Consider the following 57,671-nt stretch of genomic DNA (forward strand, 5'->3'; position numbering starts at 1 on the left):
AAGCCCATTTGCGCCGATGGTACTACATTTGTGGGAGAGTAGGTCGTTGCCTTTTTTGAATCCTCAACATGTATTTGTTGAGGATTTTTTTTTGGGTGGAAGTCAATGATTTGGTTTATATTATAAAGCGATGTCTTAATAATTAATATCTTTAATCTTCTTTAAAGAATAGGACTAGATTTATTTCAAAACATGATGTATACCATTATAGATGTAGAAACCACAGGTAATAGTAATAAGCTTACCGAGATATCTATTTTTAAACATGATGGGACTCAAATTGTAGATGAGTTTACCTCATTAATTGACCCCGAAGTACTCATTCCAGATTACATTACGGCGCTTACAGGGATTGATAACGGGATGGTTGCTAATGCACCAACGTTTTCAGACATTGCACAAAATATTTTGGCGTTTACAGAGCAGTGCATTTTTGTGGCGCATAATGTCAATTTTGATTATAATGCGATTCGAAATGAATTTAAAGCTATAGGGGTTGATTTTAATAGAAAAAAACTGTGTACCATCCGCCTAGGGCGAAAATTAATTCCTGGACATAGATCTTATAGTTTAGGAAAATTGTGTCATGCTTTGGACATTCATATTGCAGATCGACATCGGGCAAGAGGTGATGCAGCAGCCACCGTTGTTTTATTTGAACTTTTACAAGCTCAAGAACATGCAGAAACTGTGTTTCAAGATTTCTTAAGAAAATCATCTAAAGAAGCCACATTGCCTTCGCATTTACCAACTGAAGTGTTTAACAATCTACCAAATGCACCAGGCGTGTATTATTTTAAGAATAAAAAAAATAAGATTATTTATGTAGGGAAAGCTAAAGACATTAAGAAGCGGGTATTAAGTCACTTTTATAGCAAAACTAAGAAGTCTTTAACCATGTGCCGGGAGACTGCTGATATTGACTTTGCACTCTCCGGGAGCGAATTGATAGCCTTACTAATGGAAGATGCAGCCATTAAACAACATTACCCAGAATATAACCAGGTGGCTAAACGCGCGCCTAAAAGGCATGCAATTTTTAGTTATAGGGATAGAAAAGGGATTCTCCATATAGCCTATAACACACTTAAAGCCACACCAAACCCCATATTGATTTTACATTCTATAACCGATTGCCGTCAAGAAATTGAACAGTTGTGTAGTCATTTTGAACTCTGTCCAAAATATTGTCATTTACAAGAAACAACTGGTCCTTGTAATCATTTTAAAATACATTCTTGTAAAGGTGTTTGTAAAGCACAAGAGGATGTTGAAACTTATAACGAACGTGTTTTACGGGCGATTGAAAGCCTTGCAACCAATAAAAGGGATGTTGTTTTAAAACAAAAGGGAAGATACGACTACGAAGATGCCTTTATTATGATTGAAAAAGGCACCTATTTAGGTTATGGCTTTATAGATAAAACAGAACAGATTAATACCTCTGAAGATTTGGAGGTCTTTTTAATACGACAACAAGATAATATAGATATTCAAAAAATAATTAGGAAGGCGCTGGTTGATTTGTGAATATTATTTTTTTCAACGGCAAGAGGGCCAATACAAGAGGCAATATTAGTATCTTGAAATCGAAATTTTTAATTATTAAATGACTGAGAATAGGGAACTGGAATTGGCGTGGCAATTTGTGAACCATACACACCGATCGATTTTTTTGACGGGTAAAGCGGGGACCGGTAAAACAACGTTTTTGCACCGTTTGAAGATGCATAGTTTAAAACGTTTGGTTGTGGTGGCACCCACAGGTGTGGCAGCGATTAATGCAAAGGGGGTGACGATACATTCCTTTTTTCAGATGCCGTTTGGTCCTATTTTACCAGATACGGATTTGAATGCCAGCAAGGGGTTTAACCGCAAGTTTAGTAAGACAAAGATTAGTATTATTAAGAGCATGGACCTCTTGGTAATTGACGAGATTAGTATGGTTCGGGCCGATTTATTAGATGGAATTGATAGAACCTTGCGCCGTTTTAGAAACCGCAATAAAGTGTTTGGTGGAGTGCAGGTATTGATGATCGGGGATTTGCAACAATTAAGTCCGGTGATTAAAGAACAGGAGTGGGATTTGTTGAAGCACTTGTATGCCAACGGGTTCTTTTTTAGTAGTAAGGCATTTAGAGATTGTAATGCGATTACCATTGAGCTGCAGCATATTTATAGGCAGGAGAATCCGAAGTTTATTGAAATTCTCAATGAGATACGCAATAATTCTTTGAGTCAAAGGTCTGCCGATGAATTGAATAAACGATTTGTGCCCGATTTTACACCAGAGCCTGAGACTGGCTACATAAGTTTGACCACACATAATAATAAGGCCGAAGCGACCAATAAGAGTGAGCTGGCAAAATTAACAACGAAACCATTTAACTATAAGGCGGAAGTGGATGGGAAATTCCCAGAGTATGCCTACCCAAATGCTGTAGATTTGGAACTGAGAGTTGGTTCGCAGGTGATGTTTGTTAAGAATGATAGTGACCCCTCGAAACGCTATTTTAACGGTAAGATAGGGAAGGTTATTTTGTTGAGCCGAGATGAAGTTGTGGTACGCTGCCCTGAAGATGATTTTAATATTAACGTAACTCCTGAAACTTGGGAGAATATTAATTATTCGGTAGATACGGAAACCAAGGCCATTACTGAGGAAAAAATAGGCTCGTACACCCAAATACCATTGCGCTTGGCATGGAGTATTACCATACATAAAAGTCAAGGTTTAACTTTTGAAAAGGCGATTATTGATGCAGCTGGTGCTTTTGCGCACGGGCAAACTTATGTGGCTTTGAGTCGATGTAAGTCTTTAGAGGGATTGGTGTTGAAGAGCAAGATACATTCTGATCAAATTATTAGTGATAGGAATGTGACGAGTTTCAATGAAGCTGCTGAGGAGAATGCCCCTGATGAATCTGTTTTAGCAGATTCGCAGAAACAATTTCAGTTGGATTTAATTGCTGAGATTTTTGATTTTTATGGTTTTTTGTATCCGGTGAACCGGATTTTAGATGTCTATTATAAAAACAGAACGGTTATTAAAGGGCCTATTGAAACTACCTTTGTGTCTATTAAAGATTGCATTACTAACTTTTTGAAAGTGGCTAATGGGTTTAATGCTCAGTTAAAACAACTTGTTGTAGATGGTGGTTTACCTGAGAAGAGTACTTTAATACAAGAGCGTTTTAAAAAGGGGGCTGTCTATTTTAAAACGGAGACCGAAACTAAGATTCAAGCCCCTTTAAAGACCTTCGCATTTACCACAGATAACCAAGCCATTGGAGGAGAAATCACAAAACATATAGATGCTTTTGAAGATTTACTGACCGTTAAGCTGTTGTATTTTAAGGGAATGACTAGTGGTTTTGATGCGAAGCAGTTTTTAGAATTGCGGGCAAAAGCAGTTTTTTCTGGAAAGGATAAATCTAAAAAAGCGCGAAAGGCTGTTGTTGATGGTACCAGTAATGTGGAGCTGTTTGAAAAGTTACGTTTGTTGCGAAATGATATGGCGCAAGAAAGAGATTTAATTCATTATCAGATTTTTGCTCAAAAAACACTTTATGAAATGTGTGAAACATTACCAACTACGAAAAAGGAGTTGTTGGAAGTAAACGGCATGGGAAAAACACGTGTTGAGAAGTATGGTGCTGCCATTTTGAAAGTGATTGAAACGTACTGTGAAGAACATGACATAGAGACGAGTGCCGAAGTCGAAATTTTTGATGCTCCAAAAAAGCCCAAGCGCAAAAAGGGTGATACTAAAAAAGAGTCTTTAGCATTGTTTAAGTCAGGGAAATCAGTGGAGGAGATTGCAGATTTTCGTGAGTTGAATATCAATACGATTATTAGTCATTTGTCGAGTTTTATACCTACTGGAGAGGTTAACATAACGGATCTAGTTTCCGAAAAACATTATAAAGAGTTGAAGACTTTGATACCAACAAAAACATTTGAAAATTTGTCTGAATTGAAACATCAGATAGATGAAAAGTATAGTTATGGAGAGATACGATTGGTTTTGGAGGAATTGAGAGGTTAAGCTTTTTCGCCCAGGTCAAATTTTGATGGCGATGGAAGGTATTTGCTAGATCGAGTCGATTTGTTATTTGTAAGGATTTTAAAGTGGTAAGACTATATGTCAATCTATTATGAAATTCAAATTATTTAGTTAAATTAGTGTCCATGAACATCATTATTCAATCTACTCTAAAAACACTTCAAAAAACACAGGTACTATTAGATCATTTATCCAATTCTCAATTGTGTGATGCTTCGGTGTCTCCTTATTATTCAAGTATAGGTTGCCATATTAGACACATACTAGATTTTTATGATTGTATTTTTAATGTTGATCATGATGATCAGGTAGATTTAACGGCCAGAAGTAGAAATAAGGCTGTAGAATCAGACTGTAGTTATGCTCAAGATTATCTGGCTTCTATTGTTGGAAAGTTGAATGTTGTAACTTTTGATATAAATGATACTGTTTTAGTTACTGATGATTTGGGATTAGGTAAAACACAGATTCCATACACTTATGGTTCGTTGTTGGCGCAAGCAAATAGTCATACCATTCACCATTATGCCATTATCAATTATATTTTTGACAGTTTGGGCATTGTTATTAATGATAGTGAGTTCGGGTATAATCCTACTACGCCAAGGCAAGTTTCGGCCGAGTAGATTTTGGCATAAATTAGTACTCTAGCGAATATTTAGGTAATCCTTCCTTTAACTATTTCTTTTTGAACATACTACCCATGATGGTGCGTATGCCTTTAAAAAGCATAATAATAGCCATTGCGGAAATAGCACATCCCAAAATTAATAACGGGAGGTACAGTTTGTCATCTGGTTTACTAAAGGCGAAGCTTAATAATATAGGTCCCATAAACAGGCTGAGTAAAGCGAATGCCATTGTCTTTATCCCTTTAAACAATTCTTTTTTGTCTGTTTTATTGTTTTCCTCCATCAGTATAATTTTTTATGGCGTTTCTTACGCTTTTATGTGTGTTAAGTAGTTCTAAAGCGACCTCTTTAGAAACCTGTATTTCATTCATGATCATTTTGGCACCTCTGTCAACCAATTTGTTATTGCTTAGTTGCATGTCTACCATTTTATTTCCTTTAATATGTCCTAATTGAATCATAGTGGAGGTGGTAATCATGTTAAGTGTTAGCTTTTGGGCTGTACCTGCTTTCATTCTTGAGCTACCAGTAACAAATTCTGGTCCTACAACAACTTCAATAGGAAATTGCGCCGTTTGTGATAATGGGCTATTTTTATTGCACACGATGCACCCTGTAATTATGCCATTTTCATTACATTTTTCTAAGGCTGAAATAACATAGGGCGTTGTTCCTGAGGCTGCGATACCAACTACAACGTCTTTTGGACTAATTGCATAATCTAGCAAATCTTGCCAACCTTGAACTTTAGAGTCTTCAGCAAATTCAACAGCTTCTCTAATAGCAGAATCACCTCCAGCTATAATACCTACAACCAATTCATGTGAGACACCAAAAGTAGGTGGACATTCTGAGGCATCTACAATGCCTAATCTTCCACTTGTACCTGCTCCCATATAAAATAGTCGGCCGCCTATTTTTAGCTTATCTACAATTTGTTGTACCAATGCCTCTATTTGAGGTAATGCCTTTTCAACGGCATAGGGTACTGTTTTGTCTTCATTGTTTATGTTTTGAAGTAATTCTGAAATAGTCATCTTTTCAAGATGATTATAATTAGAATCTTGCTCTGTTGTTTTTATAAAACTCATGGGCTAAAAATACACAAATTTTTGGATTGCAGAAGACATACAACCCTTAGGATTTTAATGTGATTAAAGTATTTCGTGATACCATTACAATCTGTCAAAAATGGACTTTATTTGATGATAATATACCCTAGAAATTTAATAATATGTATTAAAAATAATGCAGTTAAAACCATGTTGGGTTATTCTATGATATAGGTAACTACATCTGTTTCTGTAACTCTAAAATAGCCTAAAGGAAAATTTTCAGGGTTGGTTTCATTAATACAATTACCTCTTACAGTAGTAGGTTGTGTTTGAAAAGGACCTCCTGAACCATCACCATATTGTTGTAACAATAAATTCGTGAATTCATAAGAGCGTTGACTTATTCCGGAAATGGCTATTAGAAGTTCTTCTCCAGCTTTTAAATCTTCGTCTGAATAAAACCCAAAAATCTCATTACCATCTGTAAATTCATCATCATAAACTTCAACGCTTAGCAGGTCTCTATTGATTACAAAAAACTCGAAAAGGTAGAAGTTTTTTATTCCGGCGGGATCTGTGTAAAAAACTTTTATCTCAATATCTTCACCAGAGAAACCACCGTCATTTTTCTGTTCAATTCTATTAATGGGTACTACAGACATCATGGTTTCAGTTCCCGAATAGGTCTCGTTTTCATAAACTATATTGAGCTTGTATTCGCCACCTATAACCGGTAAAAAGTTGGCGTTTTTATAAATCCCGGTATTACCAAATTCAGTGAAATTATATATGTTATTGGCAGCATCAGTTACCGTCACTTGGGCTCCAGTAGCCGGTGGTACACTAGTATCAAAATATGGGGCTGAAAGCGTTAATTTTATTTCTTGTGATTTTCCATCAGTGCCTTTAAGCCATCTTAAGGATGCGTCGATTACTAATTTTGGTTCTGCACTATCTAATTCAACATCAATAACATCTTCGCAAGACATTAGAGTCAGTAAACTAAAAAAGATTATATATTGTAAATTCTTCATACTATCAAAACTTAAAATTATAGGAAACAGAAGGAACAATTCCGAAAATGGATAATCTGGTTGCTTCATTCATGCCTGTTTCTTGGTTTTGTCCAAAAGAAATGGAAGCTGCATTTCTTCTATTGTAAACATTATAAATACCAAATACCCAATAACTTTGCCATCCGCTTCTTCTGTCGGGTTTTGGTGTGTAATTAAAGGCGATATCTAATCGGTTATATGACGGCAGTCTGTCTGCATTTCTATCACTGAAATTCGGAATGTTTAAACCGTTGTATTCATATTGTCCGTTAGGGAATGTTACCGGTTGTCCCGTTTGAAAAATAAAATTGGTGTTCAGTTTCCATTTTTCGTTTAAATCATAACTTCCAGTGAAAGAAATATCATGTGTTTTATCATAAGGTGTTCTGTACCAGTTGCCATTATTTATACCTGTTTCGGCCGGTGTTCTTCCAGGGGTCTGTTGTTCCGATTTTGAAAGCGTATAGGCAAGCCATCCTTTAAAGCGCCCTTCATTTTTTCGAATAAGAATTTCCATACCATAGGATCGGGCTCTACCATTTAATATAACTTGTTCTATGGCATTATTCGCCACTAAATCTGCCCCATCAATATAGTCTATTCTATTTTGGACTTTTTTGTAAAAGCTTTCTAATTCTAAAGAATACCGATTGTTATTTAAGTTTCTAAAATAACCAATGGCTACTTGATCTAATAACTGAGGTTTGATGTATTTACCACTGGGTGTCCATATATCCAAAGGCGTAGGGGAGTTGGTATTTGACAATAAGTGCAAATATTGACTCATTCTATTATAACTAGCTTTTACAGAGCTTTCAGAATTTAATTGGTATGATAATGCTGCACGTGGCTCTAGATTGGCAAAACTAGCAATGACATCACTCCGTTTAAATGTTTCTGTACCTATTGGATCGGCCTTTTCATAAACTTGAAAATCTTCATTAAAATTTACGGCCTGATCATTTTCGTAGATATTCAATTCATCCTGACCTAATCTATGAAAGGTGCTTAGACGTAAGCCATAAGAAAGCGCTAATTTATCAGATAAATTATGTTCAACATCTATATAAAACGCATTTTCAAAAGCGTATTTGTCGGTTAATTTAAATGGGTTTACGCCTGAAGTGGGCACGGTGGGGTTAATGTCACCTGGATTAAACTTATAATATATACTGTTTAGTCCATATTGTAATTTTATCTTTTGACTAAGGTAGTGCTTTAAGTCATATTTTAAATTGAAATTGCGAATACCAGATTTCCAATCAAATTCTACAAAATTCAATTTCAAATCATAATCATAATCGGAATAGATTAAGGATAAATTTGCAAATAATTTATCTGAAAATAAATGATTCCACCTAAAGTTTAATACAGAGTTTCCGTAGGCATTTTCAAAGCTATCTTCTATTCTAAATACATCTCTACCAAAATACCCAGATAGATAGATATTATTTCTGTCATTTAATTTATAACTCAATTTGGTGTTTAAATCATAGAAATAGGCCTTACTAGTATTGTCAAAAAGCGGTAAAAATAAATGTGCGTAACTCGATCTTCCTCCTAGAAGAAAAGATCCTTTTTCTTTTTTAATTGGCCCTTCAAGCAATAACCTGCTTGATACTAAACCAATACCACCATTCATATGAAAGCCTTTGTTATTTCCTTCTTTTTGATAAATATCGAGTACTGATGACACTCTACCGCCGTAACGGGCAGGAATACCACCTTTATATAATCTAAGGTCTTTTATGGCATCAGGATTGAATACAGAGAAGAATCCAAAAAGATGAGATGAATTATATATTGTGGCTTCGTCTAATAGAATTAAATTTTGGTCTGCAGCACCACCTCTTACATTGAACCCCGACGCACCTTCACCTGCAGTTGTAACTCCAGGCAATAAGGTTATGGCTTTAATGATGTCTGCTTCTCCAAGAACAACAGGGATTTCCTTAATGGTACTTGAACTTAATCTATTAACACTCATTTGGGGTTTCTGAATGTTTAATTTCTCAATATCGTCAGTTATAACTACCGCATCTAGACTTTCAAGGGCTTCAGTCAAACTAAAGTTTTTGGTCATATTTTCGGTTAAGGTTATGGTTTGAGAAACGCTTGTATAACCTAGGTAACTAATGACTATTTTATAAGTACCTTCTGGCAGGGTGATTGAGTAGAAGCCATATTCATTGGTTGTGGCTCCTGTTTGCAATTCCGGAATTATAATGTTCACACCAATGAGGGTTTCATTACTTTTTTCCTCTGATATTGTACCTCTTATAGTATATTTTTCTTGAGCATGTAAAGAAAATAGACTAAAACAGATCACAATTAAGGACCAGATAAAATGGTTTTTCATTTACTTGTGATATTTTTCATTTACTTAACGCAGATAGGACGTTTAAGCCAGTTCAATTTTTTTATAAAAATATAAAAAAAGCCTCCAATAAGGGAGGCTTTTTATTTATACTTGATATGTTTAATCTATGCGATTATTGTACTATCCTATGATTGAATTAAATGTTTTACTAGGACGCATCACGTTATTAATGAGTGTTTCATTAGGTTCATAATAACCACCAATATCTGTTGGGCTACCTTGAATATCATTTAATTCACTTACTATTTTCGCTTCATTATCGGCAAGTGCTTTAGCTATAGATGCAAATTCAGTTTTCAAATCTTGATCTTCATTTTGATTCGCTAACTCTTGAGCCCAATACAAGGCCAAATAAAAATGACTACCTCTATTGTCTAATTCTCCAGCTTTTCTTGATGGGCTTTTTTTGTTATCTAAAAGTTTCCCCGTCGCATTATCTAATGCATCACCTAAAATTTTAGCTTTTTCGTTATTGTTAACTATAGAAAAATGCTCTAAAGAAACGGCTAAAGCTAAAAATTCACCTAAGGAATCCCAACGTAAATGGTTTTCTTTAAGTAATTGTTGCACGTGTTTTGGTGCAGAACCTCCAGCGCCAGTTTCAAACAATCCTCCGCCGTTCATTAATGGTACAATTGATAACATTTTAGCAGACGTGCCTAATTCCAAAATTGGGAATAAATCTGTTAAATAATCGCGTAATACATTACCAGATACAGAAATAGTATCTTCGCCTTTTACAATACGTTCACAAGTAAATATAGTTGCTTCAATAGGCGATAATATCTGTAAATCTAAACCTTTAGTATCATGATCTTTTAAATATATATTTACTTTTTTAATTAGTTCAGCGTCATGAGCTCTGTTTTCATCTAACCAAAAAACTGCTGGCCAACCAGTTGCTCTAGCTCTATCAACAGCTAGTTTAACCCAGTTTTGAATTGGAGCATCTTTTGTTTGACACATTCTAAAAATGTCTCCTTCTTTTACGTCCTGAGATAAAAGTATATTACCGTTTGTATCCACAACTTCAACAGTTCCAGCTTCACTTAATTGGAAAGTTTTATCATGAGATCCATATTCCTCAGCTTTTTGAGCCATAAGTCCAACATTTGGTGTTGTTCCCATGGTTACCGGATTAAAAGCGCCATGTTGTTTACAGAAATCAATGGTTGCTTGGAATACACCTGCATAAGATCGGTCTGGAATTAAAGCTTTGGTATCTTGTTGTTGTCCTTCTGCATTCCACATTTGTCCTGAAGTACGAATCATCGCAGGCATTGATGCATCTACAATAACATCAGAAGGGACATGCAGATTTGTAATTCCTTTGTCCGAATTTACCATAGCGACAGCTGGGGCATCTTCATATACGGCGTTAATCGCAGTTTTTACTTCGTCTTCTTTAGCATGGCCTTCTATTTTAGCATAAACATCACCAATACCATTAGTAGCAGAAACACCTAATTCATCAAATAATTCAGCGTATTTTTCAAATACATCTTTGTAGAATACTTCAACAATAGCTCCAAAAATAATAGGGTCTGAAACCTTCATCATGGTAGCTTTCATATGTAATGATAATAATACTCCATTGGCTTTAGCGTCTGCAATTTCTTTTGCAGCAAATGCTTTAAGAGCACTAATACTCATAGTAGAGGCATCAATAATTTCTCCTGCTAATAAAGGAGCGTAGCCTTTTAACTCTTTACCGTTGAAGGTAATTTTAAATTCAGTAGCCTCAGCTAATGTAGTAGATTTTTCTGACCCATAAAAGTCATTAGCCTCCATAGAAGCCACATGAGTTTTGGAGTCTTTTTTCCATTCCCCCATTTTATGAGGATTCTTTTTCGCGTAATGAGAAACTGCTTTAGGCGCTCTTCGATCAGAGTTACCTTCACGTAATACAGGGTTTACAGCACTACCTTTTATTTTGTCGTAACGCGATTTAATGTCTTCTTCAGTAGCATTGGTAGCCTCATTAGGATAATCAGGAATCTTGAACCCTAACGTTTGTAATTCCTTAATAGCGCCTTTTAATTGAGGTATTGAAGCACTAATGTTAGGTAATTTTACAATATTCGCTTCCGGTTGTTTCGCTAATTCACCAAGTAAAGCCAAATCATCTGATACTTTTTGATCTTCAGTCAAAAAATCAGGAAAAACAGCTAATATTCTAGCCGCTAAAGAAATGTCTTTAGTTTCAATATTAATGCCAGACGATTTAACAAAGGCTTTAATAATAGGAAGTAAAGAACGTGTTGCTAATGCTGGAGCTTCGTCCGTTTTTGTATAAATAATTTTAGACATTCGTGTCGGGTTTTAAAGAATTATTACTGTACTAAAAATGAAATCTTAAGAAAGGCTGAAATTTTAGCGATGCGAATATACAAAATTTAGAGCGTATTTAGATTTAATCGAAAAATGAAAAGCTTTTAACAGAATAGTTTTGTAATAATGATAAAAAAGTAAAGGGTAGGTGAGAATAGTTTAAAAAAGAACTACAAAAGTTATAAAAAACAAAAGCCATATCACTGCAGAATTTAATCTCCTTTGACATGGCTTTTTTGAAATAACCTTACTCAACCCTATTGGCGTGTCCACTAATAGTATTTAAAATATTCATTTAAACAAGCGGTTTAAGCAGTGTTAATTCAATGAAACATTTTATCTGATTTTCAAAATGTATTGACCTATCATTACAATGTTTCGTGAACTGTTTTTCTTGATGCTATTAAATCCTTATTCACTTTCGTGTCCAACTATTAACAGCATTGCTTACGTTATTATATTCACTTTCGTTGCAATAACTTTTTAAGCTTTCCATTGTATCACGTGATGTCTATTTTCATATTCACACTAGATATAATGTCATGGCCTTTTCTTATACACGCATACACGTGACTTGATTTGGCCTCAAAAAACAATTTATATTAAAGAACGTTACCTTAATTAGGAATTTATATAAATTCGGTGTTGAATCGAAACCAGTTGTTAATTGTTATAATTCCTGTAGCTAATATATAACCTAAGTTTAATAAAACAAAGAATTTAACTGTATAGATATCAACCGGTTATGAACTGGGGTTATGAACATTTGTTAATAAAAAAAGCCTTGAGTTTTCTCAAGGCTTTAAAGTACTGCTGTTGCAGGTGTATGTTATTAACGTCTACGCTCAGTAATTCTGGCTTTTTTACCAGTAAGACCTCTAAAGTAGTAAATTCTAGCTCTACGTACTTTTCCACGTTTATTAACTTCAATTTTTTGTAATGCCGGTAAATTCACTGGGAAGATACGTTCAACACCAATTGAACCTGACATTTTTCTGATTGTAAAAGTTTCTGAACTTCCAGAACCTCTTCTTTGAATTACTACGCCTCTAAAAAACTGAGTACGTGTTTTGCTACCTTCTTTAATTTCGTAGAATACAGTTATTGTATCTCCAGCTGCAAATACCGGAAATTCTTTTTTTGCTACAAATTCGTCTTGTACAAATTTTACTAAAGATTCCATATCTTTAAATTTAATTTTGATTAATCCAGAACAACATTCACGATTTTCGCCAGAGGTTAATCCGAAATTGGGTGCAAAAATAGGTATTTATTAATAATCAACAAGTTTTTCTGCTTTATTTTTTTGTGCTTTTTCTAAATCAAAAGATTTGTATTCCATATTTCTATTAGAATTCATCTGTTATGCTAGCAGATGTGCTTGCTAAATGGTATTAAAGGATGGTATCTATGTATTACCTTAAGTTGGTGTTTTCGGATTAAGTTTTTATTTCAAATTAGTCATTGGTTACTTTCAAATACAATAACCTAGGCTAACTTATTCTTAATCGTTAATCTAGTTTTACACGCTCATCTCTATTCACAAGTTCCCAAGCCATATGAAAAATAAGTTGGGCACGAGTTTCTAAGAACTCATAGTTAATCTTATCTGGAGTATCCGAAGGTTTGTGATAATCAGCGTGAGAGCCATTAAAATAAAATATTACCGGAATATTATTTTTGGCAAAATTGTAATGATCTGAACGAAAATAAAATCGATTCGGGTCATCATCAGCATTATACGTATAATCAAATTCTAGATTAAAGTATTTTTTATTCACCGCTTCAGATAAGTCATGCAACTCCTGACTTAATTTGTCAGAACCAATCAAGTATAAATAATTCTTTCCACCTTCATGTTTTGGGTCCACTCGACCAATCATATCTATATTGAGATTAGTGATTGTATTTTCTAAAGGAAATATGGGATCTACATCTGTATAATAACGTGATCCATAAAGACCAATTTCTTCACCAGTAACGTGTAAAAAAAGAATGGAACGTTTTGGACCGTGGCCCGCCTTTTGAGCCGCTTTAAATGCTTCGGCTATTTCTAAAATAGCAACAGTTCCTGAACCATCATCATCCGCACCATTATTAATTTCTCCATTAGAAGCTATGCCAATATGATCTAAATGTGCAGATATAACAAGAACCTCTTCTGGTTTTTCAGATCCTTTAATATAGGCCACAACATTTTCAGATGCTTTGATGCTATTTCTAAAGTAAGATTCTGGAATCTCCTGATAGTAATCGTCTTCTGCAATAGGAGAGGCAATCTCATTAGCAACATAATGGGATTTTATGAATTCAATGGCTTTTTTTTGCCCAGGTTCACCGGTCTTTCTTCCTTCAAAATCATCAGAGGCATAGGTGTAGAGCATGTCTTTTAGCTCTGCAGCAGTTATGGTTTTTGCAAAGGTTGCTGCTTTTTCGCTTACTAATGTTTTATTTTGTGAGTTGCTACAAGAGACTAATAATAAGGTAGCACAACAGAAAGAGACAATGCTTTTCAAAGTGTTGAATTTTAATAATTGTTCGGCTATAATACAAAATATAGCGGTACAGACCAATTCTTTTCAATTTACTTTAAGAGTTCGTTGTACTTATCAACAACTAAACGATGTTCTTGATTTGCAATTTGCCAAGCCGTTGCAAAAATAAGTTGTGTTCGCTTTTCTAACATGGAGTAATTAATTTTATCTGGAGTGTCAGAAGCTTTATGATAGTCGTCATGCACCCCGCTAAAATAAAAAATCACAGGAATGTCTTTTTTTGCAAAGTTAAAATGATCAGAACGCTCGTAGAAATGGTTGCTGTCATTTTTAGCATTGTATCTGTAATCTAAATTGATATGAATGAGTTTATTGTTTACTTTTTGGGAAAGATAATGCAGCTCTTTACTTAAGCGATCAGCACCAATGATATAGATGTAATTTTCATCATTTTCATGAATGTCATCAACCCTTCCAATCATATCAATATTAAGGTCAACAAGCGTGTTTTTTAAAGGAAGGATAGGATGCTCAACATAAAACTGAGAGCCTTTTGTTCCAATCTCTTCACCAGTAAGGTGCAAAAATAGAATGCTTCGTTTTGGACCATAACCATCTTGTTTTGCTTGGTTAAAAGCCTGCGCCATTTCCATTAATGCCACCGTGCCAGATCCATCATCATCTGCACCGTTATATATCTCGCCATTATCATTTATGCCAAGATGGTCTAAATGCGATGATATTATAATGGTCTCTTCAGGTTTTTCCGAGCCTTCAATATAGGCTAGAACATTCTCAGAGTCTTTTACATCTTTTGACAAAAATTTATTAGGTATCATTTGATAGTAGTTGTCTCCACCAAAAGGCGAGGCTATCTCCTGATTTTGATAATAATTTTTTAGAAAGGCTGAAGCTAATTTTTGGCCTTTTTCACCTACTTGTCTTCCCGAATATTTGTCTGAAGCGAATTCAAATAAATGATTTTTTAATTCTTCTTTGGTTATCGTATTTGCATATTTCATAACCAAGGTGCTGTCTACTAATAGGATACTGTCCTTTAGGTTTTTTATTTTGGTATCGTATTTAGGTGTAGCACAGGTCCCTACTAAAGTTAGTAGGGCAATGGTAAAAGTTAATTTCATAAGAGATTTAATAGCATAGCGAATATACGAACATTTTAGGAAGGATTATTAATACAAATTTCAAGATCTTCTATAACTGATTTTTGTCATAGTAATTTACAGCTTATGCTAATATATTTACTAGATTATCAATCTTGACTTAGCATGAAAAATATTCTATTACCAACAGATTTTTCTAAAAATTCCTTGAATGCCATACACTTTGCCATTGATTTATTTAAGGGTGATGCTTGTAAGTTTTATTTACTGAACGTTCAAAAAGCATCCTCTTTTATTTCAGATGATATGATGGCTGTAAACTCATCAGCCACGATTTATAAAACGATTATTAATGCTGCCAAAAAATCAATTGAAAATATTATTTTAAATATTGAAACAAACTATCCCTATGAAAACTTTGAGTTTTATTCCATTGTAGATTATGATAATTTCATTGATGCTATAAATCAGATTACAATAAGTAAACAGATTGATTTGATAATAATGGGGACTAAAGGCGCCTCGGGTTTAGCTAAGACATTATTTGGTAGTAACACAGTACGGGTTATTCAACGCTGTACTGCTCCCGTATTGGTAATACCTGATAATTGCAAGCATACAGATTTAAATACCATTGCCTTTACTACAAACAATTTACCACTGTTCAATTTACAGGAATTAGAACCTTTAAAAGAATGCATGGATAAATACCATGCCAAATTAAAAATACTCCATGTTGCTGATGAACATCATCTAGCTCAAAATCAAAGTAGAAATAAAATATTTTTTGAAACTCATTTTACTGATGCAACGCATGATTTTATCGATTCTAATGCTCAGGATATTTTTTATGCCGTTCAACATTATTTAAAAAATAATGATGTCAAATTGTTAGCCATGATGAGTAAAAAACATTCTTTTATAGAGCGTTTATTTACCAGACATTTGGTAGAAACCTTTGCTTTTAAAATAGATATTCCTTTTTTAGTGATGCATAGTCAGAGCATTTAAATTTTTAGATTCTTTCCGGTTTTCAATTGTAGCCCCGTATGGATGTAGATTTTTAAAGTTAAATTTTTACGCTTAACTTTAGCATTCAACAACCAATGAAACCTTCTGATTTAAAATGAAATACATATACTGTATATTCTTTTTAACATTTACGTGCAATATCTTTTTTTGTCAAACTGCCAAATTAGATAGTTTAAAACATGCATATAACATTGCTCCTAATGATTCTTTGAAGGGGGCTGCTTTAAAAAATTTGTCATGGGAATATTTAAACAATAGATCTAACGATAGCATTGCTCAATTATATATAGATAGTTTATTTCGTTTTGCTGTTAGTAAAAATATTAAAGGGTTACAGTATACTGCAAAATACCAGTACGGCGTATTAGAACGACAGAGAGGGAATTATGATGAAGCACTGGGGTACTTTGAAGCCTATATCACGCATGCAAGCAATAGAAATGATAAAAAGGAAATGGCCAACGGATTATACCAAAAGGCTGTTATTCTAGATGATATTGGACGATTAGATCAGAGCCTTGAAATATACTATGACATTGTGAAGATTTATGAGGATGTGGGTGATGTTTTTGGTGAAGCTACTACACTAAATGCCTTAGGCGAAACCTTAAAAAAAACGGGTAGAATAGAGGAGGCATTGCCATATTATAATCGAGCAATAGATATTTTTGAGCTATTAGGAGACAAAACGGAATTAGGAAATTGTAATTATAATATAGGTGATACCTATTTGCGCCTTAAGGATTATGAGAAAGCTTTAATTTTTTTTAATAAAGCATTGGCTTTTGATACCGCCTTAGATAGTAAATGGGGAATGGCTTATGACTATGAATCTCTTGGTAAGGTGTGCAGTTATAAACAGAATTATAACAAAGCACTGGACTATCACTACAAGGCACTCAAAATAAGAGAGGGACTCAATCAAAAGAATGAATTAGCCATGAGTTATTTTGAGCTTGGTAAAAATCATTTAAAACTTGATGAGTTTAGACAAGCTGAAGAATTTTTAATGAAATCTCTAAAGATTTCAGAGCAAATGGGTAATAAAGAAATAATGAAGGATAATTACAATTTGCTTTCTCAAATGTATGCCAATAAAGAGGATTACGCCCGTGCCTTAGCGTTTAGTAAAAAATTAATTACTGTTAAGGATAGTCTTTATGATAAAACCAAGTCTAAACAAATTCAAGAATTACAGGAAAGGTTTAATTCCGAAAAAAGGGAAAATGAGATTGTTGCACTTGAGAACGAAGCACAAATTAAAGAGCTAAAAATCAAGGAGGAAACCACTTTTAGAAATATAATGTTGGCCATTGCTATTGCTACTATATTAGTTTCTTTTTTAGTATTTCACAGGTATAAAACCATTCAGAAAATTAAGGTAGCAGATAAGGAGAAAAGTTTACAAATAAGGGAAGAGCAAAGAAAAACAGAACTTGAAAAACAACGTGTCATTGAACTCGAGAAAATTGATAAACTTAAAGATGAGTTTTTAGCTAATACATCCCACGAATTGCGGACTCCATTAAATGGAATTATCGGCCTTTCAGAATCTATTAAGGATGGTTCAGCAGGCAAATTATCTAAACAAGCCTTGGAAAATTTGGACATGATTGTGAGCAGTGGAAAAAGACTCACTACTTTAGTTAATGATTTGTTAGATTTTTCCAAATTGAAGCATAAGGATTTAACCCTCTCAAGGAGCCCCATAGATATCTATGTCCTAACTAATTTGGTTTTAAAAGTGTCAAGTACTTTGGCAAAGGGAAAAAAACTCAACTTATTAAATAGTATTCCAAAAGATGTGGTACTGGTGGATGCTGATGAGAATAGACTGCAGCAAATATTATATAATCTCATTGGTAATGCTATTAAATTCACGGAGGAAGGCACCGTAGAATTGCATAGTAAACAAATAGGATCAATGTTGCAAGTTTCTATAACTGATACCGGTATTGGTATTCCTGGGGATGAATTTGGTACTATTTTTAATGCTTTCGAGCAGTTAGATGGCGGTACAGATAGAGCGTATGGAGGCACAGGTTTGGGCTTATCTGTAACCAAGCAACTTGTCGAACTTCACGGGGGAACAATTACTGTAGATTCAGAAATTGAAAAGGGATCAACGTTTAGCTTCACCTTGCCTATTAGCCATAAAAAGCGTGGTTTTGATATGTTAGAGCCAGTTAATGAAACAATACAAAGTGTTCATAGAACTGATGATGATAGTATTGAACATGACCATATTATAGGCTCTAATGGTGGTCGTCAAAAAAGGATTCTTATAGTAGATGATGAGCCTGTTAATAGGCGTGTTTTAGAGAATCATTTAACCTATGCCGGTTACACCGTTATGGCGGTAAGTAATGGAAAGCAAGCTTTACAGTGTATTGAACAGGGCAATTTTGAGTTGGTGTTGTTGGATATAATGATGCCTCAGCTTTCTGGATATGCGGTTTGTGAGACGTTAAGAAAAACGTATACAGCTAGTGAATTGCCTGTGGTTTTATTAACAGCAAAAAACAGAGTGAGCGATTTGGTAGCAGGATTTAATGTGGGCGCCAATGATTATTTAATAAAACCATTCTCAAAAAATGAACTCTTAAGTAGGATAAAAACGCATTTAAATCTTCATGGTATTCATCAGGCTACAAGTAGATTTGTCCCATCTGAATTTTTAAAGTCTGTTGGCCGAGAAACAGTAACGGAAGCACTTTTAGGTGATCATATGGCAAAGGAAGTTACTGTGGTCTTTACAGATATTAGAGATTATACCTCACTAGCGGAGTCCATGACTCCCGAACAAAATTTTAAATTTGTTAATGCGTATGTTGGAAGGGTAGGACCGTTAATTAAAAAACATTTAGGGTTCGTGAATCAATATATGGGAGATGGTATAATGGCGCTATTTCCTGAGCAGGCTGGATTAGCACTTCAAGCTTGTATTGATATGCAAAAGGTTATTGCAGATTATAATATAAAACGTAAGCAAGAGGGGTATAATCCAATTTCTGTAGGTATGGGTATTCATACTGGGGATTTAGTGATGGGAATCATTGGTGATACCTATAGAAATGATACAGCTATAATTGCTGATACTGTTAACACAGCCTCTAGAATGGAAGGTATTACCAAGTATTATGGGGCAAATATTATGCTTAGTGGAAATAGCATGGATACAATTTCGAATAAAGCGGATTATAATTTTAGGTTTTTAGGAAAGGTCATGGCAAAAGGAAAGCACCATGCGGTGGCTATTTATGAGTGTTTTGATGGCGACGCAGATGATGTGATTTTATTAAAAACAAAAACCTTAAAAACATTTGAAAAAGGATTAAAACATTTCTTTAATAAAGAATTCCCAAAAGCATCTGCTATATTTGATCAAGTCGTTCTAGGAAACCCACATGATGACGTAGCTAAATATTTTATCAAGAAAGCTGCAGAATACACAATATCTGGGGTGCCTGATGATTGGAATAAAGTTGTTAATATGAGCGAGAAATAATAAGCAGATAATAAAAAGAATTCTATTATCTGATTACTAGTTTGGTCTTATGGTGTTTCTTTAATGTACCCCCAGCCTTCATTTTGTTTTGAAACAATTTCTAGAATACCATCAGGTACACTTTTTACACCTTCAATAAGGTTTGATGCTGTAACCTTATGGCGTTTCATGGTCCCTTCACAAATGACAAAGGTTACATTGTCCTTTTTTACAAGGGCTTCTATTTCTTTCGCCACAACTGATTTGTCTTTTAGAACCATTTCCATAGCGCCACTGTACATGACCACTTCAAACTCAGAATTGGGATAAGCATTAGACATGGCTTTGACATGTCTAACAGCAGTTTTGTGAAGTGCATTATCACTGCTTGTTACATCAAATACAATTTTAACGGGATGTTCTTGGGCATAACTTGATGCTACCATCAGAAATGCTAAAAGGAAATATATACGTGTTTTCATAACTTTTTATTTAAATTATTCGCCGGCATAAATATATCCACAGCCATGCTCTTGAGCGCGACCCAAGGCCCAAACACCTGAAGGAACAACTTGAATGCCCGGAAGTACAGCTGCTACCCATTCTTTATAAACTTCTTTTGGATCTAGTTTCATTTTTTCAGCAACAGCATTGCTGTATACCTTTGTTGCTAAATCGCAAACACAAAACATAGCCCCTCGGCCCATCATTTCCTTGATACCTTGAATAGGAGGTAGCGGAAAATCACCAGGTTGAGGTTCGTAATAAGGGTTTCGTAATGACGCTTTTCCTGTAGAATTATCATTGATTTCAAAGACTTCCCCAATAGGATACTTTTCCCATAAGCTTGTTGCAAATGATAAAGGAATGGCCTTATGGCGTAATACGGTCATGGCCGTCATGTCTTCATCTGGAGTCCCGGTGCTATTATTACTTAAATAAAATGCCCAGTTCCATGTTACAGGAAAACCAGCATGTGGTGTAGAACCGTCATAAACTATACGATGTTTTCCCTTAATTTTGTCAAACCAATCTTCTGCTGCGCTCATTTTATGAGTGTCTAGTGTTGGAACATCTGCATAAATAGGATTAGTAAGTACAGAAAGTGTACTGGCAGTAGCCCCCATGGCTAAAGCTCCTAAAAATTGTCGTCTCGAATTGCTGCTGTTTGTTTTCATAATTACTTTGTTTTGTTGATGTTAAATTTTGATTTGTAATACGCTATTATGGGTTGGAAAGGGCCTTTTTTATGTTGTTCAATAGAAAAACTGTCGGCATATGGGGGGTATGGTGTTGATACCGGTTTTTTCTTTATGTCTGGAAAATCGTTTTCCGTGTTTGGTTTAATTGGTCTGTTTTGCATATTTATATATCCTGCAACATCATAGGCTTCTTCATCCGTGAGTACCGGCGCGTCATAGGTTGTGCCAAAAGGCATATTACCTTTTATAAATTGAGCGGCAGTGATAACTCGTGTCATGCCTGCGCCATTGTTGTATGAATCATCTCCCCAAAGTGGTGGGTAATCATAGGTAAATCCGTTAGCAGGTTTAGAACCTTGTCCATCGGTGTTATGACATAAAACACAATGTTTTTTAAAAACTTGTTTCCCATTGGCAAGATTAATAGGTCGGTTTGGAATTTTAATTTTAAGGAAACCAGTACCTTTTAATTTACCATCCGCAGGCGCAAACCTACTAATCCATTGTAAATAAGCTACAATGGCTTGCATTTCTTTTCCTGAAACTGGTAGTACTTTACCATTCATGCTGCGTTCCATACAGCCATTAATACGTTCTTGAATGGTTCCTATTTTGTTTTCCCTACCACGAAATTGTGGGAATCTTTGAATAATGCCAATTAACGGCGCAGAATAGGGCTTTGTGCCATAATTGAGATGGCAATTTTTACAGGCTAATCTATTGCCTTGGAATGCCATATCTGGATTTCCATTATCAGGACCAATATATTTTGGGGTTTCTTTAAATAACTCAAATCCGTAGATAAGCAAATCATTTTCTTCTGAAGGACTTAGTTGGGCGATATCATAATCCATATCATATAAAGGGGAGGGGGATTTTTTTGAATTCAGGAAATCAAGGGGGATGACATCAAAACAACAGAGTAAAGCCAAGAAACCTAAAAGTAGAATGGAACCAAAGTATATCAATACAAGTTTTAATATCTTTTTCAAATAATTTGGTTCTTTAGAACTCATCGTATTATATTATTAAGGCATAACACTATAATGATGAGTAGGCCTTCAATACTGATAATTCACAGAGATTTTGGGATAAACGTCAGGCAATCTATATGTAATATAGAGTCGACCTTGCTATTTTTAGGAAGAATTACTTTTTTGACCACATAAGATACAAAAAATAAATCAACTATTTTTTTCAGTAGGCGAGATGAATTAGAGATTTTGGTTTAATTACTTCACACTAGGCAATGGCTTCTTTATTGTGGACCTTTAGTATGAGGAAAATGGCTTCAAATGAAGATATAAATTCATCTAAAAGTAAAAAGTTATTGTTTAGTCCAGAAGCTATAGCACATTGTATTGTTGAGCATTCCTCTTATAAAAAATCATGTATGTATTAGAAACTATCGGTATCAACAGCATTTATAAAATCTATTAGTCCTTTAAAAAACACTTTTTGATCATCATACTGAGCTAGGTGACTCCCATTAGGGCATAATAAAAATTGTCCGTTTTTCACTTCTTCGGACATCCATTTCATATGCTCAGGGTCCATAGTATCGTGCGTAGCGCCTATGACTAAAGTAGGCACTTCTATTGTTTTAAGAACAGAGGTTACATCCCAATTTTTTAAGGTTGCATTTTTTGTTATCCCAAATTCACTATAACCTTGCATATAAATATAAATGTTGGGATTCATATGATTGAATAATCTATGGATTGCTTCGGGCCATTGATCAAGTGGCATTCTAAGAATGTGCTCGGTATAATAATGGTTCATTAGTAACTCACTATAACGTGGATTATCAAAATCTTCCTTAGCTTCCAAATGCATTATTTCTTTAAATATCGCAGGATCCATTTTAGGTCCTAATACTTCATTGGCATACTTGCCGTACGCCGGAGCGCTCGCCATCATGTTTGAAATGATTAGGCCTTTTAGGTTGTCTTGATATTTGAAGGCATATTCCATTGCTAAAATGCCTCCCCAAGATTGGCCGTATAAGTAAAAGTTTTCCTTATTTAATCCTAAAGCCACACGGACCTGTTCAACTTCCTCTACAAAATGTTCAGTGGTCCATAAGGAGGAATCGTTTGGTTTGTCGCTGTAATATGAGTCCAATTGGTCGTAGTAGATGTATTCTATATGTTCGTTTGGCAAGTAACCATCAAAACAGAGAAATTCTTCATGAGTACCTCCTGGGCCACCGTGTAAGAGTAATACCCGTTTGGTTGGATTATTGCCCATACGCTTGGTCCACACTTTAAATGTTCCTTTTGATGTTTTTATGGGAATCATTTTAATACCGCCAGTAAACTGGTCATCTTTATTAGAATAATCTAAATATGATGTTGAGTCATTATTTTCAACAGTTTTTTGCGCAATGTCCTTTTTACAGGCTAACAGGAGTATTAAACAAAAGAAAGAAATTAAAGTTTTCATGGTTTGTAATTTTTTAATTCATGGTATTTACTTCTCAGCAATTCATCAAATTTTTGTTGGTGATTTTTTACATGTTGTCTCGGATACAGTATTCATAAATTAATAGAATTTATGGTGCCTATGAAGCGGATGCTTGAAAAGCAGTGCATTTAAAGATAATTAATTTTTTTAGAGGATTAATCAGTATGCTATAATATGTCTCTCAAGCTAAGCGCGATTCTCTTGTTTTGAATAAAGGTATAATCCAATACATTTAAAGGTTTATGGCTGTTTATGACGTTTAAAGCTGTTTTTAGAAAAAGCTGGTCTCATGATGTAACATTTTTGGTTTAAATGCGTCATATTTATGTACATCAATCAATAACAATCACCATTATAGCGTACTTTAAACTCAATATGCGCCTTGCATTTAAAAATTTTAAAGTTTGGGTTATGATGGATTAAAAAAATTAGAACCAATGAAAGAAGATAACCAATTATTAGTCATTACGCATTTAAGTCAATTAATAACCTTAGTTATAGGGTTTGGAAGTTTAATAGTGCCTTTAATATTGTGGCTTACACAAAAGGATAAAGTGTATCAAATGGATGCACACGGAAAAAATATAGTTAATTTTCAACTGAGTCTTATTGTATACTGTATTATTTGCGTACCCTTAATTTTATTTTTCGGTTTAGGCCTGTTAGGATTTGCCGTATTAGGGATTGTTGGCGTTATTTTTCCTATTGTCAATGCAATAAAAGCAAGCAGAGGTGAGGCACCCTCATACCCATTATCTTTTAATTTTATTAGTTAAAATGTGAAATACAAAAAGGTAAGCAAAAACACCCACTTTTTAATGGGTGTTTTTTTAGGCCTAGTTCTAAAAGCTGTTTTAGGTTAAACAGATACAGATTATGCCTAAATTGGTTTTCTTGAATTGATTTACTATCGAAATAGGTAAATTTTAATTATTTCTGATTCCAAAACTATAATTAGAAGCAAAAAAAGCAACCTCTTAAGGTTGCTTTTTTTATATCTTTAAATTCTTATTTTTAAGAAATGTCTTAGTTGTTTAACATCACTGGCATTACAAGCATAGTCACTTGTTCACCTTCATTAAGGCCATCTACTGGTGTTAAAATACCTGCTCTATTGGGCATGCTCATTTCTAATTGAACATCATCAGAACTTAAGTTGGTTAACATCTCAGTTAAAAAACGAGAGTTAAACCCAATTTGCATGTCATCGCCTTGATAGTCACAGGTTAAACGTTCTTCAGCTTTGTTGCTGTAATCAATATCTTCAGCAGAAATATTAAGTTCAGCACCTGCAATTTTTAATCGTATTTGGTGCGTAGTCTTGTTAGAGAAAATACTAACACGACGCACAGAGTTTAAAAACTGATTTCTATTAATGGCCAGTTTGTTAGGATTTTCTTTTGGAATAACCGCTTCATAATTAGGGTATTTTCCATCGATTAAACGGCAAATTAATTCTGAATTTTCAAAGGTGAACTTGGCATTACTATCATTGTATTCTATCGTGACATCTTCCTCACTACCACCTAGAATACCTTTTAATAGATTTAAAGGTTTTTTAGGCATAATAAATTCAGCCACCTGACTCGCTTTAACATCTTCACGTGTATATTTCACTAATTTGTGTGCATCGGTAGCTACAAAAGTTAAACCTTCGGTAGAAAATTGAAAAAACACACCACTCATTACAGGTCGTAAATCATCATTACCTGCGGCAAAAATAGTTTTACTAATGGCTGTGGCTAATATGTCTCCTGTAATTACTGTTTTACTTGGATCTTCCAGAGCTACGGCCTTTGGAAATTCATTACCATCAGCATAGGCCAAGGCATATTTACCATGATTAGAACTAATTTCTACCGTATTGTTTTCTTCAACAACAAAGGTTAAAGGTTGCTCAGGAAAGGTCTTTAAGGTATCTAATAACAAGCGCGCAGGAATGGCAACACTGCCTTCACTTTCACTTTCTACATCTAGGGTAGAAGCCATTGTAGTTTCTAAATCACTGGCAGAAATAATAAGCTTATCATGGTCTAATTCAAATAAGAAATTATCTAAAATAGGTAGGGTGTTTGAATTGTTAATAACACCACCTAAAACCTGTAATTGTTTAAGTAAATACGTACTTGATACTATAAATTTCATGTGTTGGAATATGTTTTTTTAGAAGTCACATGCTACATTTAGATAATATTCTAAATACATCATGTTATTTAGTTCTAAATGTTTCATCTAATGCGCTGAGTTAAAAATGTCTTTCTACGTCTTACAAATATATTCCAAACAGTCTATATTTGGAAACAAACTTATTAACATTTAGGAGGTGTATTTTTTCTTTCTAATGTAGTTGAAGCCAAATCCAAAAACAGCCAATAATACCAGTGGTAATAGGATGTTTATAAGCTGCCATTTTGTTTTTTGAGCAGTTATTTTTTGCTGATCTAAGAATGCAACAGCTATTTCCTTTGATCGAATGTTTATAAGTCCATTGTCATCCAATAAATAATTCACGGCATTGAGCAAAAATTCTTTGTTTCCATAGGTTTGACCAGTCCATCTATCAAAGCCCAATTCTTGAGGCGCATTTCTAATCAGGTCGTTTTTTATCACATCGCCATCGGCAATAATAATCATTTTTGTAGAAGCGCTTTGGTCCTTCACATTAGCGACTTCAAAAGGTTTAATTCGATTGCTATATGCGGAGCTAAATTCACCTTCCAATAAGACGGCTAAGGTTTGATTGCCCTGATTAAATAGTTTTGGATCTTGCTCTTTAGTCACAACATCTAGGCTTACTTCACGTGGCGTACCTTCTAATTTTGTTAATGGCGCAGATTCTAGTAAGATGGTCTTTTTAATACCGTTTTTAAGCGTATCTATTTGATTTGCAAAATCAAACTTAACCAAATTGATATTATTCACAATGGGATGGTTGCTACTCGAACCCGCTAGTGGTGAATACGTCCACTTTAGATGTTGGAATTGAGACTGACTGCCTTCACCCATGGCCAATGTTATAGGTGCAGAAAATAAGGTGCTCACCATAACAGGATTAATACGCACGCCATATTTAAAAAAGAAATCTGTAAGGTTTAAATCTCTAGGTATACCTACATTGGAGCCTCTATCATTGTATAAACTATCTTTTTCCATTGCTATGGCATCAACAAGCCATAGACTTTTACCGCCATTCATGGTGTATTGGTCCAATACCAATTTCTCTTCCTCTGTGAAGGCTTCGGTGGGTTTAGCTGAAATAATTAAATCAAAAGCATTGATGCCTTCTAGTGTTTTTTGAGGACTTTGACTTACGCTATCTAACGTAAAGGGGGCTATATAATAATATTCGCCAAGTTTTTTTACAAAGTCAGCAATGTATTTGTCTTCTAATTGTTTATTGCCTTTTAAAATAGCAATCTTACGGCGTTTGGGCTTTGTTAATTTACTAAATCCATCAGCAAAAGCATATTCTAAATGTTGTACCGAATTGCTGACTAATTCTTGTTGTGTGGCGCCAATTTTATTTTTTACTAAAGGGATAATTACCGTTTGCTCATTGTAACTGGCCAGCGCCCAAGGGAAAATAACAGCTTTAGATGATTTTCCGCTTTCGGTCACACTCAATTGCATAGGTGTTAATCCGCGCTGGGTGAGTTGTTGAATCACTTGATCGCGGTTCGCATCATTAGCAAGAGGGTTAATAAAGTTGAAGAATATGTTTTGATTCTTGGCTGCAAACTCTTCGAGGAGCTGTCTGGTTTCGTTTTGTAGCCTTCTAAATTCTGAAGGAAAATCTTCGCCCTCTAAAAAGACATCAATCACAATTGGCGAATCTACATCTTCAATAAGCGCTATGGCAGATTGACTTAAGGTGTAGCGAGAATCGGCCGTTAAATCAAAGCGTTTATACACTTTGCTGCTCATAAAATTTATGGCTATTACAGCAAGAATAAGTAGTACTATGTTTTTTATAATATTATTCAAAAGTCTTTTCTAATTGATAGGTTCTTAAAGATACTACGGTATTATTTTGAAATTCTAGTTCAATGCATTCTTGAAAGGTATTTAAAGCCCCTGGTTTATAACCCAAGTTATAGTTCCATTTATCTTTTGAATTTTCCTTGATATTATCATCCCAACCATACCATTCCGCTTGTCCTAATAGCGATTCCACGTCGTTTTTTTGTTTTCCAATAAATGTACTATCGTTTACTATATTGTTTAACATTTCAAAGCGCAGTTCCGGGGTTTCTTTCCAAGCTTCTGCGTTGAAATATTTTTCATGATGGTAGCTACTAAAGATATTAATCATGGGATATAAAACATAAAAGTAGGCAATGGGCGTTAATGCTAAACTTACAAGTAGGGTTAGCCATTTGCGATTGTCAATGGTTTTTACAAACCGCCATACCAGCACAAATACGACACTAATTAAAATAATAAACGTGGGGGTTAATATCATTTTTTAGCGGGATTCAAATTTAATTTGGTTAGCATTAAAAAGAATACGGTCAGACTCAAAAAATAGATGATATCACGAGTATCAAGAACACCTCGGCTCATGCTTTTAAAATGCGTACTCATACCCAATTGGTCTATCAAACTACTAGCCATAAAATCTGCTATGCCTTCAAAACCAATATAAAAAATAAAACAAATAAATACAGCGCTTATAAATGCGACAATTTGATTATCAGATAGCGTGGAGGCAAATACGCCGATGGCCGTATATGCCGCAACCAAAAATAAAAGCCCAAAATAGGAGCCTAAAGTGCTAGCCATATCTAAATTGCCAACAGGGCTACCCAATTGATAAACCGTATAGACATAAAGTAAGGTTGGCACTAATGCGATTAATATGAGCACAAAAGCACCAAAATATTTGCCTAAAACTATATTGAAATGTGATACAGGTTTGGTTAATAATAACTCTAGGGTACCTTGTTTCTTTTCATCTGAAAAACTGCGCATAGTCACCGCCGGAATCAGGAAAATTAGTATCCAAGGTGCTAGCAAAAAGAAGGATGATAAATCGGCAAAGCCATAATTCATGATATTAAACTCACCTTTAAAGAGCCAAAGAAACAGCCCATTCAAAACTAAAAAAATGGCAATGACTAAATAACCTATGGGTGATGCAAAAAACGTACTTATTTCTTTTCTTAAAATGGCAAGCATTAACTTGTTTTTTTGATTTGGGCTAAAGGTAAAATTTTTATCATTAATATTTTTATAAAGATTGCATGATGCCCTTAAAATCTTTCACAGTGACCTGTCCCTTTGTGGGAATCATATTTTTCCAGACCCAATTATAATGATCAATGACCTGCTTGGCATTTAAATTAGGGCGTTCTCCAGTAGTATGACCATCCGCTACAATCGTAAGGTTATAATCTTTAGTGATAGCCGATTGGATGGTTGCGGCCACACAAAAGTCGGTTGCGCAGCCCGTAATATAAAGAGTATCTAGCCCTAATGTGTCTAATATTGGTTTGAGATTAGAATTGTAAAACACGTCATTGGCATACTTGTTAATACACAAATCACTAGCGTAAGTCTCTAGACTATCAAGTAAGGCCCAAGTTTTAGTACCAGGGATAAATTCATCAGTTCCAGAACCATCATGTTGAATAAAAATCACGGGGTCTTGTAAATGTCTAAATCGTCTAGCTAGCGCATTGATTCGGCTTACAACGCCTTCGGTATCATAACGAGGTGTTTTAGCTGTAAAAGAGCCATTCTGCATGTCTATGATAAGCAAGGCTTTTTTATTCATAAACGGCTATTCTAATGATTCTAATTTGTCTACACTCCAAGCTTCGGCTGGTCTGTTAAAAAGGGGTTTGGTATCGGCCCAAACATTTTTAAACAAATTTGACTTTCTATAGGTCTCCAAGTCTTGTTCTGTTTTCCAGTAGCTATAAGTGAAAAATATGGAAGGATCGGTTTTGTCACGGTAGAGTTCTAGAAATTGACACCCTTCAAAGGCTCTAATGGATGTTTTTACAGCATCAAAATTGCTTAAGAACCGGTTTATATGTTCTTCATGAAACCCCATTTTTACAATTCTAACAAACATATGGGGACCCAAAAGCTTATTCAAAATCAGATATTTTATGCACGTTAGCCGGTATATCTATACTTTTAGGGACAACCGGATTAGGAATAAACTTAATGCTTACGGCATCCATAATCCCAAGACCTAAAAGGGTAGAAGCACTGCCTACTGTATTGCTATTGCTTTTATATACCGCTATTTCTAGAAAGTTTCCGGAGTTAAAGACTACCAGTTTGCGGCCTTCATCATGCCTTTTATGTTCGGGGATATCAAAATTTACAATATCACTGTATTTTTCACGTATGCGCTTGAACGTATAATTTCGTGCTGATATTTCAAAAGCGCGTCCTTTTTGAATGGTTTCAAAAAAGCTACGCTTAATATTCGTAACCACATTGCCATAATTGTCAATATAAATTACGTTACCAATAATCTGGGTTTTATCTTCATTGACAAAAGGCACCATATTCTTGATGGGTTTAATCTCAGTAATATTTTTACCAATCACATCCAGGGTACCACCACGAGCAATATGACAAGCTACTTTTACAAAGACATCCAATACCGGAAAACTGGTTTGTATCTTTTCATGAATATTAATTTCAACAATTTTTTCTGGCGCAATTTCAGAACAAATCATACTCATAATACCATTATTGGCACAAATAAAATAATGATCATCAAGTTTAAGCGCAATATGCTTATTCTCAGCATGTATTTCTGCATCAATTCCAATAATATGAATCGTACCCTTTGGGAAACTGCTGTATCCATTTTGAATGATATATGCAGCCTCTGGAATGTTAAATGGCGATACAGAATGTGAGATATCAACAATTTTCACATCAGGTAGTTCACTATAAATGGCGCCTTTAGTAGCACCAGCAAAGTGGTCTTTTTCCCCAAAATCAGTTGTTAATGTTATGATTGCCATAGGCAAAATTGTTGATATGTTTTTAAGGTTACATCACTCAAATTTATGTATTTTTGAGTTTAAGAACAATAAGCTACAAACCTACATAATTTTTGTTTTCGTTTTGGAAATTTGAATGAAAAATATGGTTTAGTTTCGCTTATTTTTAAAAATACAAAATACGGAATAGAACAAAAATACTATTTGATCTGATGTGCTATTAATTTTAGAAATCAGATACAAGCTATTAATCTAAATTTACGCCTTTGAACGAAATTATTTTAGAACTTGAAGAGATCTCTCCAAAAGAATTTTTTGGCCCCCAAAACGTCAACATAGAACTTCTTAAAAAGTACTTTCCTAAATTAAAAATTGTAGCACGTGGTAATAAAATTAAAGCATTTGGCGATGAAGAGTTGCTGGATGAGTTTGATAGACGCATTACTATGCTGCTAAAGCATTTTGGTAAGTATAATAAACTAGATGAAAATGTTATAGAACGTGTGTTAACTAGTCAAAGTAGTGATGATTACACAACTTCAAAATCTAGCGGTGAAGTTATAGTTCACGGTGTAGGCGGGAAGCTTATCAAAGCACAGACCGCCAACCAACGAAAAATGGTTGAGCTCATGCGTAAAAATGATATGGTTTTTGCTATTGGACCTGCAGGGACCGGTAAAACCTATACAGGGGTGGCTCTTGCCGTACAAGCACTGAAAAACAAAGAGGTTAAACGTATTATATTAACGCGTCCAGCGGTGGAGGCAGGAGAGAACCTTGGATTTTTACCAGGTGATTTAAAAGAAAAATTAGATCCGTATATGCAGCCTCTTTATGATGCGTTACGTGATATGATAGCACCAGAAAAACTAGCCAGTTTTATCGAAAAAGGCACCATCCAAATAGCGCCTCTGGCGTTTATGCGTGGCCGAACACTCGATAACGCTTTTGTTATTCTTGATGAAGGTCAAAACACCACACACGCACAGATGAAAATGTTTTTAACGCGTATGGGTAAAAATGCAAAATTTCTCTTAACAGGAGATCCTGGGCAAATTGATTTACCGCGACGCACCATTTCTGGCTTAAAGGAGGCCTTACTTATTTTAAAGAATGTGGACGGTGTAGGCATGATATTTCTAGATGATAAGGATGTGATACGTCACAAATTGGTTAAAAAAGTGATTGCAGCTTATAAGAGTATCGAAAATACAGATTAAGGTTTGCTAGGTTATTAATACAACGTCAGCGTCCTATAAATGGATACCCTGCTATGTGGAGATTAAGCTATAAAATTTTTATGCCAGATGCTAAGAATGGTGAAAAAGGATTAATTTTGCCAAGCCTTTACTGGGCAAAACCTAGATAAGAAGCGTCTTAGGCGTTTTAAGTCGCCATGAAATGATCTAACAACAAGTAAAACCTAGCAACTCATAAAAAGAATCAAACCATGAGTAATACAATAACAGATACCAATTTTAAATTCCCAGGTCAAAAAAGCTTATACAAGGGTAAAGTTAGAGCTGTTTATAATATCAATGATGAAGAACTGGTCATGGTAGCCACCGATAGGCTTTCAGCATTTGATGTTGTCATGCCCAAAGGCATCCCATACAAGGGGCAAATATTAAATCAGATTGCCACTAAAATGATGGCAGCTACTGAAGATTTAGTACCCAATTGGTTAACCGCAACTCCAGACCCTAATGTGGCTGTAGGGCATTTATGTGAACCTTTTAAGGTAGAAATGGTGATTCGTGGCTATATGTCTGGTCATGCGGCTCGGGAGTACAAGGCAGGTAAGCGTATGCTTTGCGGTGTGCCAATGCCAGAGGGTATGAAGGAGAATGATGCTTTTCCAGAGCCTATAATTACACCAGCCACAAAGGCCGAAATGGGTGACCATGACGAGGATATTTCACGTGAGGACATTTTAGCAAAAGGTATTGTTAGTGAAGCTGATTATATAGTTTTAGAAGATTATACCCGTAAATTATTCCAGCGTGGTACTGAAATAGCAGCATCAAGAGGTCTTATTTTAGTCGATACAAAATATGAATTTGGAAAAACTAAAGACGGTCAAATTGTTCTAATTGATGAAATTCATACCCCTGATTCTTCACGTTATTTTTATGCTGATGGCTACCAAGAACGCCAAGACAAAGGAGAAACGCAAAAACAACTTAGTAAGGAGTTTGTGCGCCAGTGGTTAATAGCCAATAACTTTCAAGGTTTAGAAGGGCAAACTGTACCCGTTATGAGTGATGAATACATTGAAAGTGTTAGCGCACGCTATATTGAACTTTATGAAAACATTACAGGAGAAACCTTTGTTAAGGCAGATGTGAGTAATATTCAAGAACGTATTGAAACTAATGTTTTAGCTTATTTGAAGTAGGTGAATATCAAACTTTAATAAATACCTTAAAGGAATTGGTGTTTTATAAATAATAATATTAAGATAATAATGTCTAAAAAGGTTTTTGTTTCAGGTTGTTTTGATATGTTACATAGTGGGCATATTGCATTTTTTAAAGAAGCTGCGACGTTTGGAGAATTGTATGTCGGGATTGGGTCTGATGCTACTGTTGCAGAATTAAAGGGCAGACAAACTATAAATTCTGAGCAAGAGCGTATTTATATGATTAATGCCATTAGATACGTAAACGAGGCCTTTGTAAATTCCGGTTCAGGTATTTTAGATTTTAAAGAGGATCTTGTTAAGTTAAAACCCGACTATTTTATTGTTAATGAAGATGGTTTTACTCCTGAAAAACGAGAGCTCTGTGACAGTTTGGGTATTGAATTAAAACTATTGGAAAGGATACCGGAAAAAGGGTTACCAGAACGTTCAACAACGGCTATTCGGTCGGCAGGAAATTGCGCATTACCTTATAGAATTGATTTAGCCGGGACATGGATAGATCAACCATATGTATCAAAATATGGCACAGGTTGGGCCATCACCTTATCTTTAGAGCCTATTATTGAGTATAATGAAAGATGTGGTATGTCTACATCTACTCGAAATGCGGCAAAAAAAATATGGCCATATTATTTACCATTGGACAAGCCTAAAAAGTTGGCAGAAATCTTGTTTAAGTATGAAAACGATCCGGGATCAACCATGATTTCTGGCGCGCAAGATGCTATTGGCATTTGTATGCCAGGTTTGGTGCGGCATAAATATGATAACGCCTATTGGCCAATTGATTTTGAATCCATCCATAATGAATCAGTGCTTTCATGGTTAGAAGATCATATTTATATGCGCTTGTTATGGCCAAGAGAACCAGGTTTGCATCTTTTGAAAGAGACCCATATCAATGAAAATAATGTAAAGGCACTTGCCCATGCTGCTGATGAGGTCTGGGAAGCCATTAAAAATAAGGACCTACAAAAATTTGCTGAGAGTTTTTTGAAATCGTTTCATGCGCAAACCAAGATGTTTCCAGCCATGGTTAATGATAGGATTCATAATGAAATTGCTAAATATAAAGACGACGTCTTAGCATGGAAATTAGCAGGTGCAGGCGGAGGAGGTTACTTAATTTTGGTGTCCGATAAACCTGTAGAAGGCGCCATGCGTATTAAAATTAGAAGAAAGGAAACGTTTTAAGTACCATACGGCTCGAATGACAAAATAGTATAAAAGACCTTGCTTTGCAGCAAGGTCTTTTTTGTTTTTTATATAAGTTTTGTTGGCATTAAAAGAATTAACATGGTCATGTGTTTTATCTGAATAGGTTCTGGGGATTAGATTTTTTAATAGTTTAGACTGAGAATTACTTAGATATTTGAATGCGATTTATTTATCTTGTTAATTGTTAAGTCATAAGGCTACCCACGGTCAGCGCCTATTGCCACGACCTTTTTGTTTAGATTTTTTTATAACGGGCAGAACGACACTAAAAGTGCTTGTAATATAAAAAGTAAGCTAAAGGGGAGTACTAAATAGCCCATAATGTCACGGGCTTGTATTTTTATACCAGCCGCCATGACGGGTAAGACTAGTAATAAATAGAACGGTTGTAATAAGTTACTTAAACTTTCACCATAGGCTACAGACATTGAGGCTCTAGAAATCATGGCGGTAACAGTTTCATTGGGTAAACCATTCCCTATTTCTTTAACCGCGTTAATAATACTCGGCCCAACCACAGCAAATTCACCACCAGCAGAAGGTATGGCAAAATTGACAAATGCTCCAGTGATATAAGCAAAAAACGGATAGGTATTTACACTAGCTTGGGCGGCTAATATTTGTCCTAGTTTTTCACCCAGTCCCGTATATATCATTATGCCCATAATACCTTCGTAGAACGGGTACTGAAATAAAATACCTGATATATTGCTGCTTGCCTTTTTCATTGATATCACATAGCGCATCGGGGTTCTATGCAGTAAGACCCCTGCAATTATGAATATGAAAATCATGATATTGAAATTCAAATCAAAGCCTTTTGTTTTAAAATGATAAAAGATATACGTCAAGCCCATTATGACAAGAATTAAAGGCAGTACATGACTGTTGTTTATAATGTCAGAATAGGATTTAAAAGGTAATTTTAAACTTAAAGCCTCTTCTTTTATGGTTGGGGTTTTTGCGGCTTGTTTAGCAATCATTAAATCTGTTATTTCTTTATTTTGGGCATGCTTTGGTCGCAGAAGCACTAATAGCAGTGGTGTGGCAATGAGTAGGGTTATAATCATTGTAATATTTAGGGTGGACCCCAAGGTATATGCCGTTGGAATAACATGTGTGAGTACCCCTGATTGAATCAAAAAATTACCTTCCGTGTTGAGGAGCAAGGGAATTGAACTTGAAAATCCAGCCACCCAAATACCACAAGATATGTAAACACAGCCAATTAAATAGGGATAGTTTATCCCCTTGACACGTAAAGCTAAAGCTCTTGCTAGTACGCAGGTAATAACCACCCATCCAAAACTTACAAGGGTCAATAATGAGCCTATAATAATCACGAAGATGTTGACCTGTTTTGGCGTATGTATATACTTGGTAAACGCATCTATACCTTTTTTTATAATAGGGGATAGGGCAATGCTAAATCCTGTAATAATGATAAGCACAACTTGCATAGCAAATGCTAATAAATCAAAAAAACCATCATACCATGCCGTTATTATTTTTAAAGGGGTAGCGCCAATCCAAAGGAAAGCAGTAAGGGCAGTTATCAACGTTAAGAGCATTGCAAATACAAATGCGTTGGGCATATATTTTAAAAACAGATGCGTGAGTTTTTCTCCTAGTTTATCAATCATAATTTACGTTTAAATCCCCATTATATTTCGCAAATGTATTTATACGCTTGCGCCATCAATTTCCCTTTAGGTAAATGGTTTAAGTAGATAAGCTAAGTTATAATTTAAAAATGACACCAAAAGGTGCCTATTTTTTATAGAATTTCCAGGAGCTTTCAAAATTTTTATCCAATGGTATGTCCATAAGTAAAGCCCTAACCATTTCCACGGGCATATTATTTTCATGTAAGATGGTATCATGAAATGTTTTGTAGGTCATTTTACCACTATCTACCAATTCTGTTTTTAGCTTATAAAATTGCAGAGCACCTATCATATAAGCTATTTGGTATAATGGGCCGTAATTACCGGTAAAAGAACGTCTTACTTCGCCTTCAGCGGTGGCGCGTTCATGACCAACCTTGTCCACTAAATAGTCAATACATTGCTGTGGGGTCCAAGCTCCTAAATGGTAGTTAAGCGAAAAGATAATGCGTGCGCAACGGTGCATTCTCCAAAATAACATACCTATACGGTCTTCAGGTGACTGCGCGAAGCCTTCATCCCATAGAATCATTTCCCAATATAAAGCCCATCCTTCACCCCAAAAAGGCGTGTTATAAAATCGATACGCCTTGTATCTTTTGTTCATAAATTGCTGTAAATGATGACCAGCTATGAGTTCATGGTGCAATACTGCCCTTGCAAAATGTGGGTTATTACCTCTCAAACTCATTAATTTGTCTTCATGGCTCATACTATTTGTTGGATAGGCAATTTGAAGTTCTTCACCGCCTAAGAAAAATGGTGCAATTAATTGACGTTTGGGTGAAAGCATAGTCATCCGCCAAGTTTCCTCAGCAATAGTTGGTATTGTAAGGAGATCCTTTGATTTTAGAAAGGTTACAGATTCATTGTAAAGCTTGTACATGGCTGCGGGTTGCTGACCTACTGGCACATAGGATTGTTTTATTTTTTCCTGAGCATCTTTCCAGTGGTCGCCAAAGCCCATATCATTAGAGGCTTTTAATAGTTCTGTTTCACACCAAGCAAACTCTTTCATGGCTATTTCAACCAGTTCTTCAGGCGTATAGGGAATCATTTCATTTTTAAGACGCCTGAGAATTTCTGTCTTTCCTATTGGATTTCCTCGTATGCCGCTGCCATCATCTTTTGGCATTGTACTATAGTCAACCTTAGATTTTATGAGCTCTGCATAATCTTCCAAGGCATTGTTCAAGGTTTTATAGGGCGTTTCAACCCACCATGTGAATTGAGGATCATAATTATTATAAAACTCATAGACCCTTTTTAATGCCATTTTTTGTCCTGAAATAATGCCTACGGCTCTTTTTGTCAAAGCTTTTGAAAACGTAATATTACCGGCTTTTAGGGTTTCTGAATGCCTGTGTAAAGTATCTGTTATGCTATTTAGTTGACCAGCAACTTTTACCCAATCCATTTGTTTTCCTCGTCTTCTTTGCTTTTCAAGCTCATAGAGTGGTTCCCCAAAACCTATCCATTTATAGAGTAAATCGTATTCTTTTTGTTCCGTACTGAGCTCAAATAATTTAATTACAAGGTGTTGCTTAATTAATATATAATCCACTTTGCCATCTCTCGATAATTGATCAAATTGAAGCGCATCAAGTTTTGAAATATAGTCTTTGGAGAGTGTTTCAAATCGCTTTCTTTTTTCAGGAGAATTTTGAATAACATAAAACCGAGATAAACTATTATAATCTTGTTGATATGTATTTGCTAATTGAAACAGCTCACTAATAGGTTTTTGATTATTTGAGGGTTTCTGTGCATTGGATTTTTCAGCACTAATTACAAGGAAGCAAATCGTAATTATGAAGTGTAATACTGTTTTCATCTTTATCATTTTTAATTATGAGCTGATTATTTTAATATAACATAGGACCGCTAAACCCAATACAAGTAATGCCAACGACATTTTGCGCTTATAAGCATACTGGGTCAATACACTTGTTAATAGACCCATTATCAAAGTGATAAGCAGTGTAGATGACAGGATTAAACGCGGACCAATAGCAAGCGGCAAGAATTTTATCATGGGGGCTAAAATAACAAGCATTGGTACAGCCAATACGGTTGTACTAAGTAGTGTTGGTTTATTTGTTTTGATCATGAGTAACAAACTAATTAAAGCACAGAAAACAGGTATGATAAAATAAGCGGCGCCTTTTAAATATAGGGCAATAGGGATGTTTAATAAAATCCAAAACAGTAAAGGAGCAACAAGGTAACTAGTTTGCTTTGCTTCAAACCGACAACCGAAGGCTAGAAGTTGCATGTATATGGCCATGCAGATAAGAACAAAAGCCAATGTATACAGGTGTCCATAAAGCGGAAACCGGGAGGCATTTAAATCAGGAAAGAGTTTTACACCTAGGTATCCAATACCACCCGAGAGTAATAGCCCCAATAAAAATACCAGAAATCCTATGCCAATGGCTTTCCAAGACAATTTATTTAAATGAAACCCGTAAAAAAGAAGTCCTATGAAAACAATTATGGATAGAAACAATGCCGGTAAAATTAAACCGTAGGAATATTTAAGCATGCCTATTACGGGAATGTTAAAAAATACAACATCATTCTTAGTTTTAATTTGGGCGAGATCGGTATTAGCACAGACTTCTATTAAAGGAAGCAAATAAAAGCCCTGATGTTGTACAGATTTCAAACTTGTATGCTCATAATTATCACTAGGGCGATGGTAGTTATGATGCTCGTCTATAAAAGCAAAAAGAAAGCCATCAATATCTAGCTTTTCTCTTAAAACACTTGAATCACCATCATTAGGCATCCGTTTATAAATACTGTAGAACAGGGAGGTCCCTAACGGGTATTTTAAGCCTGCTTTAGTATATAGTGCCATCATGTTGGCATTTCCGTTATTTGTTTCAACCAAGGTAAAACTCGGTCCTGCTGTACCCCGGGCTTCTAAATTAATGGCAAATCCTACTTCTTTTGCCCATGGATGTTTATTTGCAAAAAGTTTGGCACCTAGTAGGCCTTGTTCTTCGCCATCAGTGAAAAGGATAATAATATCATTTAAGGCCTTTTTTCCAGTTGATAAATGCGCCCGAATAGCCTCTAAAACAGAGGCAACGCCACTAGCATCATCAGCAGCACCGTAGGAGTATTGGGCACTATCATAATGTGATAAAACTAATAATGCTTTGCCTTTTTTAGTACCTTTAATTCTAGCAATTATATTGTTTAGTTCAATGTTTTTATTGGCTTCATAACGTGATTTTGCCGAATCTGTTTGAATTTGAAATTCCAGTCCTAATGCGGTTAATTGCGACGTGACATAGTTTTTAACTAATTTTATTTCTGGACTTCCCGAGGGGTGAATGGTTTTACTCATGGCCTTGATATGGCGGGCAGCTCTTTCAGCCGAAAACGCAGTCTCAGGTGCATTGCTCGGTACAATACTTCGCGGCATTAATGTATAATAGCTTAGTAATACCGATAGAATCAGTATGACCAGGGAAATTCCAGTATTACGGTTTTTTATATGCATGGTTTAACTTCTAGATCTAACTAGTGAATGGCATTAAAGTGATGTTTTAAATTAGCGCAAGCCGAGGCCCTAAGACTATGGTTTGTTATCTATATTTTTAGAATTACGCATAGTCCATATGGTCCTAAATGGTATTACTCCCTTTTTCTCTTCTTTAAATATACACAGTTTACTTCTCTAATTAGTCATCGATATAAGGACCATGAGAAGCGTTCAATACATCTTCTAAGCTATCTAAAGATTTTTGAATACCACTTAATTCATCTTCTGCCTTTGATATCATTTGGTCTATAATTTGAATTTGCTTTTTATTCGTTTCTGTTGGTCCATAGGTAGAACGACCCAAACTCAGATAAATAGTGAAAATCTTTTCCATTACAGTGGGTGGGTTTTTTTCTCCTATTTCTAGTTTTGCCTGGTTACCATAGAACGCCGTTTTTAACGTATTGTATTGATTTTTTACGGCTTCCAATTTAACCAGACCTTGCTCAGGATGTACTGTACTTTGCATTAAGGCTTTAGACATAGCTTTTATTTTTTGCTCGGTTTTGGTTAGGGCTTTATCTATGGCACTAGCTCTTTTGGCGGTAGCTTCATAAGTACGCCAAAAATCGGAAGCTTCTTCTGGTGACGCCCCTTCAAGAGATCCTTTATAAAGAGGTTTGACATTAAATTCTACAGGTTGGTCGAGCTGTTTTACCGAGCCATTATGTGCCAAATACATGGATGTAGTATAGACCCCGGGCGCAGCTAATAATCCTTTATTTTGATCTGAAATGTTCTTCGGTTTTCCTTCTTTTAGTGCTATGGGATTATGATTAGGATATCTTAAATCCCAGGCGGTTCTATTCACCCCAGATTTTGCATCTTTATAAATGGTTCTTACTACCTCGCCAGATTTGTTTTTTACTACAAAAATAAGCTGAGGTTTTTGTTCAAGTTTTTCCGCTTCTAGGGCTTCCCATCCTGAAAAAGGAATGTTGTCGTTTTTAAGACTTTCTTCCTTGGTTTGGCGCTCCTTTTTTTTCATTATGGGCGCCTCTTTTAGGTAATAGGTAAAGATAGCCCCAAACTCAGGGTTAGCTGCTACAAAGTGCGAGTCACCTTGACTTCCTTTGTCTTTTTCAAAACTTAGGTGCGACTGCTCAATGTACCACCAGGCATCTCGTATAGGAAATAATTTCGCTTCAGAATTTAAATCAGATTCTGTTACCTGTCTTAAAGCCGAAAAATCATCAAGAATATAAAAACCACGACCAAAAGATGCTGCTACCAAATCATTTTCCCTTTTTTGTATGGCCAAATCTCTAAAAGAAATTGTGGGCACATTACCTTTTAAAGCCGTCCATGTTACACCATGATTCACTGAAAAGAATAAGCCAAATTCAGTACCTATAAATAATAGGTTAGGAGCCATGTGATCTTGAACCAAGCGCCAAACTAAATGATTGTCTGGAATATTATCTGATAACGATTTCCATGATTTTCCTTTATTAGTACTTTTGAATAAATAAGGTTTGAAGTCCCCATACTTATGATTGTCCAAAGCCACATATACAACATTCGCATCATGTAGGTCGGCTTTAATATCATTTACAAAGGCAGTACTTGGTACATTTGGTAATTGACTTACCTTGATTTGTCGCCAATTATCGCCGTCATTTTCGGTAATGTTAATATAGCCATCATCAGTTCCTGCATAAATCAGACCTTTTTGCTGAGGTGATTCTGAAAGCGATGTAATGGTATTATAGTTAGACATGGCATAAACATCCCAAGCATTGTCCCAAGATTGTTGTTTGCCCATTATGGGTAATGTAAGTCGCTCTTCGTTTTTAGTTAAGTCTCCAGATATGGCGGTCCAAGAATCACCGCGGTTTTCCGATTTCCAAACGCGTTGGGAAGCAAAATAAATAGTTGAAGGTTTATGAGGACTTACCAAAATTGGTGCATCCCAATTAAAACGCTCAATAGCGTCCCCTGGTTCAGGTTGAGGTTGAATGTCTACAGCTTCTCCCGTTTTCATATCTAAACGCGACAGTGTGCCTTCTTGACGCTCAGCATATACAATATTAAGATTTCCGGGTTCGGTAGCCGGTTGGTGACCATCCCAATTTAAAACTACACGCCAATCACTATTCTGAATGCCATGAAGGTTGTTTGTGCGCGACGGACCTCTTTCGGTACTGTTATCTTGTGTTCCCCCGTAAATATTATAAAAGGGCTTTGCATCATCAACGGCGAGTTTATAGAATTGCGTCACGGGTAAGTTTTCAATATATTTCCATGATTTGGTTAAATCAAAGGATTCGTATAAGCCCCCATCGGTTCCTACTAAAAGGTAATTAGGATCATTTTTTCTAAAAGCGATGGCGTGATTATCCCCATGCTTATTTTTGTTATTCATTCTGTAAAAGGTTTTTCCGCCATCCTCAGAAATTTGCATGGTATTATCCATAAGATACAATCGATCTTTTTGATGTGGTGAAGCAAATAATTCTTGATAGTAATGCGGTCCTGTACCCCCCGTTATTGTATTAGATTGTTTTGTCCAAGAACTTCCGCCATCATTAGAGCGGTATAAACCACCTTTTTTGCGGTCTAATTCAAGAGCAGCATATAGCACGTCTGGATTTTGCGGCGAAATAGTTAAGCCTGTTTTTCCAAAACCAGTTTTAGGTAAACCATTGGTTAATTTCTCCCAGGAATCACCGCCATCATCACTGCGATATAATGCAGATCCTGGGCCATTACCCATGTAAGCGGCTACCGTTCTATGACGTTGCCAGGTAGCGGCATACATTCTATCTGGGTTTCTGGGGTCATAAACTAATTCGGTAACACCAGTCCATGCATCATCCCCAAGTGTTTTTGTCCAAGTTTTACCGGCATCGATACTCTTATACAAGCCGCGTTCATCCCCTTTGTTCCAAAGTGGGCCTTGCGCGGTTACCCAAATGACATTACTGTTTTCAGGGTGCACAATCACCCGTGAAATGTGTTGTGTTTTTTTAAGACCCATATTGGTCCATGTTTTACCGCCGTTGGTACTTCTATAAACCCCATCACCAAAACCAACATGGCGTCCGCCAACATCTTCACCAGTGCCTACCCATATAGTTTCTGGTCTATTAGGATCTATGCTAACGCATCCAATGGAGTAGGAGGTTTCATTCTCAAAAATAGGTTTCCAAGTGGTTCCTGAGTTTTCTGTTTTCCATACCCCACCTGAACCAACCGCCACATACCATATGTTTTCATTTTTTGGATGAATAGCAATATCTGATATACGACCACTCATAAATGCCGGTCCAATACTTCTTAAAGCTAAGCCTTTAAAAACTGCGTTTTCTGAGTCCTCTTGCTTTGCATCTTGAGCATAACTTGTGAAGGGATTTAGACCAATAAGGAAAATTAAACAAAGAATAGTTCTAATTTTTGTCATGATTTTGAATGATTTTTTGTGGGTTAAAGATTGCGTAGGTCCCGTGCGTTTTATGTATAGCATATGCGTAATTGGGAAGTAAAATGGATTATTCAACTAATTTAACAAATACAATCCAAACTAAAAACTAGATAGAATGATATTAAAAAGTACTTGTAGAAGCATCTCTTTTTATCCTCTGGGCAAATACCTAGTACATGCGGTATACCTGGGAAATCACCGTGTACCCCTATTTAGAGGTGATTAACTAAGGCTATCAATGGTCGTAGAGCTTGTAAGAGCAGTGTAATTCTAAGTCAATGAAGCTTAAGTATTCTAATACATGCAGGGGGCTATGGTAATGGATTTGCAGCAATATGTTTTCAGTTAAGTTGCTCAATAACTTTGATAAGCTTTGCTTGAACTTCAGCAGCTAGGCCGCCTAAATCTTTATTTTCAACTGAACTCATGGAAGCCATTGGATCTACAGCAGAGACTTCAATCTCACCATTGTCATGTTCTTCCACAACGACATTACAAGGCAATAAAACCCCAATTTTATCCTCGCTTTGTAATGCTTTGTGTGCAAAATGGGGATTACAGGCCCCTAAGATTTTGTACTTTTTGAAGTCGACATCAATTTTCTTTTTTAAGGTGTCTTGTACATCAATTTCAGTTAATACACCAAACCCCTCTGTTTTTAATGCTTCAGTCACCTGTTCAATAGCTTCATCGAAACGTCTACCTTTTAAGACGGTATTAAAATAATAGCTCATAAATATCTTTTTACAATGGATTGGTTTAAATATAATAAAAAGTGAGCAGTATCGGGCTGGAATAATGGGGTGAGATTGGTATCATAGTTTAAAAGAAATTAGGTCATATAAAAACCGCTCGGCCTTTTGAGATGACGGAGCGGTTTTATAAACTAACCAAACTAACCATATGAAAACTTTACTATTATGAGCCATTTTATTGAGTTAGGCTTCTCTTTTAATTGTGCTTTTGTTTTTATTTCTATTCAAATATACATCAAGCATGCAAGTTGTTTTGATAGAAACCAGGTGAAACGACCAATAAACTATTTGAAATGACCTAAAGGGTTGGTGTAATGTTTGGAGGTACTAGTGAGATAGGTAGCTGTGGTTTTAAAGAAATATAAGTCCTATTACGCCTATCGGTTAGTGTATGAAGCGTGGCCTGCCGATAGGCGGGGCAATTATTTCATATACATTGTTGGCATTAGTTTATTCTATGTTTTCATATTCTAAGACATTGATAAACTTCTGAATCAGGTGAAAATTTTCATGTTCGTTAAAAATATCAATATCAAAATGCTCCTTTCGTATAGTTTCATTCGCTATTCTCATTTTTTTGAGCATAGGAATAATACTCTTTAGGTATCTATTGTAATAACCAATTAAATCATTTTTCTTGTTTGGTATTTTGTATCCGTATTTTCCTTCAATACTAACTATTATTATTCCCTTATACCTAAGAGATGAGATTATTTCTCTTACATATTCTACTGTGGCTTTAGGATGTACTCTTCTTATTATATCGACTAAATCATGAGTTTCTGCAAGCCTATACGGGTCTGTCTTAAACACCAATAATAGGTGTTTCAGAAGTTCTGATTCCTCAATAGATGTTTCATTTTGGCTTAGTTTTTTTTGTACTATATCAATACATAACTTTGCTACTTTTTTATCTGAAATATCGAGTTCCTTGTTGTATTTCCCCAAATATTGAGAAGTGGAGTTTGGGAAAAAATCGACAAAAAGGCAGTCATTAATAGCATCAAAAATTTTATCAGCATTTTTATCCTTGTGGCTAGTGCAATAAATTTTACCAACCGAACCAGAGAATAAGTCAGCAAGTTGAATTAATGGTTCTTCGAATTTGTCATCAGCAATTACATACTTTCTGTCAGGATTAAAAAGGGTAGGTGAAAAAACTCTATTTGAAATATAATTTCTAAGACTATTTTGAAATTCTTGACCACCAAGTTTATCAAAATATATTTCAAAGCTTTCGTATTTCTCAACGAATTGAGTTAAAAACAGTCGCTGAAAAAATTTATAAAAAACAGTTTTATCCTCAAGATTCTTGTTGTCAATTTTTCGTTTGTCAATTACGAGACTAAATATTGCAAAAGGAACTTCTTTTATTTTTGATATAATAGCCAGACGGTTATCTATATTTAGTTTGCTGGATTTTAGTGGAGAACCTTCTCTGTACTTTTTAGATAGTTCTTCTCTAATGTCTTTTGCTTTTTCTAAATCATTACCGTCAATTACAAAAGCAGTATATATAAAATGGGAAAAAGTTCCTTTTTTCGATTCTGTGTCGAGGTGGGAGTTTCCAAACTCATCAAAATATATAAATGCTTTTGTATTCATTTTTTAATTAATGCTAACTTTAAATGATATACGTCCGTTTTAATGGCTTATATCAGGCGATATGCGAAGTTATGTTTTTAAGCACAGAAAGTCATTATTTACCACATTATATGAAAGAAAAGTTGTCAACTATTAAAAGTTGAAAACCTTTTTCTAATACAAGTTTCAGGTAAATAAGTCATAGGTTGTACAAGAAGAAAAGCGAACAAAAAAAACCGCACAGCCTTTAAGAAGACTGCGCGGTTTTAGATGTATTAAATAGACTTATGCCAAAAGGCTAAATTACTTTGGTTTCTAAAAGTTCTGTGAGGACGTCTTTAAAAACAGGTACAGGTTGAGCCCCGGTGACCGCGCTTTTATTGTTAAACACGATGGTTGGGACAGAATTGACCCCTAAATTTCGCCAATAGTCCTGTTTGCTTCTTACGGCGAGACGAGCTTCATCATTATCTAATTGTGATAAGGCTTCTTCAGCATTTAGCCCAACATCTAGCAAGGCTTGCCTTAAAATAGCTTTTTGAGAAACATCTTTTCTTTCGCTAAAAAAGGCTTTTGTTAATTGCATTTTTAGAGCCGTTTGTTTGCCAAATTTTTGGGCATACTCCAATAATACATGCGCTTCAAAGGTATTGACCATGCGCATGTCATCATAATAATCAAATGTAAAACCAAGTTCAGCACCAGCTTCTGCCATTTGCTGCTGTGAGGCTTTTTGCTGTTCTAAAGTAGCGCCATACTTTTCGGCAATATGCTCTTGTACATTTTGACCTTCAGGCGGCATAGCAGGGTTTAACTCAAAAGGTTGCCATGTGATCTCTATCTGGTCCTGAATACCGAGTTCTGTAATCGCTTTTTCCAAACGTTTATAGCCAATGGTACACCATGGGCAAACCACATCAGAAACAATATCTATTTTTAATTTATCAGTCATAATTATTCTTTTATTTCAATTTAAAATCGTCTGAATACACTCAGTGCTATTTCTTTTTTGTTATAGTTCTTATAGTAAGAACTTCTAATCATAAGTCGTAAAAAGTAATGGTACCCAACGTTTGTGTCTCAATACTTCCTGTTATAACCAAAACCGCTCAGCCTTTGAGAAAACTGAGCGGTTTTAAACTAACCAAACTAACCATATGAAAACTTATCTATTCTTAATTTAATGAGTTAAAATGCTCTTTAAACTAATGATATCTTACTTTTTATTTCTATTCAAATATACGTATGGTAAGTTTTTTATTTTATCTAAAATATAGCGAAACGTCTCAATGCGCAGTTAAAATGACCAGAATTGCACCTGAGTTATTGTACCCTATATATTTCTAATCTTTTATCGAAGTAAAGTCTATTCTAAACCCAAACTCTTGATATACGCCTTATTATCTGATGGTCTTCCTAAAAACTCTTCAACAGCTTTTACAATATCTCTTTGACTGCCGTTTCCTAAAATTAGTTTACGGTATTTAATGCCTGTTTCAGTATCTCTGAGTCCGTTTTTTTCAAATACAGTAAACATATCTTGAGCGTATACTCTAGACCAGAGGTAACCATACATGTAAACAGGATGGGTGTTGATATGAATCCAGTTGGCTTGGGGGTGTGTGCCCTCAATATAATTAGACATTAGGCCCATTTGGGTATCAATATCTTTCCATAATTTATCAGTGTCAATTGGATTCTCTGGATTATACTTATCATATAAATTCATATCATAAATACAAAGTCTTAGAGAGCGTTGCGCGCCCATTCCCGAATTCACATTTTTTGCTTTTTCCTTACTATCAAATAATGCTTTTGGAAATACCTCACCAGTTTCGTAATGTTTAGCAAATGAACTTAAAATGGAATAATCATCGATCCAGTTTTCAAAAATTTGAGACATAGCTTCAGAAAAATCGCTTTTCGGCCTTGATAAAATAGAATAATCTCCTTCGTATGACATGTAATTTACAATATGACCAAATTCATGAAATAAGGTGCTAAGTTCTCGGAAACTGAGTAGTGATGGTAATTTGTCTGTAGGTTTAGTGAAATTGCCTAGTAACATGGCCGAAGGAAGTTCATAACCATTTTTTGTTTTACTGCCGTAAGTCAAGCCTACACCATAAAACCAGGATTCTTTATTTGGTCGTGGATACAAATCTAAATAAAAACGACCTCTTAATTTATTGTTTTCATAAACTTCATACAGCTCGACACTTTCATCCCAAACTGAAGGATTTTGAATTTTTTTAAATTCTAATCCTAAAAGTTCTTGGTACATGTCAAACATACCTTCCAAACAAGCATCCATTGGTAAGTAATCACGCATTTTCTCATAATCTACTTGATATTCAGTTTTTAACAGTTGATTAGAGTAGTAACTAATATCCCATGGATTTAAAGGACTATCGTCACCAGGAGTATTTTGATTTTTATTCCTAAAGGCTTTTAACTCTTCAATATCCTTCAATGCTTTGGCTTTAGATTCTGCTACTAATCCATTTATGAAATTCCATACATTTTCTGGTGTTTTTGCCATTTTTGGTTTTAGGTTATAGCCTGCGTAAGACTGGTAACCCATTAAAGTTCCTAATTGATAGCGTTTACTAATCAAGGAATCTAAAATGACTAGATTTTTGTCAGCACCAATATTGGCTTTTTTTACAGCAAAATCTTTTCGGACCTTTTCGTTTTTAGCATTGCTCATAACAGGTCCGGCGGTGGCGTTTATTACAGGGATCTCATAATTACCACTTTCCAATCGGTATTTGTCTTTAAAGTTTTCAGGTAAACCGTCAGTTTCTTGTTCATTTAAAACTAAAGTCTCATTAGCTGAATTCATATTTATTGAATACTGAGAAGTTAGGGTGTTTATTTCTTTTGAAAGGCTTTTATAGGTTTCTAAATCTTCGGGGTTAAGATTAACACCAGATTGCTTAAATCCTTCAATCAATTCTGATACTAGGCTTTTTTTAACACCTTCAAGAGCTTTTCCTTCATCTGAGTTTGCGAAGGTTTGTAGTTTTTCAAATAAAGCTTTATCCGAACGATAATCAGTAAATAAAGAGTTGATTTTTTGAGAGCCTTCCAAGCCTTTTGCTCTTGTTAACGAATCATTTGAAACCCAATAGAGCATAAAAGCATTGCTATAGGCTTTTCTTAATGCGTTATTAATATGATCATAATCTTCAAAGGTGTTCTCAAAGTTCAATTGGTCTAGAGTCTTTATTATTTTAATACCTTCATTTGCATTTTCAATAGATACATTTACGTATTCTTCAACATGATTGGCTGTTACGTTTGCATAAGCAATGAGTTGATTTAGTGATACTTTAAAAGGGTTGTCCACAGACATCTCTAATAACTTTGTTTTGGTTTCAGTAGCACAGCCTATACAAAGTGCTGTTAGAAAAAGTAGAATCAGTTTAGTTCTCATAATTACAAATTTGATGCGTATTTAAGTTTTAGGGAGATTACACTATTGTATGTATTTGTTAGTTTAAACTTGCTAAATTATATGTAAAAGCGAATTTATAGTTTTTAAATTAAAGTAAAAGAATGTAAAACATTTTTTTTAATAAGTTCGTTTTAAATAGAATATTGTGACTCTTAACAAAAAAACCGCTCAGCCTTTGAGAAAACTGAGCGGTTTTAAACTAACCAAACTAACCATATGAAAACTTTACTATGTGCTTATGTTTTTACGAGTTAAGCCTCTCGAAATTATATTCTTAAACTAATGCTTTATGTTCTAATTTCTATTCAAATATACTTGCCATTGCCCTTTTAGTTTTGATAAAAAAAGGTGAAGCGTCTTTTTTACCAAGTGAAAGCATCTAAAGTCCTGTTGAGGCAAAGAGAGTAATATACATTGGCTTACTAAGGCGTCAATCAAGAGTTTTAATGCGCCCTGCGTATTGTTTCAAATAGTATAAATGAGCTGGTATTGAGGGCAAAAAATGCAAGGGGAAACCATAAAAGGGTGGAATTCAATTATATTTGTTATTATTATCAATCTAATAAACAGCAATACCTCATCCTATTGAAGACGAACAAGCTAAGATATAGCCTTTATTTATTATTAGTAATGTTTGTTTATGTTGCCAAAGCACAACCTGAATTACCTCTAAAAAATCAAGTGTTTAGCCCGTTGAATACGCATAAAAGTACTGCCTTACAACAGCATTTGCAGGAGGAATTATTTGCCAACCCGAAATGGAAAAAATTGCTTGACACCAAGAAGATGACCATTGCCGTTGTTGATCTCAAAGATTCAAGTCATGTAAAATATGCAGGCATTAACGATGATTACATGATGTATTCGGCAAGTCTTCCTAAAATAGCCATTCTCTTTGCTGTAATGCACGCCATTGAAAACAATGAAGTTGCGGATACAGAACGCTTGAAAGCCGATTTAAGACTCATGATTAGTAAGTCTAGCAATTCAGCGGCAACTAAGATGATAGACCTCGTTGGTTATGAAAAAATTGATGATGTTTTACAGCGTTCAGAAATACCATTATATAATAAAGATACAGGTGGCGGACTTTGGGTAGGGAAGCGGTATGCTTCAAGCGGAAGACGTTACCCAGACCCTTTAAAAGGCTTAAGTCATGCAGCTACAGCTTATCAAGCCGCTAATTTTTATTATCTTATAGTTTATGGTGAATTGATTAACTATGCCCGGTCTAAAGAAATGCTTGATATATTGAAAGATCCAAAGCTTAATCATAAGCTTGTAAACACCATTAGTTCCATTGCTCCTAATGCAACACTATACCGTAAATCGGGTACTTGGAAAAATTATCACGCCGATTCAATTTTGGTTTGGGGCCCGGATAGAAGGTATATTCTTGTGGTATTGATAGAAGATGCCCAGGGGGAGCAAATTATTAGAAATGTGGTTAAGCCTGTTGAACTAGCCATAGAAAGGTCTAAATCCGTAAATAGCGAATGATAGCTTAGACCATGGTAGATCTGCTAAAAAAAACCTTTCATATACGGGATGGAGAGCTTAAAATAGCCCTTTACATGCAGTTATATATATTTATAATTATAACTGTATTACTTTTAGTAAAACCTACAATTAATGCTTTATTCTTATCTCATCTGGGTTCTGAGGAACTGCCAACAGCCTATTTGCTTGTTGCGGTACTCGCCATTTTAACATCTTATTTTTACAACAGGTTATTGCGGTTTGTAAGCATAAAAGTTATAACCGTTATTTCGCTTGTGTTTTTTAGTGGTATCTTCTTTTTATTAGGCTACCTCTTATACGCACATATAACACATGACTATATTTTATACGCCTATTATTTAAGTATCTCTCTTTTTGGGGTGCTGGTCACTTCTCAATTTTGGATCATTGCGAATATGGTTTATAATGTGCGTGAAGCAAAGCGTTTGTTTGGCTTTATTGGTTCGGGAGCTATTGCAGGCGGTATTTTTGGAGGGTATATTACATCTATTTTAGCCGAAAGCTTTGGGTCTTATTATGTGATTCTATTGGCATCACTGCTCATTTTATTTTGTATTCCTATTCTCCTATGGGTTTGGAACCATAGACCGCATAACATGGTTAAACCGCCAAAGGATGCTCATAGTAATACTATGCAACAGGAGAAGTCTGTACTTAAGGTAATTTTCAAATCAAAACACCTCACGTATTTGGCTTTAACTGTTGGTGTATCTGTTATTATGGCTAAATTGGTAGATTATCAGTTTAGTGATTTCGCACATATAAAAATTACGGATTCCCATGAATTAGCGGCCTTTTTTGGTTTTTGGTTTTCTACCTTTAATGTTATCTCCCTTATTATTCAGTTGTTTTTGACAAACAGATTATTAGCATGGTTTGGTGTTACTAGCAACCTGTTAATACTGCCTTTAGGGATTGCTTTTGGCTGCTTGTTATTTTTAGTATTTCCAGAATTATGGGTTTTAGTGTTATTAAAAGGACAAGACTCAAGTTTTAAACAGTCTATTAATAAGGCCGCCATAGAGCTCGCCATTATGCCAGTGCCTTATGAAGATAAGAAGATCGCTAAGTCGTTTATAGATGTGGTTGTAGATAGTATTGCAACGGGTATCGCAGGGTTTTTACTCATTTTTGTGGTTAAGGAACTCGACCTGCATTCGCGTTATATTACGGTGATTATTCTTTTCTTTTTATTTGTTTGGATTGTACTCATTTATCAATTAAGGGGCGCCTATTTTGATTCCTTTAAAAAGAATATACTGAAAGGCATTAGTCGTTTTGATAAAGAGCATCCGGAAGAAGATACTAAGCCATTAAAGTTTTCTATTATAGAAGTACTTACCAAAGGATCTGAAAAAGAAATACTTGAGTTGCTTGAAAATTTGGGAGATTCCATATCAAAAAAACATGAGCCTTATATCATAAAGCTCTTAGATCATCCATCTAATTTGGTGAAAGCTGCAGCTATAAAAGAAATTTACTTCTTTAAGCATGATGCCGCTTTAAGTAAAATAAAAGACCTTGTTGAAACTAATGATGACCCGGAGGTGATATACGAAGCTATGGAGTATCTCCTTTTGCATACGAGCCTAGACGATAAAACCCTTTTTGAAGACTATCTAGACCATAGCAAACCATATATTGCTGATGCCGCTTTATTGTGTTTGGCAGAACTTGCATTAGATAACAAATACCTTGTTAAACGATTCAACTTACATCAACGTATTAAGCAAAAATTAGATCAAATTAATGATTCACAATTGGAACTACCACAGGAAGAAATTGCCGAATTATTAGTGACTATTGGCTATGCAAGAAATTCGGAATTCTTTTATTTTATAAATGATTATTTGCTCAGCAAAAATATTTATGTAAAAGAACACGCTATAAAGGCAGCTGGTCTATCACAACATATCGGTTTTATCAAACCGGTTTTACTAGCTTTAAATATTGACGCAATCAGAGATACTACCATCCAAGCTTTACAGCGTTTTGGAAAGAAAATCCCAAGTTATATTTTGAAGCTCGATGAAAAGGAGCGTCTTGATAATGATATTAGAAAACATTTTCCAAAAGTTATAGCATCCATACGGTCAAAAGCCTCCTTAAAAACACTTCTGAAATTACTGCGTTCTAACGACGCATTTATCAGATTTGAAGGCGCTAGAACTTTAACCCATTTACATTTTAAAGGCCATGGGATAAAATTTAAAAAGGCTACCATTTTAAAAGCGGTGCAATTTGAGTGTGACTTTTATAGAGAACGTTTAGGTATGATTTGCATCTTATCTGAAACCATGGATAACTCTGAAGCAGGTAACATAGAACTACAAATTAAGAAAGAGCAACTGGTTTCAATGTTAAACCATGAATTAGAATTTAGTATGAAGGCTATTTTTGAGGAACTCACTTTAGTATTAAATAAGGACGATATGGAAATTGCCTATTATGGCTTAAAAGACCAGTCAGAAAGTGTGAAAATTAATGCCATAGAATTCTTAGATAGTTTTTTACATAAAGGTTTAAAAACGGACTTAATGCCGTTACTGGAATATCATTTTATTCAGGAAAACGAGCCAGTTGACTTAAGCGGTTTGCAACAAACTATAAACTCAGAGGAAACCTGTTTAAACTTTTTACTCAAAGGAGGTGCCCATAATACGAAAACTGCTGCACTAAATCTTATAATGCTTATCAAGGACAAAAGGCCTTATATGGATGCTCTTAATAGATTAACCACTAATAATAACGACACCATTTCAAAATTGGCCATCAAGGTATTACAAGCTAAGGCTTAATATTAATAATGTCATCTATTTTATTAGCCAGATCTAAATGTGCCCATGCAGAGTTATGATTTAATACGTTGGTCATTAAACATACCATATATTTAGTCCCATTGGGGTGTTCAACAATGATTACGGAATTCATATAATTAAACACATTGCCTTCATAATCAGAACAGTCTGGGTTTTTTTCGCGATCACATTTATAGTAACTTCCCGATTTAAAATAGACCGCTGCATCATTTAATTTGGGTGACTGTGCATAACGAATACGTCGATCTGTTAGGTATATTAATCGCTTCATTTCTAGACTGGTGTCCGCATCAACGATTTTACCTTGTTCTAGTAAAACTAGAAATTTCATTAATCCTTTAGGCGTGGCTTGGCTACCTCCTTTTCTTCCAACATACTTGCTAGATGCATGGGTAAACATGCCTCCTAAACGCCATTCGTCACTGCTAATGCCTAAATCTCTTAACGGGAGATTTACGACATCATGAGCAAGATTCGTTAATGAGTCCCTCGCCGTTGTTTTAAAAAATTCTAAGCCCTCATCGTCTGTTAAGTTGGGATAGTCTTTGCCAAAAGCATTCATAAGCATGGCCTCTCTAAATACCACCGTTGCGGCACCATTATTACTAACAGAAACCATATGATCTAACCATTCATATAACGAGAAAACATCACTGGAGACGACTTTACGTTTTACAAGCTTTTCTGTTTCTATGTTATAAACTGGAATTGTGTGATGATCTCCAGTTCCAAAAATTCCAGATGCGACACGTTTTTCGCGCAGGAGGTTTGTGCGTTTATCCCAGGAATTGGGGTAAATCTTTTTTAATTCCGTAAAAAAGGCATTAAGAACAACAAGCTTGCCTACGCTTCCTGGTTGATACCCTTTATTTTCGTTGTACGCTGCGTACTTCAAATTGTTAGGATCAGTCATGTCTAACGCCGTAAGTGAATAATTCCCGCTAGGAATAACATGGCGAATGGCCTTTGTAAAAGCTTCGTCTTTCTGCAGCAGTCCTTCTAAAGATTCATTGTTTTCATCTGTTAAATTTAGTTTGATATCCGCAAGTTTTAAACGTGCGCCTTCAGGAATTCTAGTATATGGTTTATCGCTATTAACCGCTTTTTGAACATAAACTAAACGTGCTATTTTTGTTGTTAAATAGCCATCTATGGGGTATAAACCAAGAGTGCTTATTAGAATCCCTAGAGTATAAAAGTATGTTTTAAGCATAGGTCTTATAGTTTTAAGTTTAAATTAATTTTTTGATTCGTGTTTGTTTTTGGAGTTATGGCGTTTAAATACTCGGAACTTTTAGCCTTTTTATTCTCTACGAAAGGTCGAATTTGAAATAACCATAGTTTGTTGTCCTTAAAGCCCATTTCCATATCATAAGGCCCTCTATAATCTGAACCTGTTTGTTCAGGCATTTTCTTTCTAACTTGTTTCACCATATCTCTTATGGTTTGAATGTTTTTTGGAGATAAGATGGGTTTTTCGAAAGTGGTGTATTTTTTTTCAACACCTCCAGATTGGGGCAAACTTACATAAGCGGGTTCTCTAGAAGGAGACAATAATTGATCATTATCTTTGGCGACATTTCTTGTTTCAGCTATTTGCCCATCAACGGCACCACCTGCACCTTTGCTAAACGCAATGGTAAGATCGTCCTTTTTTCCAGCGTTTATTCCTGTGGTCACTACAACTCCTGAATAATCTACATTAACGCCCGGAATAACTAAAATTGAAGGGAATACATACTCGGGATTTAGCAGATACTTTTGGCGCCATTTTAAACTGCGTTCTGTATAAGGAGACGCCCAAACTTCTTTAATACCATTGATGATATGATTTTCAGTTTTCACATTAAACAGCGTTAAATTTAGACCAGCTCCAGTGAATTCTTTGAGGTCTTCCATATTGGTGTCGCTTCGTAAGAAAACGGGCGTTTCTCCAATAGGTGTGTTAAAGGCCTTTTGAAAATGAGATCTTAACTGGGCAATAAAGTCGGCATTTAATTCCATAGCCTCTATGGCCGTTCTTAACTTACTTAAACGTGAAAATTGATATTGATCAATTTCACTAGCACTTTTACTTTCTTTTTTCATAACCTCACACTGTTTATAGGTGTTGGTTAGAAACTCCCAATAGGAGCTATTTTCTCCCTTCATTGGGTTGTCCAGGTGCTTTCGGAAAATTCCAAATGGTATAATAAAGCCATTAACAACATGCTCTGGGAAAATAGATTTTAATTGCGCAAGATTAGCGGCTTTAGGACCACATAATTTACCGGAATCTGATGCTCCAACGTCTTGCATATTTAAAATATCTGTTTGGTCGAGTTGAATTCTATCTACGGGTACAGTGATTTTATTGCTACTTCTTTCAACCTTACTAAATAATTTTTTTTCTTCTGAAGTCATTTTATCTTCAGTTTTAAGGATCACATTACCTTTTGGAGATACCGCGTAAAACATATTCTTGCCGTTATACTTTACCAAATCATCAAGATTATCTTGCGATAATGCCGCATTGGGAACGCCTAAATTTCTAGCCAATAATTGCACATGAGAGACTAAGTTGCCCTCAGAAACGGTCATGATTCCCGCTACAGGTTTTAAACCTGAAGGCGGCCTGTCAAACACATAAATATTGTCTTTTTTAAAATCAATATTATCAATGGATCCCTGTACTACTAACAGTTCACCATAAGCGTATCCAGGATTTAATCCTCTAATGGTTGCTTGTTTTTTTACATCGGCAACATCATTATTAATTGCAGATTTTTTTGAAATGAAATTACCTAATTGGGAGACACTATTACCTAGATCTAAAGCAATGGAAGAACGAATTCTATCATCGATAAATCCATAGGCTAAAGGTTCAAACGTCATGTATGTTTCTACAATTTCAGAATAGTTGGCTTTTACCATTAATGAACTCCATTCTACGACACCTCTGGAATTGGTAAGTACCTCATTAAGGTTTGTAATGGTTAGTTGATTGGCTTTTTGATACTGACGTAACGTAGGTGCTATTCTTTCATATTCCCATAGTTCTATAAGTCCTGTTGAAGCGGCAATATTAGCGAGCGTATCTATTTTTTCAAGCAATTCTTTTAAACTTGTAGGGACCCATTCTTGAGCGTTTTGGAAAACTGTGTTCTCAAGTTTATTAGAGATATCTAATGCTGAGAGTTTTGCTTTTGCCGAATTAAACGCATCGAAATTGGATCTTATATAAAACATGACAGGAGCAAGTATCTGTACTTTTTCCTTTGGACTTAAACCATTGTTATATTTGGAGAGTAGTTTACTAATTGCAGACTGCTGGTCACTTGAAAAATTATTGAGTTTATCTTGTATGGTTGACAAATCTATTGGCTTATAATAGTCCGTCATTGTAGAAATAAGCGTTTCAAAATCTTGCTTTTGGCTCGTACTTAACTTTGAACTGTTTGCGGCAACAAAATCTTTTACCGTTTGAATATCTTTTATTTCCGGATTGCCATGAATTTTAATTCTAATTTTCATAAAAGAAGCAACCTCTTCAGCCAAAACTTTTGATTCGCTTCTCATTTTTTGTGCTAAATTGGAATCACCTGAATGCGGTATATCTTTTAAGGATTGTTTAAGTAAAAAGAAGTTGCCAGATATATTGTTTTGATCCAATACCCATTGATAAAAATTTATACCCCATTCTTGCTCATCTTCAGATTGCATGGCACCACGATAGTACTGTCCACGTCTGTATATCCAACCATCATCGACACTTTGTAAATATTTAACTATTTGATATTGTTTAATTCTGCTGTGATTATGATTTGAATCCCAAAATGTTTCATGCTCGTTATAGGCTAAAATATTCCCAAAGTAAAGCTCGTGATTATCTTCAAGTTCTTCAATCTCTGGTTTATATGTGGCATGTTGAATACCACCAACATCATCTGGACAATAATCTTTGGGTGCGCGAATAGAGCCATCATTGCAAAACCATTGTATTCTATAGTATGGACCTCTACTGTCTTTTTTGAAACCTTCAATCTGTTTTTTTATTTTTTCTGGAGAATGATTTTGAGAAAAACTTAATTGAAAGCCAAAAAAGATACTGAATGTTAGGATAGCAAGATTCTTTAATTTTGGTAATAATAAAAGCATAGAAAACGTTTTTTTAATGTAGACCATAGTATTTTACAGTTTCATAGATCAAGATAGCTATAAATTCGGTTATGTAATATAAGCATTATACCTAAACTAAAACTTGTCTTTTGAAGGCCTATTTATAAGGTAAGTGTATTTTTTTTCAAATTTCAATAACGTTTTGAGTAATAATTGGAAATGATACACGTGTATTAGCGTTATCAGGTTTTATGTTGGACTAAATGTATTATACAAAGCATGTATAGTTTTAAAAATATAAAAACCGCTCGGTCTTTTGAGATGACGGAGCGGTTTTATAAACTAACCAAACTAACCATATGAAAACTTACTCTATATGCCTCATATTATAGAGCGAGGCATCTCTTTTAAAGTTATGTACCTTAGTACGCTTTGCTTTTTCTTTCTATTCAAAGATACTATGCCTTAGTCTACTAGTTTTAGTAAACTACAGTGAAGCCACCTTTTTGCTAGGTGAAGCGTCTTAAAGTCTATGTGATATGCTTGGCCTAGTTTGGAATGTTTAAATTAAGTCCCACACTAAAGAATAGGGGTATGGTACTTACATGATTTACATAGGCAATGTCAAAATTAACCGGCCCTAAAATGGAATGGTATGAAAAGGTAGAACCTGCCGAAAACAAGAAGCTCGTATCTACAGTGTCTATCCATTTTGAATCAGTATTACCCATGCCATTGAAAAATGAATCTATTTTGTCAAACCCCACAGAAGCCAGACTTGTGTAGGGGGTGATATAAATATTTCGAGCAGCATTAATCTGCAAGCCCAAATGTGTTTTTATAAATTGAGT

The 57,671-nt window shown here is 35.1% G+C and carries 41 protein-coding genes (1 of these 41 running past the window's edge); 11 read left to right on the top strand and 30 right to left on the bottom strand.

Features of this window, described 5'->3' with window-relative positions:
* The first annotated feature begins 192 nt into the window (after nucleotides 1-192).
* The 3 genes from IE051_RS15400 (at nucleotide 193) to IE051_RS15410 (ending at nucleotide 4,692) form a co-directional block, all read left to right on the top strand.
* Entirely contained in the window at nucleotides 193-1,530 is a 1,338-nt protein-coding gene (locus tag IE051_RS15400) for an exonuclease domain-containing protein (RefSeq protein WP_189362282.1), read from the top strand.
* 79 nt (nucleotides 1,531-1,609) lie between these two features.
* Entirely contained in the window at nucleotides 1,610-4,048 is a 2,439-nt protein-coding gene (locus IE051_RS15405) for a helix-turn-helix domain-containing protein (protein WP_189362284.1), read from the top strand.
* Between the two features lie 143 nt (nucleotides 4,049-4,191).
* Entirely contained in the window at nucleotides 4,192-4,692 is a 501-nt protein-coding gene (locus IE051_RS15410) for a hypothetical protein (protein WP_189362286.1), read from the top strand.
* A 52-nt stretch (nucleotides 4,693-4,744) separates the two neighbouring features.
* Here IE051_RS15410 and IE051_RS15415 read toward each other — a convergent pair whose 3' ends face one another.
* From IE051_RS15415 to IE051_RS15450, 8 genes are all read right to left on the bottom strand, one after another.
* Nucleotides 4,745-4,981 (bottom strand): DUF6095 family protein, encoded by a 237-nt coding sequence (locus IE051_RS15415; RefSeq protein ID WP_189362288.1) that lies wholly within the window; start codon nucleotides 4,979-4,981, stop codon nucleotides 4,745-4,747.
* Complete coding sequence (gene murQ, locus IE051_RS15420; RefSeq protein WP_189362290.1) at nucleotides 4,965-5,789, bottom strand: N-acetylmuramic acid 6-phosphate etherase; 825 nt, start codon at nucleotides 5,787-5,789, stop codon at nucleotides 4,965-4,967. Before murQ ends, IE051_RS15415 begins: the two co-directional genes overlap by 17 nt.
* A 179-nt stretch (nucleotides 5,790-5,968) precedes the next feature.
* Nucleotides 5,969-6,787: a DUF4249 domain-containing protein gene (locus IE051_RS15425; protein WP_189362292.1), complete on the bottom strand. Its 819-nt coding sequence runs from the start codon at nucleotides 6,785-6,787 to the stop codon at nucleotides 5,969-5,971.
* Between the two features lie 4 nt (nucleotides 6,788-6,791).
* Nucleotides 6,792-9,167: a TonB-dependent receptor gene (locus IE051_RS15430; protein WP_189362294.1), complete on the bottom strand. Its 2,376-nt coding sequence runs from the start codon at nucleotides 9,165-9,167 to the stop codon at nucleotides 6,792-6,794.
* A 141-nt stretch (nucleotides 9,168-9,308) separates the two neighbouring features.
* Nucleotides 9,309-11,498, bottom strand: a complete 2,190-nt coding sequence (locus IE051_RS15435; protein WP_189362297.1) for an NADP-dependent isocitrate dehydrogenase — start codon at nucleotides 11,496-11,498, stop codon at nucleotides 9,309-9,311.
* 853 nt (nucleotides 11,499-12,351) lie between these two features.
* Nucleotides 12,352-12,702: a 50S ribosomal protein L19 gene (gene rplS, locus IE051_RS15440; protein WP_189362299.1), complete on the bottom strand. Its 351-nt coding sequence runs from the start codon at nucleotides 12,700-12,702 to the stop codon at nucleotides 12,352-12,354.
* A gap of 328 nt (nucleotides 12,703-13,030) precedes the next feature.
* Entirely contained in the window at nucleotides 13,031-14,035 is a 1,005-nt protein-coding gene (locus tag IE051_RS15445; RefSeq protein ID WP_229796840.1) for a M28 family metallopeptidase, read from the bottom strand.
* Nucleotides 14,036-14,103: 68 nt separating this feature from the next.
* Nucleotides 14,104-15,156 carry a M28 family peptidase gene (locus tag IE051_RS15450; protein WP_189362301.1) on the bottom strand — a complete coding sequence of 351 codons (1,053 nt, stop codon included), beginning with the start codon at nucleotides 15,154-15,156 and terminating at the stop codon, nucleotides 14,104-14,106.
* 144 nt (nucleotides 15,157-15,300) lie between these two features.
* Between IE051_RS15450 and IE051_RS15455 the strand changes: the two genes are divergently transcribed.
* Both IE051_RS15455 and IE051_RS15460 read left to right on the top strand, forming a co-directional pair.
* Nucleotides 15,301-16,146 (top strand): universal stress protein, encoded by an 846-nt coding sequence (locus IE051_RS15455; RefSeq protein WP_189362303.1) that lies wholly within the window; start codon nucleotides 15,301-15,303, stop codon nucleotides 16,144-16,146.
* Between the two features lie 115 nt (nucleotides 16,147-16,261).
* Nucleotides 16,262-19,675, top strand: a complete 3,414-nt coding sequence (locus IE051_RS15460) for a tetratricopeptide repeat protein (protein WP_189362305.1) — start codon at nucleotides 16,262-16,264, stop codon at nucleotides 19,673-19,675.
* Nucleotides 19,676-19,722: 47 nt separating this feature from the next.
* Here the strand turns inward: IE051_RS15460 and IE051_RS15465 are convergent, their stop codons facing one another.
* From IE051_RS15465 to IE051_RS15480, 4 genes are all read right to left on the bottom strand, one after another.
* On the bottom strand, nucleotides 19,723-20,136 hold the full coding sequence (locus IE051_RS15465; protein ID WP_189362307.1) for a DsrE family protein: 414 nt from the start codon (nucleotides 20,134-20,136) through the stop codon (nucleotides 19,723-19,725).
* A gap of 15 nt (nucleotides 20,137-20,151) precedes the next feature.
* Nucleotides 20,152-20,832: a Tat (twin-arginine translocation) pathway signal sequence containing protein gene (locus IE051_RS15470; RefSeq protein ID WP_189362309.1), complete on the bottom strand. Its 681-nt coding sequence runs from the start codon at nucleotides 20,830-20,832 to the stop codon at nucleotides 20,152-20,154.
* Between the two features lie 2 nt (nucleotides 20,833-20,834).
* A complete protein-coding gene (locus IE051_RS15475) occupies nucleotides 20,835-21,872 on the bottom strand; it encodes a c-type cytochrome (protein ID WP_189362311.1) in 1,038 nt (345 codons plus the stop codon).
* A 382-nt stretch (nucleotides 21,873-22,254) separates the two neighbouring features.
* Entirely contained in the window at nucleotides 22,255-23,301 is a 1,047-nt protein-coding gene (locus IE051_RS15480) for a proline iminopeptidase-family hydrolase (RefSeq protein WP_189362313.1), read from the bottom strand.
* A gap of 458 nt (nucleotides 23,302-23,759) precedes the next feature.
* Here IE051_RS15480 and IE051_RS15485 point away from each other — a divergent pair, with 458 nt between their 5' ends.
* Nucleotides 23,760-24,098: a DUF4870 domain-containing protein gene (locus IE051_RS15485; protein ID WP_189362315.1), complete on the top strand. Its 339-nt coding sequence runs from the start codon at nucleotides 23,760-23,762 to the stop codon at nucleotides 24,096-24,098.
* A 250-nt stretch (nucleotides 24,099-24,348) separates the two neighbouring features.
* On the opposite strand, the gene dnaN is transcribed toward IE051_RS15485, so the two are convergent.
* From dnaN to IE051_RS15520, 7 genes are all read right to left on the bottom strand, one after another.
* A complete protein-coding gene (gene dnaN, locus IE051_RS15490) occupies nucleotides 24,349-25,467 on the bottom strand; it encodes a DNA polymerase III subunit beta (RefSeq protein WP_189362319.1) in 1,119 nt (372 codons plus the stop codon).
* A gap of 171 nt (nucleotides 25,468-25,638) precedes the next feature.
* A complete protein-coding gene (gldG, locus tag IE051_RS15495) occupies nucleotides 25,639-27,246 on the bottom strand; it encodes a gliding motility-associated ABC transporter substrate-binding protein GldG (RefSeq protein WP_229796844.1) in 1,608 nt (535 codons plus the stop codon).
* Between the two features lie 52 nt (nucleotides 27,247-27,298).
* Complete coding sequence (locus IE051_RS15500) at nucleotides 27,299-27,784, bottom strand: hypothetical protein (RefSeq protein ID WP_189362321.1); 486 nt, start codon at nucleotides 27,782-27,784, stop codon at nucleotides 27,299-27,301.
* Nucleotides 27,781-28,500 carry a gliding motility-associated ABC transporter permease subunit GldF gene (gene gldF, locus IE051_RS15505; RefSeq protein WP_189362322.1) on the bottom strand — a complete coding sequence of 240 codons (720 nt, stop codon included), beginning with the start codon at nucleotides 28,498-28,500 and terminating at the stop codon, nucleotides 27,781-27,783. Before gldF ends, IE051_RS15500 begins: the two co-directional genes overlap by 4 nt.
* A 52-nt stretch (nucleotides 28,501-28,552) precedes the next feature.
* On the bottom strand, nucleotides 28,553-29,098 hold the full coding sequence (locus IE051_RS15510; RefSeq protein ID WP_189362323.1) for an isochorismatase family protein: 546 nt from the start codon (nucleotides 29,096-29,098) through the stop codon (nucleotides 28,553-28,555).
* 6 nt (nucleotides 29,099-29,104) lie between these two features.
* Complete coding sequence (locus IE051_RS15515; protein ID WP_189362447.1) at nucleotides 29,105-29,401, bottom strand: putative quinol monooxygenase; 297 nt, start codon at nucleotides 29,399-29,401, stop codon at nucleotides 29,105-29,107.
* 16 nt (nucleotides 29,402-29,417) lie between these two features.
* Nucleotides 29,418-30,314: an SAM hydrolase/SAM-dependent halogenase family protein gene (locus tag IE051_RS15520; RefSeq protein WP_189362324.1), complete on the bottom strand. Its 897-nt coding sequence runs from the start codon at nucleotides 30,312-30,314 to the stop codon at nucleotides 29,418-29,420.
* A 245-nt stretch (nucleotides 30,315-30,559) separates the two neighbouring features.
* On the opposite strand from IE051_RS15520, the gene IE051_RS15525 reads away from it, so the two are divergent.
* From IE051_RS15525 to IE051_RS15535, 3 genes are all read left to right on the top strand, one after another.
* Entirely contained in the window at nucleotides 30,560-31,513 is a 954-nt protein-coding gene (locus IE051_RS15525; RefSeq protein WP_189362325.1) for a PhoH family protein, read from the top strand.
* Nucleotides 31,514-31,743: 230 nt separating this feature from the next.
* Nucleotides 31,744-32,691: a phosphoribosylaminoimidazolesuccinocarboxamide synthase gene (locus IE051_RS15530; protein ID WP_189362326.1), complete on the top strand. Its 948-nt coding sequence runs from the start codon at nucleotides 31,744-31,746 to the stop codon at nucleotides 32,689-32,691.
* A 69-nt stretch (nucleotides 32,692-32,760) separates the two neighbouring features.
* A complete protein-coding gene (locus IE051_RS15535) occupies nucleotides 32,761-33,912 on the top strand; it encodes an FAD synthase family protein (protein WP_189362327.1) in 1,152 nt (383 codons plus the stop codon).
* A 269-nt stretch (nucleotides 33,913-34,181) separates the two neighbouring features.
* On the opposite strand, the gene IE051_RS15540 is transcribed toward IE051_RS15535, so the two are convergent.
* The 8 genes from IE051_RS15540 to IE051_RS15575 all read right to left on the bottom strand — a co-directional run bounded on the left by IE051_RS15540 (nucleotide 34,182) and on the right by IE051_RS15575 (nucleotide 48,361).
* Complete coding sequence (locus tag IE051_RS15540; protein WP_189362328.1) at nucleotides 34,182-35,579, bottom strand: TIGR00366 family protein; 1,398 nt, start codon at nucleotides 35,577-35,579, stop codon at nucleotides 34,182-34,184.
* 127 nt (nucleotides 35,580-35,706) lie between these two features.
* On the bottom strand, nucleotides 35,707-37,437 hold the full coding sequence (locus tag IE051_RS15545; RefSeq protein WP_189362329.1) for a DUF885 family protein: 1,731 nt from the start codon (nucleotides 37,435-37,437) through the stop codon (nucleotides 35,707-35,709).
* Nucleotides 37,438-37,452: 15 nt separating this feature from the next.
* Nucleotides 37,453-39,117, bottom strand: coding sequence for a M20/M25/M40 family metallo-hydrolase (locus tag IE051_RS15550; protein ID WP_189362330.1), 1,665 nt, complete (start codon nucleotides 39,115-39,117; stop codon nucleotides 37,453-37,455).
* 181 nt (nucleotides 39,118-39,298) lie between these two features.
* Nucleotides 39,299-42,562 carry a WD40/YVTN/BNR-like repeat-containing protein gene (locus IE051_RS15555; protein ID WP_189362331.1) on the bottom strand — a complete coding sequence of 1,088 codons (3,264 nt, stop codon included), beginning with the start codon at nucleotides 42,560-42,562 and terminating at the stop codon, nucleotides 39,299-39,301.
* A 362-nt stretch (nucleotides 42,563-42,924) separates the two neighbouring features.
* Complete coding sequence (locus IE051_RS15560; RefSeq protein ID WP_189362332.1) at nucleotides 42,925-43,317, bottom strand: DUF302 domain-containing protein; 393 nt, start codon at nucleotides 43,315-43,317, stop codon at nucleotides 42,925-42,927.
* 471 nt (nucleotides 43,318-43,788) lie between these two features.
* A complete protein-coding gene (locus tag IE051_RS15565; protein ID WP_189362333.1) occupies nucleotides 43,789-44,943 on the bottom strand; it encodes a DUF3800 domain-containing protein in 1,155 nt (384 codons plus the stop codon).
* A 277-nt stretch (nucleotides 44,944-45,220) separates the two neighbouring features.
* Nucleotides 45,221-45,874: a DsbA family oxidoreductase gene (locus IE051_RS15570; protein WP_189362334.1), complete on the bottom strand. Its 654-nt coding sequence runs from the start codon at nucleotides 45,872-45,874 to the stop codon at nucleotides 45,221-45,223.
* 414 nt (nucleotides 45,875-46,288) lie between these two features.
* Nucleotides 46,289-48,361, bottom strand: coding sequence for a M3 family metallopeptidase (locus IE051_RS15575; RefSeq protein ID WP_189362335.1), 2,073 nt, complete (start codon nucleotides 48,359-48,361; stop codon nucleotides 46,289-46,291).
* A 606-nt stretch (nucleotides 48,362-48,967) separates the two neighbouring features.
* On the opposite strand from IE051_RS15575, the gene IE051_RS15580 reads away from it, so the two are divergent.
* Nucleotides 48,968-49,882, top strand: a complete 915-nt coding sequence (locus tag IE051_RS15580; RefSeq protein ID WP_229796841.1) for a serine hydrolase — start codon at nucleotides 48,968-48,970, stop codon at nucleotides 49,880-49,882.
* 74 nt (nucleotides 49,883-49,956) lie between these two features.
* A complete protein-coding gene (locus IE051_RS15585; RefSeq protein ID WP_189362336.1) occupies nucleotides 49,957-52,701 on the top strand; it encodes an MFS transporter in 2,745 nt (914 codons plus the stop codon).
* Here IE051_RS15585 and IE051_RS15590 read toward each other — a convergent pair.
* From IE051_RS15590 to IE051_RS15600, 3 genes are all read right to left on the bottom strand, one after another.
* Nucleotides 52,691-53,935, bottom strand: a complete 1,245-nt coding sequence (locus IE051_RS15590; RefSeq protein ID WP_189362337.1) for a serine hydrolase — start codon at nucleotides 53,933-53,935, stop codon at nucleotides 52,691-52,693. The genes IE051_RS15585 and IE051_RS15590 overlap by 11 nt on opposite strands.
* A 5-nt stretch (nucleotides 53,936-53,940) precedes the next feature.
* Nucleotides 53,941-56,859 carry a PEP/pyruvate-binding domain-containing protein gene (locus IE051_RS15595; RefSeq protein WP_189362338.1) on the bottom strand — a complete coding sequence of 973 codons (2,919 nt, stop codon included), beginning with the start codon at nucleotides 56,857-56,859 and terminating at the stop codon, nucleotides 53,941-53,943.
* A 509-nt stretch (nucleotides 56,860-57,368) separates the two neighbouring features.
* Nucleotides 57,369-57,671, bottom strand: the 3' portion of a protein-coding gene (locus IE051_RS15600) for a patatin-like phospholipase family protein (protein ID WP_189362339.1). It continues 2,013 nt past the right edge of the window; the window shows 303 of its 2,316 coding nt (coding positions 2,014-2,316); its start codon lies beyond the right edge, outside the window; it ends in the stop codon at nucleotides 57,369-57,371.

This window comes from Algibacter mikhailovii (assembly GCF_014651495.1).
GTDB lineage: Bacteria > Bacteroidota > Bacteroidia > Flavobacteriales > Flavobacteriaceae > Algibacter_E > Algibacter_E mikhailovii.

Coding starts and splice junctions, on each gene's coding strand:
- IE051_RS15415 (WP_189362288.1), bottom strand. CDS start 4,981: ATGGAGGAAAACAATAAAACAGACAAAAAAGAATTGTTTAAAGGGATA.
- IE051_RS15435 (WP_189362297.1), bottom strand. CDS start 11,498: ATGTCTAAAATTATTTATACAAAAACGGACGAAGCTCCAGCATTAGCA.
- IE051_RS15425 (WP_189362292.1), bottom strand. CDS start 6,787: ATGAAGAATTTACAATATATAATCTTTTTTAGTTTACTGACTCTAATG.
- IE051_RS15520 (WP_189362324.1), bottom strand. CDS start 30,314: ATGGCAATCATAACATTAACAACTGATTTTGGGGAAAAAGACCACTTT.
- IE051_RS15430 (WP_189362294.1), bottom strand. CDS start 9,167: ATGAAAAACCATTTTATCTGGTCCTTAATTGTGATCTGTTTTAGTCTA.
- dnaN (WP_189362319.1), bottom strand. CDS start 25,467: ATGAAATTTATAGTATCAAGTACGTATTTACTTAAACAATTACAGGTT.
- IE051_RS15470 (WP_189362309.1), bottom strand. CDS start 20,832: ATGAAAACAAACAGCAGCAATTCGAGACGACAATTTTTAGGAGCTTTA.
- IE051_RS15555 (WP_189362331.1), bottom strand. CDS start 42,562: ATGACAAAAATTAGAACTATTCTTTGTTTAATTTTCCTTATTGGTCTA.
- IE051_RS15455 (WP_189362303.1), top strand. CDS start 15,301: ATGAAAAATATTCTATTACCAACAGATTTTTCTAAAAATTCCTTGAAT.
- IE051_RS15480 (WP_189362313.1), bottom strand. CDS start 23,301: ATGAAAACTTTAATTTCTTTCTTTTGTTTAATACTCCTGTTAGCCTGT.
- IE051_RS15400 (WP_189362282.1), top strand. CDS start 193: ATGATGTATACCATTATAGATGTAGAAACCACAGGTAATAGTAATAAG.
- IE051_RS15540 (WP_189362328.1), bottom strand. CDS start 35,579: ATGATTGATAAACTAGGAGAAAAACTCACGCATCTGTTTTTAAAATAT.
- IE051_RS15515 (WP_189362447.1), bottom strand. CDS start 29,401: ATGTTTGTTAGAATTGTAAAAATGGGGTTTCATGAAGAACATATAAAC.
- IE051_RS15545 (WP_189362329.1), bottom strand. CDS start 37,437: ATGAAAACAGTATTACACTTCATAATTACGATTTGCTTCCTTGTAATT.
- IE051_RS15590 (WP_189362337.1), bottom strand. CDS start 53,935: ATGCTTAAAACATACTTTTATACTCTAGGGATTCTAATAAGCACTCTT.
- IE051_RS15565 (WP_189362333.1), bottom strand. CDS start 44,943: ATGAATACAAAAGCATTTATATATTTTGATGAGTTTGGAAACTCCCAC.
- gldG (WP_229796844.1), bottom strand. CDS start 27,246: ATGAGCAGCAAAGTGTATAAACGCTTTGATTTAACGGCCGATTCTCGC.
- IE051_RS15405 (WP_189362284.1), top strand. CDS start 1,610: ATGACTGAGAATAGGGAACTGGAATTGGCGTGGCAATTTGTGAACCAT.
- IE051_RS15550 (WP_189362330.1), bottom strand. CDS start 39,117: ATGCATATAAAAAACCGTAATACTGGAATTTCCCTGGTCATACTGATT.
- IE051_RS15530 (WP_189362326.1), top strand. CDS start 31,744: ATGAGTAATACAATAACAGATACCAATTTTAAATTCCCAGGTCAAAAA.
- gldF (WP_189362322.1), bottom strand. CDS start 28,500: ATGCTTGCCATTTTAAGAAAAGAAATAAGTACGTTTTTTGCATCACCC.
- IE051_RS15535 (WP_189362327.1), top strand. CDS start 32,761: ATGTCTAAAAAGGTTTTTGTTTCAGGTTGTTTTGATATGTTACATAGT.
- murQ (WP_189362290.1), bottom strand. CDS start 5,789: ATGAGTTTTATAAAAACAACAGAGCAAGATTCTAATTATAATCATCTT.
- IE051_RS15485 (WP_189362315.1), top strand. CDS start 23,760: ATGAAAGAAGATAACCAATTATTAGTCATTACGCATTTAAGTCAATTA.
- IE051_RS15410 (WP_189362286.1), top strand. CDS start 4,192: ATGAACATCATTATTCAATCTACTCTAAAAACACTTCAAAAAACACAG.
- IE051_RS15585 (WP_189362336.1), top strand. CDS start 49,957: ATGCAGTTATATATATTTATAATTATAACTGTATTACTTTTAGTAAAA.
- IE051_RS15450 (WP_189362301.1), bottom strand. CDS start 15,156: ATGAAATTAACTTTTACCATTGCCCTACTAACTTTAGTAGGGACCTGT.
- IE051_RS15460 (WP_189362305.1), top strand. CDS start 16,262: ATGAAATACATATACTGTATATTCTTTTTAACATTTACGTGCAATATC.
- IE051_RS15475 (WP_189362311.1), bottom strand. CDS start 21,872: ATGAGTTCTAAAGAACCAAATTATTTGAAAAAGATATTAAAACTTGTA.
- IE051_RS15465 (WP_189362307.1), bottom strand. CDS start 20,136: ATGAAAACACGTATATATTTCCTTTTAGCATTTCTGATGGTAGCATCA.
- IE051_RS15595 (WP_189362338.1), bottom strand. CDS start 56,859: ATGCTTTTATTATTACCAAAATTAAAGAATCTTGCTATCCTAACATTC.
- IE051_RS15500 (WP_189362321.1), bottom strand. CDS start 27,784: ATGATATTAACCCCCACGTTTATTATTTTAATTAGTGTCGTATTTGTG.
- IE051_RS15570 (WP_189362334.1), bottom strand. CDS start 45,874: ATGACTGATAAATTAAAAATAGATATTGTTTCTGATGTGGTTTGCCCA.
- IE051_RS15560 (WP_189362332.1), bottom strand. CDS start 43,317: ATGAGCTATTATTTTAATACCGTCTTAAAAGGTAGACGTTTCGATGAA.
- rplS (WP_189362299.1), bottom strand. CDS start 12,702: ATGGAATCTTTAGTAAAATTTGTACAAGACGAATTTGTAGCAAAAAAA.
- IE051_RS15575 (WP_189362335.1), bottom strand. CDS start 48,361: ATGAGAACTAAACTGATTCTACTTTTTCTAACAGCACTTTGTATAGGC.
- IE051_RS15510 (WP_189362323.1), bottom strand. CDS start 29,098: ATGAATAAAAAAGCCTTGCTTATCATAGACATGCAGAATGGCTCTTTT.